This window comes from Campylobacter majalis (assembly GCF_905120465.1).
Classification (GTDB): domain Bacteria; phylum Campylobacterota; class Campylobacteria; order Campylobacterales; family Campylobacteraceae; genus Campylobacter_A; species Campylobacter_A majalis.
In genome coordinates this window covers 1-57671 of record NZ_CAJHOF010000006.1, presented here as the reverse complement: position 1 = coordinate 57671, position 57671 = coordinate 1, and the positions used below count along the sequence as shown (strand labels likewise).

General features: G+C 35.0%; 59 protein-coding genes (1 of these 59 running past the window's edge). 34 read left to right on the top strand and 25 right to left on the bottom strand.

Annotation, left to right across the window (positions count from 1 at the left end):
* A protein-coding gene (locus tag LQU93_RS04295) for a multidrug ABC transporter permease/ATP-binding protein (RefSeq protein WP_229932658.1) crosses the window boundary here: on the top strand, window positions 1-269 show its 3' portion. 1366 nt of this gene lie to the left of the window's left edge; only the last 269 of its 1635 coding nucleotides appear in the window; the start codon falls outside the window, past its left edge; its stop codon occupies window positions 267-269.
* A gap of 286 nt (window positions 270-555) precedes the next feature.
* On the opposite strand, the gene LQU93_RS04290 is transcribed toward LQU93_RS04295, so the two are convergent.
* A complete protein-coding gene (locus tag LQU93_RS04290) occupies window positions 556-2403 on the bottom strand; it encodes an aryl-sulfate sulfotransferase (protein WP_229932657.1) in 1848 nt (615 codons plus the stop codon).
* A 257-nt stretch (window positions 2404-2660) separates the two neighbouring features.
* On the opposite strand from LQU93_RS04290, the gene LQU93_RS04285 reads away from it, so the two are divergent.
* The 5 genes from LQU93_RS04285 to LQU93_RS04265 all read left to right on the top strand — a co-directional run bounded on the left by LQU93_RS04285 (window position 2661) and on the right by LQU93_RS04265 (window position 7184).
* Window positions 2661-3317, top strand: coding sequence for a thiol:disulfide interchange protein DsbA/DsbL (locus LQU93_RS04285; RefSeq protein ID WP_229932656.1), 657 nt, complete (start codon window positions 2661-2663; stop codon window positions 3315-3317).
* An 8-nt stretch (window positions 3318-3325) separates the two neighbouring features.
* The gene (gene dsbI / locus LQU93_RS04280) at window positions 3326-3952 is read left to right on the top strand and encodes a protein-disulfide oxidoreductase DsbI (protein ID WP_229932655.1); all 627 of its coding nucleotides are present in this window, start codon (window positions 3326-3328) and stop codon (window positions 3950-3952) included.
* The gene (locus tag LQU93_RS04275; protein WP_229932654.1) at window positions 3949-5598 is read left to right on the top strand and encodes a sensor histidine kinase; all 1650 of its coding nucleotides are present in this window, start codon (window positions 3949-3951) and stop codon (window positions 5596-5598) included. Before dsbI ends, LQU93_RS04275 begins: the two co-directional genes overlap by 4 nt.
* The gene (locus LQU93_RS04270) at window positions 5594-6271 is read left to right on the top strand and encodes a response regulator transcription factor (protein WP_229932711.1); all 678 of its coding nucleotides are present in this window, start codon (window positions 5594-5596) and stop codon (window positions 6269-6271) included. Before LQU93_RS04275 ends, LQU93_RS04270 begins: the two co-directional genes overlap by 5 nt.
* A 94-nt stretch (window positions 6272-6365) precedes the next feature.
* Window positions 6366-7184 carry a hypothetical protein gene (locus LQU93_RS04265; RefSeq protein ID WP_229932653.1) on the top strand — a complete coding sequence of 273 codons (819 nt, stop codon included), beginning with the start codon at window positions 6366-6368 and terminating at the stop codon, window positions 7182-7184.
* Here LQU93_RS04265 and LQU93_RS04260 read toward each other — a convergent pair.
* The 15 genes from LQU93_RS04260 to LQU93_RS04190 all read right to left on the bottom strand — a co-directional run bounded on the left by LQU93_RS04260 (window position 7181) and on the right by LQU93_RS04190 (window position 23653).
* A complete protein-coding gene (locus tag LQU93_RS04260; protein ID WP_229932652.1) occupies window positions 7181-8218 on the bottom strand; it encodes an AI-2E family transporter in 1038 nt (345 codons plus the stop codon). The genes LQU93_RS04265 and LQU93_RS04260 overlap by 4 nt on opposite strands.
* 174 nt (window positions 8219-8392) lie before the next feature.
* On the bottom strand, window positions 8393-9340 hold the full coding sequence (locus tag LQU93_RS04255; RefSeq protein WP_229932651.1) for a hypothetical protein: 948 nt from the start codon (window positions 9338-9340) through the stop codon (window positions 8393-8395).
* Between the two features lie 47 nt (window positions 9341-9387).
* A complete protein-coding gene (gene xseA, locus LQU93_RS04250) occupies window positions 9388-10563 on the bottom strand; it encodes an exodeoxyribonuclease VII large subunit (protein WP_229932650.1) in 1176 nt (391 codons plus the stop codon).
* A gap of 54 nt (window positions 10564-10617) precedes the next feature.
* Window positions 10618-11067 (bottom strand): hydrogenase maturation protease, encoded by a 450-nt coding sequence (locus LQU93_RS04245; protein ID WP_229932649.1) that lies wholly within the window; start codon window positions 11065-11067, stop codon window positions 10618-10620.
* Window positions 11064-11432 carry a formate hydrogenlyase maturation HycH family protein gene (locus tag LQU93_RS04240; protein WP_229932648.1) on the bottom strand — a complete coding sequence of 123 codons (369 nt, stop codon included), beginning with the start codon at window positions 11430-11432 and terminating at the stop codon, window positions 11064-11066. Before LQU93_RS04240 ends, LQU93_RS04245 begins: the two co-directional genes overlap by 4 nt.
* On the bottom strand, window positions 11426-12268 hold the full coding sequence (locus tag LQU93_RS04235) for an NADH-quinone oxidoreductase subunit B family protein (RefSeq protein ID WP_229932647.1): 843 nt from the start codon (window positions 12266-12268) through the stop codon (window positions 11426-11428). The genes LQU93_RS04240 and LQU93_RS04235 overlap by 7 nt, the downstream gene beginning before the upstream one ends.
* Window positions 12265-12804, bottom strand: coding sequence for a formate hydrogenlyase complex iron-sulfur subunit (locus LQU93_RS04230; RefSeq protein ID WP_229932646.1), 540 nt, complete (start codon window positions 12802-12804; stop codon window positions 12265-12267). Before LQU93_RS04230 ends, LQU93_RS04235 begins: the two co-directional genes overlap by 4 nt.
* The gene (locus tag LQU93_RS04225; protein WP_229932645.1) at window positions 12801-14549 is read right to left on the bottom strand and encodes a hydrogenase large subunit; all 1749 of its coding nucleotides are present in this window, start codon (window positions 14547-14549) and stop codon (window positions 12801-12803) included. Before LQU93_RS04225 ends, LQU93_RS04230 begins: the two co-directional genes overlap by 4 nt.
* On the bottom strand, window positions 14546-16033 hold the full coding sequence (locus LQU93_RS04220) for a proton-conducting transporter transmembrane domain-containing protein (protein WP_229932644.1): 1488 nt from the start codon (window positions 16031-16033) through the stop codon (window positions 14546-14548). The genes LQU93_RS04225 and LQU93_RS04220 overlap by 4 nt, the downstream gene beginning before the upstream one ends.
* A 1-nt stretch (window position 16034) precedes the next feature.
* On the bottom strand, window positions 16035-16679 hold the full coding sequence (hyfE, locus tag LQU93_RS04215) for a hydrogenase 4 membrane subunit (RefSeq protein WP_229932643.1): 645 nt from the start codon (window positions 16677-16679) through the stop codon (window positions 16035-16037).
* A 2-nt stretch (window positions 16680-16681) separates the two neighbouring features.
* A complete protein-coding gene (locus tag LQU93_RS04210) occupies window positions 16682-17590 on the bottom strand; it encodes a respiratory chain complex I subunit 1 family protein (RefSeq protein WP_229932642.1) in 909 nt (302 codons plus the stop codon).
* Window positions 17591-17600: 10 nt separating this feature from the next.
* Window positions 17601-19547: a proton-conducting transporter transmembrane domain-containing protein gene (locus tag LQU93_RS04205; RefSeq protein ID WP_229932641.1), complete on the bottom strand. Its 1947-nt coding sequence runs from the start codon at window positions 19545-19547 to the stop codon at window positions 17601-17603.
* Between the two features lies 1 nt (window position 19548).
* Window positions 19549-20406 (bottom strand): 4Fe-4S dicluster domain-containing protein, encoded by an 858-nt coding sequence (locus tag LQU93_RS04200; RefSeq protein ID WP_229932640.1) that lies wholly within the window; start codon window positions 20404-20406, stop codon window positions 19549-19551.
* A gap of 170 nt (window positions 20407-20576) precedes the next feature.
* On the bottom strand, window positions 20577-22946 hold the full coding sequence (locus tag LQU93_RS04195; RefSeq protein WP_229932639.1) for a tetratricopeptide repeat protein: 2370 nt from the start codon (window positions 22944-22946) through the stop codon (window positions 20577-20579).
* Entirely contained in the window at window positions 22943-23653 is a 711-nt protein-coding gene (locus tag LQU93_RS04190; protein ID WP_229932638.1) for a hypothetical protein, read from the bottom strand. The genes LQU93_RS04195 and LQU93_RS04190 overlap by 4 nt, the downstream gene beginning before the upstream one ends.
* A gap of 150 nt (window positions 23654-23803) precedes the next feature.
* Here LQU93_RS04190 and rpsT point away from each other — a divergent pair, with 150 nt between their 5' ends.
* Window positions 23804-24073, top strand: a complete 270-nt coding sequence (gene rpsT, locus LQU93_RS04185; protein ID WP_229932637.1) for a 30S ribosomal protein S20 — start codon at window positions 23804-23806, stop codon at window positions 24071-24073.
* A gap of 6 nt (window positions 24074-24079) precedes the next feature.
* Window positions 24080-25147: a peptide chain release factor 1 gene (gene prfA, locus LQU93_RS04180; RefSeq protein ID WP_229932636.1), complete on the top strand. Its 1068-nt coding sequence runs from the start codon at window positions 24080-24082 to the stop codon at window positions 25145-25147.
* A 519-nt stretch (window positions 25148-25666) separates the two neighbouring features.
* Here the strand turns inward: prfA and LQU93_RS04175 are convergent.
* Window positions 25667-25843, bottom strand: coding sequence for a hypothetical protein (locus tag LQU93_RS04175; protein WP_229932635.1), 177 nt, complete (start codon window positions 25841-25843; stop codon window positions 25667-25669).
* Window positions 25822-26040 carry a hypothetical protein gene (locus tag LQU93_RS04170; RefSeq protein WP_229932634.1) on the bottom strand — a complete coding sequence of 73 codons (219 nt, stop codon included), beginning with the start codon at window positions 26038-26040 and terminating at the stop codon, window positions 25822-25824. The genes LQU93_RS04175 and LQU93_RS04170 overlap by 22 nt, the downstream gene beginning before the upstream one ends.
* A gap of 169 nt (window positions 26041-26209) precedes the next feature.
* Here LQU93_RS04170 and LQU93_RS04165 point away from each other — a divergent pair, with 169 nt between their 5' ends.
* Window positions 26210-27355, top strand: coding sequence for an iron-containing alcohol dehydrogenase (locus LQU93_RS04165; RefSeq protein ID WP_229932633.1), 1146 nt, complete (start codon window positions 26210-26212; stop codon window positions 27353-27355).
* 52 nt (window positions 27356-27407) lie between these two features.
* On the opposite strand, the gene LQU93_RS04160 is transcribed toward LQU93_RS04165, so the two are convergent.
* Window positions 27408-28139: a DUF4197 domain-containing protein gene (locus LQU93_RS04160; RefSeq protein WP_229932632.1), complete on the bottom strand. Its 732-nt coding sequence runs from the start codon at window positions 28137-28139 to the stop codon at window positions 27408-27410.
* A 101-nt stretch (window positions 28140-28240) separates the two neighbouring features.
* Between LQU93_RS04160 and LQU93_RS04155 the strand changes: the two genes are divergently transcribed.
* The 11 genes from LQU93_RS04155 to LQU93_RS04105 all read left to right on the top strand — a co-directional run bounded on the left by LQU93_RS04155 (window position 28241) and on the right by LQU93_RS04105 (window position 40054).
* Window positions 28241-28795: a manganese efflux pump MntP gene (locus LQU93_RS04155; protein ID WP_229932631.1), complete on the top strand. Its 555-nt coding sequence runs from the start codon at window positions 28241-28243 to the stop codon at window positions 28793-28795.
* An 88-nt stretch (window positions 28796-28883) separates the two neighbouring features.
* Window positions 28884-30521 (top strand): CTP synthase, encoded by a 1638-nt coding sequence (locus LQU93_RS04150; protein ID WP_229932630.1) that lies wholly within the window; start codon window positions 28884-28886, stop codon window positions 30519-30521.
* Window positions 30505-32091 (top strand): single-stranded-DNA-specific exonuclease RecJ, encoded by a 1587-nt coding sequence (recJ, locus tag LQU93_RS04145; protein ID WP_229932629.1) that lies wholly within the window; start codon window positions 30505-30507, stop codon window positions 32089-32091. The genes LQU93_RS04150 and recJ overlap by 17 nt, the downstream gene beginning before the upstream one ends.
* Before the next feature lie 107 nt (window positions 32092-32198).
* A complete protein-coding gene (gene tig / locus LQU93_RS04140) occupies window positions 32199-33536 on the top strand; it encodes a trigger factor (protein WP_229932628.1) in 1338 nt (445 codons plus the stop codon).
* Window positions 33536-34126, top strand: a complete 591-nt coding sequence (gene clpP, locus LQU93_RS04135) for an ATP-dependent Clp endopeptidase proteolytic subunit ClpP (protein WP_229932627.1) — start codon at window positions 33536-33538, stop codon at window positions 34124-34126. Before tig ends, clpP begins: the two co-directional genes overlap by 1 nt.
* A gap of 11 nt (window positions 34127-34137) precedes the next feature.
* Window positions 34138-35142: a GGDEF domain-containing protein gene (locus LQU93_RS04130; RefSeq protein ID WP_229932626.1), complete on the top strand. Its 1005-nt coding sequence runs from the start codon at window positions 34138-34140 to the stop codon at window positions 35140-35142.
* 3 nt (window positions 35143-35145) lie between these two features.
* Entirely contained in the window at window positions 35146-35691 is a 546-nt protein-coding gene (gene def / locus LQU93_RS04125) for a peptide deformylase (RefSeq protein ID WP_229932625.1), read from the top strand.
* Window positions 35692-35693: 2 nt separating this feature from the next.
* Window positions 35694-37211: a YifB family Mg chelatase-like AAA ATPase gene (locus tag LQU93_RS04120; protein ID WP_229932624.1), complete on the top strand. Its 1518-nt coding sequence runs from the start codon at window positions 35694-35696 to the stop codon at window positions 37209-37211.
* Complete coding sequence (locus LQU93_RS04115) at window positions 37208-38596, top strand: NAD(P)H-hydrate dehydratase (RefSeq protein ID WP_229932623.1); 1389 nt, start codon at window positions 37208-37210, stop codon at window positions 38594-38596. The genes LQU93_RS04120 and LQU93_RS04115 overlap by 4 nt, the downstream gene beginning before the upstream one ends.
* Window positions 38578-39150: a phosphoribosylglycinamide formyltransferase gene (gene purN / locus LQU93_RS04110; protein WP_229932622.1), complete on the top strand. Its 573-nt coding sequence runs from the start codon at window positions 38578-38580 to the stop codon at window positions 39148-39150. Before LQU93_RS04115 ends, purN begins: the two co-directional genes overlap by 19 nt.
* 76 nt (window positions 39151-39226) lie before the next feature.
* On the top strand, window positions 39227-40054 hold the full coding sequence (locus tag LQU93_RS04105; RefSeq protein WP_229932621.1) for an ABC transporter substrate-binding protein: 828 nt from the start codon (window positions 39227-39229) through the stop codon (window positions 40052-40054).
* A gap of 900 nt (window positions 40055-40954) precedes the next feature.
* On the opposite strand, the gene LQU93_RS04100 is transcribed toward LQU93_RS04105, so the two are convergent.
* Both LQU93_RS04100 and LQU93_RS04095 read right to left on the bottom strand, forming a co-directional pair.
* A complete protein-coding gene (locus tag LQU93_RS04100; protein ID WP_229932620.1) occupies window positions 40955-42085 on the bottom strand; it encodes a glycerate kinase family protein in 1131 nt (376 codons plus the stop codon).
* The gene (locus tag LQU93_RS04095) at window positions 42082-43464 is read right to left on the bottom strand and encodes a GntP family permease (protein WP_229932619.1); all 1383 of its coding nucleotides are present in this window, start codon (window positions 43462-43464) and stop codon (window positions 42082-42084) included. The genes LQU93_RS04100 and LQU93_RS04095 overlap by 4 nt, the downstream gene beginning before the upstream one ends.
* A 206-nt stretch (window positions 43465-43670) precedes the next feature.
* Here LQU93_RS04095 and LQU93_RS04090 point away from each other — a divergent pair, with 206 nt between their 5' ends.
* The 10 genes from LQU93_RS04090 (at window position 43671) to pseG (ending at window position 50831) form a co-directional block, all read left to right on the top strand.
* A complete protein-coding gene (locus LQU93_RS04090) occupies window positions 43671-44540 on the top strand; it encodes a menaquinone biosynthesis family protein (protein ID WP_268250042.1) in 870 nt (289 codons plus the stop codon).
* Window positions 44540-44806: a flagellar biosynthesis protein FliQ gene (gene fliQ, locus LQU93_RS04085; RefSeq protein WP_229932618.1), complete on the top strand. Its 267-nt coding sequence runs from the start codon at window positions 44540-44542 to the stop codon at window positions 44804-44806. Before LQU93_RS04090 ends, fliQ begins: the two co-directional genes overlap by 1 nt.
* Entirely contained in the window at window positions 44803-45576 is a 774-nt protein-coding gene (locus tag LQU93_RS04080; RefSeq protein ID WP_229932617.1) for a UDP-N-acetylmuramate dehydrogenase, read from the top strand. The genes fliQ and LQU93_RS04080 overlap by 4 nt, the downstream gene beginning before the upstream one ends.
* A gap of 114 nt (window positions 45577-45690) precedes the next feature.
* A complete protein-coding gene (gene dcd / locus LQU93_RS04075; protein ID WP_229932616.1) occupies window positions 45691-46251 on the top strand; it encodes a dCTP deaminase in 561 nt (186 codons plus the stop codon).
* A 1-nt stretch (window position 46252) separates the two neighbouring features.
* A complete protein-coding gene (locus LQU93_RS04070; protein WP_229932615.1) occupies window positions 46253-46834 on the top strand; it encodes a formyltransferase family protein in 582 nt (193 codons plus the stop codon).
* Between the two features lie 114 nt (window positions 46835-46948).
* Window positions 46949-47938: a UDP-N-acetylglucosamine 4,6-dehydratase (inverting) gene (gene pseB, locus LQU93_RS04065; RefSeq protein ID WP_229932614.1), complete on the top strand. Its 990-nt coding sequence runs from the start codon at window positions 46949-46951 to the stop codon at window positions 47936-47938.
* A gap of 9 nt (window positions 47939-47947) precedes the next feature.
* On the top strand, window positions 47948-49069 hold the full coding sequence (pseC, locus tag LQU93_RS04060) for a UDP-4-amino-4,6-dideoxy-N-acetyl-beta-L-altrosamine transaminase (RefSeq protein WP_418884061.1): 1122 nt from the start codon (window positions 47948-47950) through the stop codon (window positions 49067-49069).
* 10 nt (window positions 49070-49079) lie between these two features.
* The gene (gene pseF, locus LQU93_RS04055; protein WP_229932613.1) at window positions 49080-49766 is read left to right on the top strand and encodes a pseudaminic acid cytidylyltransferase; all 687 of its coding nucleotides are present in this window, start codon (window positions 49080-49082) and stop codon (window positions 49764-49766) included.
* Window positions 49754-49963 (top strand): hypothetical protein, encoded by a 210-nt coding sequence (locus LQU93_RS04050; protein WP_229932612.1) that lies wholly within the window; start codon window positions 49754-49756, stop codon window positions 49961-49963. Before pseF ends, LQU93_RS04050 begins: the two co-directional genes overlap by 13 nt.
* Window positions 49953-50831 carry a UDP-2,4-diacetamido-2,4,6-trideoxy-beta-L-altropyranose hydrolase gene (pseG, locus tag LQU93_RS04045; RefSeq protein WP_229932611.1) on the top strand — a complete coding sequence of 293 codons (879 nt, stop codon included), beginning with the start codon at window positions 49953-49955 and terminating at the stop codon, window positions 50829-50831. Before LQU93_RS04050 ends, pseG begins: the two co-directional genes overlap by 11 nt.
* Here the strand turns inward: pseG and LQU93_RS04040 are convergent.
* Entirely contained in the window at window positions 50828-51199 is a 372-nt protein-coding gene (locus LQU93_RS04040; protein WP_229932610.1) for a hypothetical protein, read from the bottom strand. The genes pseG and LQU93_RS04040 overlap by 4 nt on opposite strands.
* Before the next feature lie 110 nt (window positions 51200-51309).
* Window positions 51310-51486 (bottom strand): hypothetical protein, encoded by a 177-nt coding sequence (locus LQU93_RS04035; RefSeq protein ID WP_229932609.1) that lies wholly within the window; start codon window positions 51484-51486, stop codon window positions 51310-51312.
* A 168-nt stretch (window positions 51487-51654) separates the two neighbouring features.
* Between LQU93_RS04035 and pseH the strand changes: the two genes are divergently transcribed.
* The gene (gene pseH, locus LQU93_RS04030; RefSeq protein ID WP_229932608.1) at window positions 51655-52116 is read left to right on the top strand and encodes a UDP-4-amino-4,6-dideoxy-N-acetyl-beta-L-altrosamine N-acetyltransferase; all 462 of its coding nucleotides are present in this window, start codon (window positions 51655-51657) and stop codon (window positions 52114-52116) included.
* A 294-nt stretch (window positions 52117-52410) separates the two neighbouring features.
* Here pseH and LQU93_RS04025 read toward each other — a convergent pair whose 3' ends face one another.
* A complete protein-coding gene (locus tag LQU93_RS04025) occupies window positions 52411-53094 on the bottom strand; it encodes a PIG-L deacetylase family protein (RefSeq protein ID WP_229932607.1) in 684 nt (227 codons plus the stop codon).
* On the bottom strand, window positions 53084-53770 hold the full coding sequence (locus LQU93_RS04020) for a formyl transferase (RefSeq protein WP_229932606.1): 687 nt from the start codon (window positions 53768-53770) through the stop codon (window positions 53084-53086). The genes LQU93_RS04025 and LQU93_RS04020 overlap by 11 nt, the downstream gene beginning before the upstream one ends.
* 144 nt (window positions 53771-53914) lie before the next feature.
* Between LQU93_RS04020 and LQU93_RS04015 the strand changes: the two genes are divergently transcribed.
* The 3 genes from LQU93_RS04015 to LQU93_RS04005 all read left to right on the top strand — a co-directional run bounded on the left by LQU93_RS04015 (window position 53915) and on the right by LQU93_RS04005 (window position 57307).
* Complete coding sequence (locus LQU93_RS04015; protein ID WP_229932605.1) at window positions 53915-54130, top strand: hypothetical protein; 216 nt, start codon at window positions 53915-53917, stop codon at window positions 54128-54130.
* A 165-nt stretch (window positions 54131-54295) separates the two neighbouring features.
* Entirely contained in the window at window positions 54296-55330 is a 1035-nt protein-coding gene (pseI, locus tag LQU93_RS04010) for a pseudaminic acid synthase (RefSeq protein ID WP_229932604.1), read from the top strand.
* A 3-nt stretch (window positions 55331-55333) separates the two neighbouring features.
* A complete protein-coding gene (locus LQU93_RS04005; RefSeq protein WP_229932603.1) occupies window positions 55334-57307 on the top strand; it encodes a motility associated factor glycosyltransferase family protein in 1974 nt (657 codons plus the stop codon).
* Window positions 57308-57671 lie beyond the last annotated feature (364 nt).

The window sequence follows — 57671 nt, the reverse complement described above, 5'->3', positions numbered from 1 at the left end:
GTTTATTTTTAGCACTATGCGAAAGGCGAAGTTTGCTTGTGCTAGATGAGTGGGCGGCGGATCAAGATCCGGTGTTTAAGCGTGTATTTTATAGGGAAATTTTACCGCTTTTAAAATCACGTGGCATAACTATACTAGCTATCTCACATGATGATAATTATTTCGATGTGGCAGAGCGTATCATACTAGCAAAAGATGGATATATACGTGAGTTAAAAGGCGATGAGCGAGAGATAGCAAGTCGTGACGCTGTCGAGAAAATAAGCTAAATTTTATAACAATTAAATACAAAATATTGCTTATTTTAGCAATTTGTATCGTTTGTAAATATGTCAAACTTTATGTAATAGCCAAATATTACAATAACTAAAAAGGCAACAACAAATAAAGCAAAAATTTATTTTGCGGATTTGATTTTTTTTGGACATATAAAAAATCATGCAATTTTTTATAATGATTTAAAATAAAATTTATTAATAAAATAGATTAATTAAAGCTTAATATTAAAATTTGAAGATATTAAGTAGTCGGTGCCAGATTTGACACCGAAATATATTACTTAGAAAACGCTTTTTCTACACTAAATGGAAACGCCTGATATCCCATCGCATTTGTCATTTTGATCTCAACCGATGGCTCTTTTGCACCCCATTCAAACTCATTGATATGTGGGCTTGGAAGACCTACTGGGCGACCAGTTGCGATATCAAACTGCATACCAGCAACCGCTGAGTAAGCAAAGATTGAGTTTAAATCATCTTGATACTGAGTTAAAGATGTAACAGAGCTATACCATTCTGCACCACGCTCTTTGCCGTATTCCCAGACTTGCTCGACTGTTTTTGCCTTCTCATCTACTTTAAAGACTACTGCACGGCTGTATTTCATGCCTGCAATAGCTGGTTGCTCAAATCCCCTACTATCGCCGTTATCAAAGACGGTTAGATATACAACGCCTGGTTTTGACTTGCTATCGATTCTAAATGCTGTGTGCTGAGTGTATTGCCAGTCAAAGCCACCTTTTTCACTTTCATATCCAGGGCATTTTGTGTATTCGTCTTCGCAAACGATCTTGTTGCCTTTGCTATCAACTGGCTGAAGAAGCTTATCTTTAAACTGATCTTTCCAGCCTTTGTGCCCGCCAATGATCCATTTTACTTTTTTATCGCGTCCGATTTTGATGACTGCGTTTTGGTGGCGGCTTGAGATGATGATGCTATCGTCTGTTGGGTCGTGATCGACGCTATTTACATGAGCCCAGTTTCTACCAGGTCCAACGCCTACGATATCGCCCCATTTTTCCTCTTTATCCATCATCGCTAACTCATCAGCACTTGCTGTATGACCTGCTTTGCTAGCATCGATATTTAGGCACACCGCACCTTGATCAAGAACTTTAATAACTGTATCTCTGTACGGATCTAAAATCTCATAAAGTCTCCAATCATCAACAACATTGCCATCACGATCCACTTCTACGATGACATCGCGAACTGTGCGGACATTGCGACCATCGGCGCGTTTTAGGTTAGCGTTTGCCACGCGAAGCAAGTAGTGTCCGTTATCCATCACATCCATAGAGTGCGAGAAGTCATTATACTGAGCTGGTAGTTCGCGGTTAAAAATTTCTCTACCCATGATGTCGTATTTTACATAGTGCTGTCCATAACCCCAAGTCATAGCACCATCTGGATTTTGCTTAAAGCCCATCATAACGCCAGCATTCATCGGAGTTTTTAAGTTATAAATTTTGCTTGGCTCAAGATACCATCTAACCTCGCCTTTTGTGTCAAGAACGAAGTTGTTTGGAGTGTAGTTCCACTCTATCGCGCCACCAGCTGGGTTGTTCCATACGACTTTTGTGCCTTTGCCGGTTTTATTTACGAAGTTATTTACATAGTATAATCTGTTTGCAAATTTACCACTTGCGGCTTTTACGACTTCGATCTTATCAAAAAGTGGTCCTTTTTGATTAGGCATGCCTGTGCTTTCTAGATAGATAGCTGGGGCGTAAATTTTATATGTTTCTTTTATCTTTTCTTCTTGACCTTTGTAAATTTTAGTGTATTCAATCTCTATCGTGTTTTGATAGTCTGGATACATACCAAAAACAGGGATACCGCCGTGAGTTCTGATATGCTTATCTGCGACTGCATAGCTAATAGTCTGTCCATCTTTTTTAGGAACGATAGTAACCTTAACATCTTTTATCGTATATCCGCCACTTTTAATAACTGCCGTAAGTGGAGCGATATCATAAGGATTTACGACTACTTCGCCAAGTTTGCCAGGGATCGCGTAGTCAATATGCGAACCGCTCGGACCGCCGATAGCAAGTGCATTTGTAGTAAAGCCACCAACTAAAATAGCAGCTAACGCAACTGAAGAAAGTGTTTTTTTCATAAATTTCTCCTTTATAAAATGTTTATATTTAATCAAATGACATTATAAACTCAAAAAATCATTTAAAAGTCTCATAAATATTAAATATTACTTAAATTTTATAATTTATTTTAAAATTTATATTTTACCTTTTCATTATTATATAATTTTTAATTTTATATAATTTGATTAAAATTTATTTTAAATTTATTTTGGTGTGATTTTTGCGATGAATTTATAATATAAAATAGCATTAAAATTATCGCAAGGAGTTGAATATGAAAACATTCATTAAACCAGCAAAGTTTTTAGCTGTAGTTGCGCTTTTTGGTGCTGTAAGTCTAAGTGCATTTAGTGAAGGCGTAGATTATATCAAGTTAGAAAAGCCACTATCAGTTGATAATCAAACGCTAACAAAAGTATTTAGTTATGCTTGTCCATTTTGTTATAAGTATGACAAATCAGTAACGCCAAAAGTCGTTAGTAAGGTGAGCGGATTAAAATTTGTGCCGTATCATTTAAAAACCAAAGGTGAATATGGTGAAGCAGCTAGTAAAATTTTAGCCGTTTTAGCGACAATGGATGAAGCAAAAGGCATTGATTTACTTAGTGACGATTCACTATTTAAAAAAGCAAAAATGGCGTATTATAAGGCTTATCATGACAAAAAAGAGCGTTGGAATGATGGGGCAAATGAAGAAGCTTTTTTAAAGACTGGACTTGAAGCGGCTGGCGTTAGTCAGGCTGATTATGAAGCAGCTTTGGGTAGCCAGAAGGTTAAAAGCTTATTAACAAAATGGGATGAGAGCTACGACGTAGCTAAGATTCAAGGCGTTCCAGCATTTGTAGTAAATGGCAAATATCTAATTATGACAGCCAAAATCACATCAATTGATCAAATGGCAAATTTAATTGAAGAATTGCTTAAAAAATAAGGCTTAAAATGAGTTTGATATCAAAAATAGCATCTTGGCAAAGCTCACGCTTTGTGTGGCTTTTAATGACATTTTTAAGCATAGGGCTAGTTATACTGGCTCACTCACTTTTTCAAAAATACCTTTATATGCCACCTTGTGAGCAGTGTGTGTATATTCGCTTTGCATTTTTATGCATGGCACTTGGCGGCATTATAGCAGCCATCAATCCTAAAAATTTGGCATTTTTGATTTTTGGATATTTGTTTGCGTTTTGGGGTGCAGTGCAAGGCATAATGTATAGTCTAAAACTAGCAAAAATTCACCACGCCGTTCATGGTGATGATCCATTTGGTGTGCAAGGTTGCTCCACTGAGCCAAGCTATCCATTTGGCTTACCACTTCATGAATTAGCACCCAATTGGTTCTTGCCAACAGGAGATTGTGGATATGATAATCCTATTGTGCCAGATAATGTCGTGCTTAGCGATATGCAAAGATCGTTAATTGAGTTGTATGCTGATGGCTGGTATCTTGTGCCATCACAAAAATTTCTAAGCATGGCTGATTGCACACTGTTTGGATTTAGTGTGTGCTTTGTTGTTTTGTTTGCTATGACGGGGTGCAAAATACTAACACTAGGCAAAAGCGATTGATAAAAGCAAACTTTAAATTTTACGCCATCATACTGCTTTGCACTATCTTTGTGGTGTTGCTTGGCATAAATATCTTTGATAGCTCTAAAAAACAGATCATAGAGCTATCAAATAAAAACAAAATTGTTACAAGTCAAAATATAGTTACAGTTTTTAACTCATGGCTTGATGAACGCATCAACTCGCTTGAGAGAATTTCAAAATTTATGCAAAACTCAGATATATTAGAAAACGAGGATAAAATCAATAAATTTATTAAAGAATTTTATACTAATCAAAAAGATTTTGATCTAGTTCAGCTTTTGAAAAATGATGGTAGAATATTTGTCAATGGCACAGAGCTTACAGCACAAGATCATGGATTAAGCAAGGAGCAAATTTTAGAATTAATTTGGTTTGAAGAGACAAAAACAAACAACGCACCAAGCATAAATTTTATAAATTATCACAATGTTTTGCAAAAACCAACTATAAATTTATGCGTCCCAAACCATAAAGATGGAAAATTTATCGCTGCTTTTTGCGGAGTGGTCTCGCTTGATGGAATATTTGATAACATAGCCAATCTCAAACTGCCACCAAACTCATATACTTTTATTATGGCACACAATGGTGAGATTTTGACAAAAATGAGTGACAAAGAGTTAAAAAATAAAATACAAACAACATTTAAAGAGCTTTTTTTAAAATCAGATGATATTGAAAGTATTAATCTTAATTCGCACTTTATATCTATTGCTCCGATTGCACTTCTTGACTGGTTTATCGGCGCAGGAACTGATAACCAAAAAGAGATAAATGAGCTATTGCAGGCTACTTTAAAGAATTCTCTCATACTGCTTTTTGCATTTTTTACACTAGCTTTTATAGCAAATTTCTTACACAATTTTATGTATAAAAAGATAAAAAACAAACAAGACGAATACGAAATAATCCTAGCTCACAAAACAAAAATGAGCGAAGCTGGTGAATTAATAAGCGGGATAAATCATCAATTTATCCAGCCTGTAAATTCCATAAAACTCATGATAACAACGCTTCAAATGTTACAAAATGAAAAAAACTTAACCGAAAAAACACTAAATCAAATGCTACAAAACGGACATAAATCAGTAACTTTACTAAGTGATACAATTGAGATTTTTAGAAATTTTTACAAAGCTAGTGAAAACATACAAATATTTAGCGTAAAAAAATCTATTCAAAATTTACTCTCTCTTATGCATGCAGAGCTTACTAAAGCAAATATTAAGGTGATATTGCAAGAATTTGATGATGTTATCATATCTCAGAAACAAAACATCATACAGCAAATTTTGCTTATTTTAATCCATAATGCAAAAGATGCGCTCATTGATAAATTTGATGATATGTCAAAAAGGCAAATTATTATAAAAACTAGCTTTGATGAACAAAAATGCTATATTAAAATAATCGAAAATGGAAGTGGTGTCGATATAGCAATGAAAGATAAGATTTTTAGTGAGCCAAAGACGACTAAGAGTTATGGTAATGGATTTGGCTTGTATTTTGGCAAAAAATTGGCAAATGAAAAGATAAATGGCAATCTTGCTTTAAAAAATATGGCAAATCCAACAATTTTTGAGCTAAGCTTTGATATAAATTTAAAGGAAGTGAATGATTAGCAAATCACTTGACATGCTAAAACAAATAAGCGTTTTAATAGCGGAAGATGACGAAATGGCAAGGAGTGTTTTGGTGGGTGGGCTAAAGCCTTATTGCGGTAGGGTGTATGGAGCTAGTGACGCAATTGAAGGACTTGATATCTTTAAAAGCAACAAAATAGATATAATTATAACAGATATTCATATGCCAAATTTAAATGGATTTGAGATGATGAAAGAGATATTGTCCTTAAAGCCGACGCAAAAATTTATAGTATTTACATCATATGATACTGATATAAATTTGGTAAAAAGCATTGAAGCAGGTGCGACACTATTTTTAAAAAAGCCAATTGACATACAAGAGTTAAGATCCATGCTTATCTCATTGACCTTTGAAAAAAATGAAAAAATCATACAAATAAACAAAAGTATAAGTATAAATTTAAATAAAGAAAAAATTTTTAAAGATGGTAAAGAGATATATTTGACCTTTTTGCAGAATAAATTTTTCTGGCTTTTTGCATATAATTTAAACAAATTAGTAACCTATGATATGATAGAAAATTTTGTCTATGATGCAAAAGGTCCAAGCAAAGGGGCAATACAAAATGTAATCTTGCGTCTTAAAAAGGAGCTTGGGGTTAAGTTTAAAAATATCAGCGAAAGTGGATATATACTCGTGAGTGAGTAGATAAAATATTTTAAAGGAGCATAAATGGCATATCAGGAACAAAGGTGGCAAAATTTTTACGAAAGTGCTTGGGCGTATAGGGCTAAGTTTATGGATGAGTGCCTACGGGGGGGGGTATAACGGCTATCAAGCAATAAAACAGCTTGAGAAAAAAGAGCGAAAATATAGACTAAGTGTCGATATAAAAACTGGCGAGGCTGAGTGGGAGAAATTGCAAATAGAAGATGAAAACTTTATATTTGATACTGCAACGCCTATATTTAGAGTAACATCTAGTATGGGCAAAATGATGATCGCACCATACCATAGCAGATTTGAGTTTGAGAAGTATTTAATTGATGTGATGGATGAAACTGGACCATATGATTGCGTCGTGGAGCTTGGGTGTGGGTATGGTAGAAATTTAATAAATATGTTTTATAACGGTGGTGATACAAATTTAAAATATTATGGTGGAGAATTTACACAAAGTGGCGTTGATATCGCTACAAAATTAGCCGCCGCAACGCCAAATATGAAGGCTGAGTTTTTTCATTTTAATCATCTAAGTCCAAATTTAGACATCGTTAAAAATAAGAACTATGAGTGTGTGTTTGTTTTTACTTCGCACTCTATAGAGCAAGTAAATCAGATCCATGATAATTGGTTTAAAGTGGTGGCAAGTATCGCACCGCATGTAAGATGTGTGCATTTAGAACCGTTTGGATTTCAGAGTAAAATTTTAGGCGAAGTTAGCGAAAAACACAAGGCTTTTATACAACAAAACAAATGGAATGAAAATTTTACTCAAGTGCTACAAAATGCAGTAAATAATGGCGATATTGTGGTTGATGGCACGATGCTTGAAATTGGTTTTAGCGACGATGTATTTAATCCTGGCTCACTTTGCATTTGGCACTCAAACGGTGCTTAGATACGATCTTTTAAGAGATTGTATAGCTTAATTGTAGATATAAAAAATGTCACAATTGCTGGGCCTAGTATAAGCCCCCAAAAGCCAAAAGTCCCCATTCCGGCTATCATTGCAAAAAATATGAGTAGTTCGTTGATGTTTGTAGGGATTTTAACTAGTTTGGAGTTTATAAATTTTATAACCAAAGGCTTTAAAAATGTATCAGCTATAACTGATATGACAATTATGCTAAAAAGTGCCAAAATAACGGCATTTGTGATTGAACCGTTGGCGATTTCATAAAGGCTAAGTGGCAGCCACATTAAAATTCCGCCAACAACTGGTATGAGTGAGCTAAATCCATAAAGTATGCCTGTTAAAAACGCATCATATCCTAGTATGCCTGTGATTGTAGCAAATAAAAATCCTTGAATTATTGTGTTGATTATGATAGAGTAAAACACGACGCTCATTACGTTTGCAACTTCGCTTAGCACAAATTCGCTATCGTTTTTTTCCATTGGCAAGGCGTTTTTTAGGTATGCAATTAGCTCAGTGCCGTAGAGATTGGCAAAAAAGAAAAATACCAGTATAAAAATCATATCAAGCAAGAACGAAGCACTTAGTTTGCCGATGTTTGCTACGTATGAGATGATGCTATTTAGCATGGCTTTGACATCGATATCGTTTAGACTTTCTTTTAAATTTGGTTCTAAAAACGATAGTGCATCGGGCAGGGTAAAATCGTAGTTTTTGATATACTCTATCGTTTGCATCGCTGTATTTACATCAAATGCGACGGCGTATTTTGCTATGCTAATGACCGCGTATAAAAACGGCACGAAAAATAACAAACAAAGCGTGATGGTAGTCATGGCAGCTGAGATGGTGCGGTTGTGATTTGTTAGATGTAGGAATTTTATGTTGATGTTTGAAGTTGCAACGGCTAAGAGTGCTGCTATGAATATGTTTAGTAAAAATGGTTTAAATAGATATAGCAACAACGCTAGTGAAAAACATACAAAAAGCCCCATAAAAATCTTTGAATTTCTCAACTCATCTCCTTAAAATTTAGTGATTATAACGTAAAATTTTGATTTTTATCTGATTTTATTAAATTTGCGTTTTAAAGGTATTGGGTTAAAAATGGTTTTTAAAACGTTATTTTTGTATAACTTTTGCGATATTTTGATTATTAAATAGGCAAAAGGCTAAACTTTAGTGAGCTTTTATGCTCTTTTATCTAGCATTTTTTCACCCTTTTCTTCAAGCTTTTGCATAAGTCTAAGCACATCTATGCCTTTTTCTTGCTCTAGCTTTAAAAGCCGTTGCAAGTAGGTAAATTTTTCATCTTTGTTAATGTCATAAGTTTTGGAGTTTTTACTTTTGCCAGTTATGGCTGTAAAAGTGCTATTTTCATCAAGCTTTTGAGTATCGGTTGTATTATATAGTGAGATGACCTTTTTAACTACATCTTGAAACTCAGCCCCGTTTTTCATCCCGGCTTTAATAAGCCCCATAAATTTTGCTCTACTCTCAGCATCTTCGTAATTTATTCCACCAAGCGTCTTAAACTCCACAGGTGGTTTGTTTTTGTTTGCAAGTATTGCTATGTTGTCTTTGCCGATAGTTATGCTCTCTACACCCTCTCGTTCGCCAAGATATTTTCTAATAGAGTAATCAAGCCAAGCATCTTTAAACTCATCGATACTTTGAGCCTTATCAAGTATGCCAAATCCCTCTTCATTGCTATTAAAGCCAAGTCCTAGATTTGATGATGCGTATTTTTTAGCAAACGCATCTACATCAGTTGGCTGCTTACCTAAGATCTCATCATAAAGCCTACCAAACCCAAGTGCCTTTGTTTGATTGACAAAGCTTTTTAGCTCATTTATCTCTTTTTTGCTCATTGAGTTATCGCTACCCATAAGCTTACCCCAAGTGCTAATCTCGCCTTTAAGCGTTTGACCGCTAAGCGAAAAAACTCCGCCAAATTTTATAGGCTCATCGTCTTTTAGCTCTTTTATAGTAGATGAAATATGGTTATCATTTTGTGCTGCTTGATTGTTAGAAATTTCTTTTAGACTGTTGGTGTTTATTGCTGAATTATTTTCGTGCTTATTGGTTTGCAAACTTTGGGCTAGATTTGTATTAAACCCACTTATGCCATTTATCATTTAAATTCCTTTTTAAATGTAACACATCGGCAGATTAGAAAAATTATTTATATTTTTTCACTGATAATTCTTGCGTATTTTGTGCTATCTTGCGAGATTAGCTCAATTTCATCATTGATTTTAAGTTTATTTAAGCTTATGAGTTTTTCATTTTGGCGGATTTGGATTAAATTTTTTGTATTTTTATGAAAATTTTCGTGTGAGTTTAGTGCGATTTTAAGCTCATTTATTTTTGTTTGAAATTTCATGATTTTAGTCTCAAATGCCCTATTTAGTTCATTTTTTAAAATTTTAGCACTTGATATTTTTGCTTCAAGTCGTAGTTTTATTACGTTTGGATTTAGTTTTGATTTTAGCAAATCAAGCCTTGTTTGGTTGTTGTAAATTTTATTTTTCATGCTTTTTATTAGCTCATTTTGCTGATTTACTAGATATTCAAATATATCATTTGTATCTGGTAGTAGTGTTGTGATTGCTGCACTAGGCGTTGGTGCCCTATAATCAGCTACAAAATCTGATATCACATAGTCTATCTCGTGTCCTACTGCCGATATTATCGGTGTTTTGGCGTCATAAATAGCTCTAGCTAAGGCTTCATCGTTAAAGCACCACAAATCCTCCTTGCTTCCGCCACCGCGTCCCATTACTATAACGTCCATGTCGTGTGCATCGGCACGTTTTAGAGCGTTTATTAGCGAGTTGGGTGCATTTTCGCCTTGAGTTAATGCATCATATACGTAAATTTGTGGCAATTTAAATCTTTCATTTATAAGTCTTAGCATGTCGGCTAAGGCTGCTGAGGTAGCTGATGTGATTAGTGCGATTTTGCGTGGTAAATTTGGCAATTGTTTTTTGTGATTTGTATCAAATAACCCCTGTGCTTCTAGCTTTTTTCGTAGCTCATTAAATGCTAGTTCTAGCTCACCTATGCCATCTGGCCGCATGTTATTAACGATTAGCTGATAGCTTCCATTTGGGCTATAAATAGAGACTTTACCAGATACAACTACTTTTGTGCCATCACTAATGTTAAATTTAACTTTGGCGTTATTCATGCGATACATTACCGCTGATATCGTGCCTTTGTCATCTTTTAGGGTAAAATACCAATGTCCTGAGTTATGTTTGGTTAGCCTTGAAATTTCTCCTACAACTTCGATATTTTCAAAATGTGTTTCTAGTAAAAATTTCGCCTGTTCGTTTAGTTCAGATACGCTTAGCATTTTTAGCCCTTAATTGATTTAAAGCCGTAATTATCGCATAATAAGCTTAAAATTTTAATCTTTGGTGTTTAAGATTGAGTTTAGTTGTTTAAATTTTTCAAATCCAGCTTTTAGGATTTTTTCTCCATGGTTACTAAGTCCTTGTCTTATGCCTGCAAAATTTTCAGGTTTTATAAATAGAGCTAAAAATAAAACCTTTGGGCAAAACTCACCAATAAAACGTGCAAGAATATGAATGGGTAAAGTGTGTGTGTTAAATGCGATACCAGCTTCGTTTTGCATAAACTCAGCCTCTAGGCTATCATCGTCGCCGACCGCAGCATCTATTATCAGCACCAAATCAGGCTCGTAAGTCTTGATGGCATAGACTTCATCTTCTGGTGTGTCATAGCCGTAAAATACTTTATAATCACTATATTCACGCTCAATTAATTTGCCCAACTCTATGCCAATAGCATCATCGCCTCTTAATTCGTTGCCGACGCACAAAATCGCCTTTTTCATACGCCTACAAAATCCTTGCGAAGGACTAAAAACCCACCTTGAAGCTCTTTTAAAATCTCTTTTAATTTGCAATCGCTCATATCTTTTAAAAGCTCTTGTGCGTGTTCTGGAAAAATTTCAACTTCAAAATATTTGCTTAAATTGCCAATTTTAAATTTTGTATATTCACCAGAATTTTGTAGCATATCTTCATACTCTTCATCGCTCATTTGTGCAATTTTTTCACTAAAATCTATCGTGCCAATCCCATGACCGACAAATGTCGAAAACATCTTTACTTGAGCAAGTTGAGGGCTAAATTTCTCTAGCTCCTCTTCATTTTTGGCATCAATATGACGTTTTGTAAGCTTGTAAATTTCTACCATCTAAGCTTCCAAACTAGCTCTTTTGCATTTGGGCTTACTACATCGATTAAGTCATCTTTTGTTGTATTTACATACTTTGGATAGACGTCATTATGTAGTAGTGCTAGACACTCAGCAAATCTTGGATCTTTTTGTCTTGCTATCGCGTCTTGAAGGGATTTTTTAACCTTTTGTGGATTTTTGGCATCGCCACTATCATTGACTGCGGTTAGGTATTTGCTACATAGCTCTCTGCCAAATATATAGCTCATTAACCATTTTGCTTTAGCAAGTGCGTCGCGTTCAAATAGTATATTGCCTACAAGTGACTCTTTTACTTCAAAAATTTCACCACTATCATCTTTAAAGTCTATCTTTTGTAGTTTTTGCTCTAGTATGCCAAGTCCCATTGCCAAGCCATATATGATACTAGCTGGGTGCGGCGGACATCCTGGGATATAAACATCTACTGGTATTACTTTATCAGCGCCACCATGAACAGCATAGCTATCGTGAAATATCCCACCACTTGACCCACATGCACCAAAAGCAACTACAATTTTTGGATCTGGTGCTGCTTCATAAGCACGAAGTAGTGGATAATACATCTGACGTGTGATAGGACCTGAAACGATGATAATATCAGCGTGGCGAGGACTAGCTACTAATTTAAAGCCAAATCTTTCAGGATCCCACATCGGAGTAATTGCAGCAAAAATTTCAATCTCACAGCCGTTACAACTACCACAATCAACTCTATAAACACTAAAGCTTCTTTTTATGCGTCCTAGATGAGCTAGTTTTGCTTCTAGGTCGTTTGCTTTTGCGATATCTTCAGGAACTATATAAGTGCTCATTTTATCTCCATTTCTTGACCTTGTGTTATGTTGCTTACGGCATTATGCTGCTTACATTCAGGGCAGATGTTTATATATTTTTTTGCACTCTGTAATCTCTCATCGCTCACGTTTGTTTTGCTTAAACGATCTAGCGTATGTTTAACTAGGCGTTTTGTGCTGTATGCTTTGCCACATTGTTCGCACACAGCTGGTTCTAACTCGCCACGCTGAATAAGTGCATCTTTATCAAATTTAACCGCTAGTTCAAATTCTTGACTTAGATTAATCGCACCTGTTGGACACACTTCATCACAACGACCGCAAAATATACAACGACCAGCGTTAAATTCCCAAACAAGCTTACTTTTATCCTCTTTTAGTGCGACTGTTATGGCATTTGGCGGACATGCTATACCGCAAGCCGCACAACCTATACATAGATCGAATTTATACTTTGGGCGACCACGAAAATTTTCAGTGACTGGATATGGTTCAAAAGGATATGCATGTGTAGCAACGCCATATTTTTTGTTGATATCAAAAATTTTCATCATCTTATATCCTTTGTGATGTCTTCTTTAGGATTTATACATAGTGCTTTTAGCTCTTTTTCGCCTACCACTTTGCTTTTGCCACTTCTTATATCAGTTAGCGTTACGCGCTCTGTGCATGAGTAGCATGGATCAAGCGAACAAACGATAAGTGCCGCATCTGCTATGGTGTTGCCTCTAAATTGATAGCGAAGGCTAGGCCAGTTGGCGTATGTAGAGGCTCTAACTCTCCATCTATATACTTTTTGTGTGCTGCCTTGCATGATCCAATGGTAGTTATCACCACGCGGTGCTTCATCATAACCAAAAGCATAACTTTCAGCACGAACAGGCGTGTGATATAGATTTTCGCCTAAATTTATAGGAGTGTTAGGCATTAGTTCTAAGCACTGTCTTATAGTGTATAGCGCTGATTTTAATTCGTGATATCTAACTGTTTCACGAGATAAAACGTCTCCGCCATGCTCAACGCTTATCTTAAACTCAATGTGTTTGAAAAAGCCGTAAGTGTGATCATATCTAGCATCGCGGTTAAATCCAGAGCCGCGTAGGTTTGGACCAACTGGGCTAAAGTCACGTGCGACTTGACGATCAAGCACACCAACGCCCTCCCATCTACCAACTTGACGCTTGTCAGACATAGTTGCTTCCCAAAATTCTGTAAGTTGAGTGTCTATTTTATTAACAAGTGCAATTGCCTTTTTAATCTCTTCACTTGTTATGTCGCGTCTTAGACCGCCGATTATGATATTGCCATATGTTTTACGTCCGCCTGTTATGATTTGAGCTAAGTCCATAGAGTATTCGCGTATCTTAAACATATGCATAAAGCCAGTCATGTTGCCAGTAACTTCACAGGCCAGACCAATGTTTAGCATACTTGAGTGAAGTCTTTCTGTTTCAGAGCATATAATACGTAAAGCCTGAGCTCTTAGAGGTACCTCTACACCCATTGCATTTTCAGCTGCTTCAATACAAGCGATTGAGTGTGCGTAACCACAAATACCACACACACGCTCAGCCAAGTATCCCATTTGATCATAATTCATGCGATTTTCAGCTAGTTTCTCCATACCACGATGTTGATAAAATAGACGATAATCGGCATCTACTATCGTATCGCCATCGCAAAACAATCTAAAATGTCCAGCCTCGTCACTTGTGATATGAAGCGGTCCAAGCGGAACATCAATAACATTTTCGCCCTCTGGACGTAAAAAAGGATAGCTAGGTTCATCTTTGTGATCATATACATCAGGTCTGTGAGTGTATTCCATAGCGTCTTTTCTAAGTGGGTGTAAATTTTCTGGCCAATCATCGCTTAATACTAAACGACGTTTATCTGGTAATCCCTCAGCCACCAAGCCAAACATATCATAAGCTTCTCTTTCATACCATACACACGCTGGAACGTATGGAGTTACTGATGGGAAAGTTGTCTCATTTTGTGGGATTAGAGTGCGAACTGTGATAAAGCACTTATCTTCTTGTGCTAACTCATCTCCCTCAAACATCTTGCCACCTTCCATAGATAGCACATAATAAAGGGCAAAATTTTTATTTATGCTTCTTTCGTCATTTGCTATCATTGTGGCTAACCAACCACCCATATCATAATATAGTGTTTTAACGGCTAGTGGCAAGTCATTTCTATCAACTAAAACCGTTACTTGGTTAAAAGTTTGTCTAGTGACTTCTAAAATATTTACTTTTTCTTGTAGTTTTGCTACTAAATTATCGCCTCTCATAAAATACCTTTCTGTGCGCCTGTTACTATCATAGCGGCGTTATCAACTAACGTCATAAACCAATCAAAATGATACACACCAAACGCAACTATAAGTGTAGCAAGTGCGATAAGTGGTAAATTTTCGCTTAGCTTCATCTCTTTATTGTAATGAACTTTGCCTACAACTGGACCAAAGCTTGACATAAAAAAGTGTGAAAAGTCAGCTATGAAAATGATAGTAAGCGTGATGAAAAATACAGCTATTGCTAGGTATTGTCCTGTTGCTGCGGCTGCTTTAAATGTCCAAAATTCACTAACAAATATAGCAAAGCCTGGCACACCAACAAGTGAGCATATTGAAATTCCAAACAATACAGTTGTTAGCGGAGCTATATACATCATGCCACCCATTTTATGCATGTCTTTTGTGCCGTAAATTCTAGCGATGTTGCCAGTAGAGCAAAATGCTAAGGCTTTTGTAAAGCTGTGAGCCATGCAGTGGAAAATCGCAGCAAACACGCCTAAAATACTTCCAACGCCAAGTGCAAAAGCTATAACACCCATGTGAGCTATAGAGTGGTATGCAAACATACGCTTAACGTCGTGTTGTCTAATAAGGAAAAATGCCGAAACAAATAGTGTAAGTCCACCACTCACAATCATTGCATTTTCAACAAAATCAAAGCCTATTGCTTGACCAGCTATTGCGTAAAAACGAATTAATGCAAGCATTGCACATTTTAACAAAATTCCAGATAGCATAGCAGATGTTGGTGCTGGACCTTGTGCGTGTGCATCTGGTAGCCATGTGTGAGTAGGCACTAAACCAGCCTTTGTGCCGTAACCAATAAGTGCAAATATAAATACGAGTTTTAGCACATCTGGATTTAAGTTTGCAGCATTTGCTATAAGTGTGTCAAAATACATAGCATCAGAACTAACACTCATAACTGAGTAGCTAGATGAGTATAAAAGCACAGTTGCATATAGTGCAAATGCTAAACCGATAGAGCAAAGAACGATGTATTTATAGCCACTCTCTGTTGATTTTCTATCGCTAGAAACAGCAACTAAAAACGCTGAAGCTAGTGTTGTAGCCTCTACCGCTGCCCATAAAACAGCCATGTTATTACATACGCAGCTAAGGCTCATTGTAAATATAAATACGTAACTTAATGCGTAGTAGTTTTTAATTTTACCAATGTTTATATGGCCAGCTTCATACTCCCATTTTAGATAAGTTGTAGCATATGTGTTAGCCAAAAAGCCAGTTATACCAACTAGCGTTAAAAACACAGCACCAAGTGCGTCTAAAACTAAAATATTTTCAAATGCACTAAATTTCATGCCACCTGCTGTTTGTAAAACCAAGCACATGATAAATACTAAATTTATAGTATTAAAAGCTATGTGAAGTGGGCTAAGAAATTTTAAATTCTTTGGCATAAAAAACATAATTACAGCAAATATAAGCTGCATTGCTAAAAGTTCATAAAGTCCCATCTTATCCCCTTAAATCCGTAGCTTTTGTGGTATCTAGTGTGTTAAATACCCTGTTAAATCTAAACGCTAGTGCAACCATTATAATAACTGCAAAGATCGCATCCGTCATAATGCCAAGCTCAACTAATTCATGTGCGTCGTAAGCTGTAAGTGCAAGTGTTAGATGTATGCCGTTTTCAAATGTGCAATAAGCAAGAATTTGCTTTACAAATGATTTTCTAAATATAAAGCCAAAAATTCCCACCATAAATACAAAGCCACCACCAATAAGTGCTATTTGATCTTTTATTAATGCGAAATTTGCAAATACATTGGCAAGTGCAACAGCAAATGCCAAGCTAAGCACAAGTGTGATAAATGGCGAAACAAAAAATCCACCTATTGGCTCGTCTTCGTTTTCAAAACCAGCATAACTAATCAAAAAGTATATAATCGCTGGGATTAGTAAAAATTTTGATAAAAATGCAAACTTAGCCCATGAATAAAGCTCACTCGCTTCATATGTAGAAGCAAGAGTATAAAATATGGCTATTAAAATTCCTGTTTGAGCCCAAAATGCTAAAAGGCTTTTTTTATAGCTTCTAAGTCCAAAAGCACATAAGGCACAAATCATCATAAGAATAACTAAAATAGATAATCCGCTCATAATTAAACTCCAAGTATGTATAAAACAGCGCCAAGAGCCGCTATAAGTGTTGGCGTAAGCACGTTTGTTTTAAGGCTTGAGATCATTTTATATCTTGGAGAGAAGTTATCTATAAATATAGCCAAAATATACAAAGCCCCAGCTAGTGCGATAAATAACACTAAATCAAACACTGCATTGCCACAGCTAGGAATAAATAAAAGCAAGAAAAATCCTAGCATACTAAATTGCTTTAGCAAAAGAGAAGTTTGAATAAGTGCTAAATCACGTCCGCTATACTCGCTTAATAGACCCTCTTGAAGCTCTTGCTCTGCTTCAGCTAAATCGTAAGGTTTTCTACCAGTCTCAACATACATAGCCCATAAAAACGCTATACCAGCAACCACAATGCTTGGCTTTACATAGCCACCTTCATTTATGAAATTTTTAATTTCAGGCATTGAGCTAGTGCCAAATGAAAATACAACAACACAAAGACTAAGCATGATGATAGGCTCAACATAAACGCCAAGCATGGTTTCACGACTAGCACTTACACCTGCAAATGGGTTTGCACTATCAACTGCTGCTGCTGAATAGACAAATTTAAAAAACGCACCAAGATAAAGCAATACAAACACATCGCTATAGCCTATGCTTTCAGTCCCCGCGTACATTATAGGCAACGCACAAAACATAGCAGCCGATGTAGCCACTAAAATAAAAGGCACATATTTATATAACGGATTGGCATGAGTTGGCATAACTCTACCACGTGATATTAGCTTATACATATCATAGTATGTCTGCATGATCGGCACACCATGACGTGCTTGATACTTTGCTCTTAGTTTTCTAGCAATTCCATCAAACAAAGGAGCGATAGCAAGAAGTGCTAAAAGCTGTAAAACCATCAAAGTAAAACTCATCATCTTTTGCTCCTTAGTATATATAGTATGCAGCTGCAAAGCATACAAATAGATAGATTAAGATATAAAGTGCATAGATGTTTGATTTACCATTTTGCACTATGCCTATTTTATCGGCAAATTTTACACACCAATTTACAACTGGTTCATATAGCCATATCCACCATATCTCTTTTGGTTTGTTTGAATACTCAACCTTATCAAAGTAGTTTTTAGCTACTACGGTTGGCTTATTGCGGTAGAAAAATTTAAGCACTTTTCTTAAATCTCCTGCAAATGACTGAGAAGCTATTTGCATATTTGCATCCCATTTAAAACCACTAGCCCATGGCTCAGTAAGACGAACTTTTGAGTTGTTTGCTTTAAAAATTTTAAGTATTATAAATGCAATAACTGCCAAAGCAACAAGCACAAATAAAACTGATGGGGTTTTTACTATGTTTAGATTTGAAATTTCTAGATTTAGACCAAAAATTGTCGAAGTAACTTTGGCTAAATTTGCGATCACAGTTGCACTAAATAGACCTAAAATCACACAAAAAACAGCTAGAGTTGATGTAGTAAATAGCATCGGCAAGCTTCCTTCTTTTGCGTGTTCGTATATCTTAGTGTCGCGTGGTTTACCTAAGAATATAGCTGAATAAACTTTAACAAATGTCATGATGGCCAATGCACCAGCTAAACCTATACAAAGCATAGCAATTACTAGCATGAGCTTAGCCATTGCACCAGCTTCGCCAGCTGTTGCTATAAAGCTTTGATAAAGCACCCACTCACTCATAAAGCCATTTAGAGGTGGGATAGCACAAATAGCAATTGAGCCTATCATAAATGCATATGAAGTATAAGGCATTTTTTGATGTAAGCCACCTAAAATATTTAGTTCTCTTGTGTGAGTTGCATTTGTAACGGCACCTGAGGCAAAAAACAGCATCGATTTAAATGTAGCGTGATTTATGATATGGAAAAATGCCGCTATAAAGCCGATGATTGCTATAAAGTTACTTTCTGTTGCTAGGCCATAATATCCAACGCCAAGTGCTGTTGTAATGATGCCGATATTTTCTACCGAACTATATGCGATTGTTCGTTTATAGTCATTATCTACCGCCGCATACAATATACCAAATAAAGCACTTGCTGCACCGCAAAACATAACTATATAAGCAAACGTTGTTGTAATGTCTAGCAATAGGCTGAATTTTATAAGTCCAAATAGTGCAACTTTTGTCATAATACCACTCATCATGGCTGAAGCATTTGAAGGGGCACAAGGGTGAGCCACTGCTAACCATACGTGCAAAGGCCATACACCAGCTTTGTTTCCAAAACCAATAAATAATAGCACAAGTAGCGTTAAGTTCATAGCAGGTGAAAACTCAAGACCTTTAAAGTCCAAAAATTCATAACTACCACCACTAGCCGCACTCATAATCACAAATGCTACAACTATACAAAATGCACCAATTTGTGAAAATCCTAGATATATCATAGTAGCTGATAGTGCGTTTTTATCTTCGTGATCATTCATATAGATAAATAGTCCTGATACAAGTGTCATAATCTCCCATAAAAGGATAAATGCAAACATATCAGTGGCTGTCATCACCATAAGCATCGATAGTATGAATGAGTTATAAATAGCAGCAAATGCTCCTAAGTTTAATTTAGAGTCTTTAACATATCCGATAGAGTAAATACCAGCAAAAAATCCGATAGTTGATATGATAAAGCAGAAGAAATTTTCTAAAGTTGAAGCTGTAAAATACGGATCTTGTAAGAAATTTCCAAATAGCTCAAATGTGTTTGTGTTGTACATATTTGATAAAAAATACCAAGCAGAAATCAAACAAGTAGCAGCACCGCCACCAAATCCAATACTTAAAGCGAGTTTTTTGTTTCTATATATAAATAAACTAGCTATGCTTAAAACGAAAAATAGCGTAAATATAATCGCCATCTTATGCCTCCTTGCCTGTATTTTGTGAAGCCTTGCCCTTTTTAGCGTCTTTTGCTTTTACTTCAGGTTCTGGCTTTGCCGTTTGGGCTTGTGTTTTTACAGGTGTTTCTTCTGACTGTGTAGCTTGTGTTGTTTTTGGCTCAGATGTTGGAGCATCTGTTTGAGTTTTAGACTGAGCATCTGGTGTTTGCTCTTTTGTTTCTGTTTTTGCTTGAGTTTTAGCTTCGCTTGTTGGAGCTTGTTCGCTTACTTGCTCTTTAGGCTCAGTCTTTGTTGTTTCTGGTTCTTTTGTGGGCTCTACATATTCGCGACCTAGCACATTGGCTATAAATCTACTTTGATCACCCTTTAATTTTTTGCCATAAACATGATTTTCATTTATAGGATCAATTAATAGCAATGCACCCTTAGGACATGAGTCGATACAGGCTTGCACACCTTCTCGTCCAGCACATAAATCACATTTCATGGCTACTGATTTGCGTCCCTTGGCACAGCCAACTTTATAGTCATCTTCATCGACTTTTATAGAAGGTATGCTTTCAGCATTCATATGTATAGCACCATACGGACAGGCAATAGAGCAGAGCTTACAGCCTATACAGATGCTTTCTCTAAACTCGATATAAGAGTCTTTTGAAAATATCAATGCAGATGTAGGACAGACGTTGGCACAGGGTGAATCATCACACTGGCGACATTGATTTGGCATTTTGCCAGTCTCGAGAGCTAAGACATTTAGACGAGTTTTATTTAATCGTCCTCTTGCATAAGCACTCTTTACACAAGCCTTTTCACAGGCTTTACAACCGATACAAAGTTCTGGGTTGCAGATAACAAACCTATGTTTTTTTGCCATTTGTGGCCTTTCTTAAAAATTGAGTTGCTAGATTTTAACAAAAGAATTCTGAAATTAAATTAAGTGTAAATAAAAAAACTAAATTTTATAAATTTTATTCGTTTTAGTTTTGTAATTTTATAAATGTGTAATGTAAAAATTACATTTTTAACACGAAATTATAATTTGTATTACTGAATTAACCAAAGCTGTGCTTCGCAAAGTGAAGTGTAGGAATTTTTAATGTTTGAACTTACACACTCGTCTAAATGTAGCCTTGCTAAATCATTGCGTTTTAGCTGTATATAAATGTCGCTTATTAAGCTTAAGGCACGGCTTCGCTCTTCTGGTTTTAATTTTAATGTTAGGATGTATTTTGCTTCATCTAAGGCTTGTGCTACGTTGTCAAGTTTGAGTGAAGAAGCGGCATATATGAAATTTAGACTAGGAGTAAATGTGTTAATTCTAACGCCATTTTGCAAATCAAGTGCCTTTTTGGCATAAATTGAAGCATTTGCAAAATCATTCTTGCCAAAAGAGTATCTTGCTAACTCATCATAAGCTTCAATAAGCTTAAAATCATAGCCTCTTAAATCCTTTGTGGCGTTTAGTGTAGCCATGGCTTCACTAAATCTATCTAACTTTAAAAGTGAATAAAACCTGTAAAATAACGCTGGAGTTGGATCGGCATGCTCTGTAGTGGAACCGACTGCAAGGGCATCATTTGACGCTTTTATGCTGCTTTCGTAATCTTGATTTAAATATGCCGCATGAGCTAAATTTACCAACCATTCAGTTTTATCTAGCATATCATTTGTGTATATGTGGCTACTTGCTAAATTTAGACCATCTTTGTATCTGGCTGTTCTTATATAGCAATCAAATAGTTTAAATTGTGCTAATTCTAGGCGATTAAAATCATAGTGTTCTATTAAATTTATTACGCTTTGACAGTCATTTTTTCTAATTGCCTCTTTAGATAGTTCAAGTGCTGCTTGTCCAAGAAGTGCTAGACCTTTGGTTTGATTTAGATCTTTTATTATATCTGTGTAGCTTAGTGTTTCTTGAAATTTTCTTTCACTATTGTTTAGTTCAAGTTCAGATATGAGTGCTTTTACGCCGATATCGCCACGCTCATAGCGACTCATTAAAGCCTGATAGTGTTCGTGTAATTTTGTTGAATTATTCTCATTAAGCTCAAAAAATAACGCATCTTTTGCACTCTCTACCTCGCTAGTATATTCTCCGTATTTATATTCATCTTGATAGCGTGTGAGTGCTTCGTATGCACTTTGCACTTGATTTGCTTTAGCCAAGGATATGCCTAAATTTTTAAGTGCTGCTTCGTAATGCTCATCTCTTTTGCTGCTATTATCTGTTAATATTTGGTATATTTTAGCGGCTACATCTGGCATATTTTGAGATAAAAATTGACTTGCTAAATCCATAGCTTTTAGCCTATCGTTTAAAAAATAGTTGGCATTTGCATCTAAAATTTTATTTACGTATTTTTTAGCCTCTTGCATACTATCTTTTTCTATGTTTGAATTAGCCAACGAGAGTGCTGCACGACTGGCAACATCTAAGTCATCAGTAAAATATAAAATATCTTCATACAGTTTAACTGCCTCTTTGCTTCGTCCATTTTTATATAATTGATCAGCATATTCTAGTGTGGCAAGTGATGTAAATTTTGAGCTTTTATGTTCGCTCATGAGTATATCAATCATGTATTTTGCATCACTTAAAACAGCTTCTTTTATATAAGCTCTAGCTAGCATATATAGCACTTCTGGATAATTTTCATCAGATGTAAAGCGTCTCATCCACGCCTTGCCTTCATCAATTATGTTTGATGGTTGCAACCCTTCATATTCGTTTTGTGTATCAAAAATTTTATCCATTGCACGAAGTCTATATAGTAAAAAATCGCCTAAAAATATACTATTTTGATGGCGTTGTATGGCTGTTTGAGTATCGCTTATAACTTTATTATACATATGAGCATCGTATGACTTTTTAATGCCTATATATATGTCTATGTCATTGCTATCCATGCCTTCAAGTGGGGTTTTGCTAAAATCTAATGCTCCAATATTAGGCAACAGCATATCAGGAAAAGATGGAGAAAAATTTATACCATTTGGAGTTTTTGGATCAAATTCGCTTAAATTGGGATCGATTAATATGCTAAATTTTGTTGATTTTTGGTTTTTGTTTAGCGATACTGCTTCGTTTTCATGAAGTTTAGCACTTGTGTTAAAAAGTCTTGAGTTTGTTTTAGGAAGCACTACGATAAATAGTTTATCGCCTTCTTTTTTGTATCTTATATCCATTAGTGCTAAATCGACATCTTGAATATCTACAATACCATCATCGTCTAGCATGCAAGCATATCTTTTTGTATTGTATGCTAAAATTTGTTCTATACATTCAAATTCTCTTTCATCGGATAGCTCTATAACACTATATGGTTTTTGATTTTCTATGCCGCTATTAATACTGAGACTAAAGCCAAACAAAAAAATCGGAAATACTGCTAAATATTTAAAGAATTTCAAGCCTTGCTAACCTTTACTAATTTAAAATCATAGCCACTTTTTTTGCCAACGCCAACAAATGCTATTGTTGAATGAGTATTAACATCTAATTTAAATATGCCTAAATAAGAAAAGCCATCGCCTTCAAGCACGATTTTGTCGCCATCTTTTACTTTGGCAACAGTTGCAAAACTGACTCCACCTTTTATATATCTTTTATCGCTTTTTACTTGATAAATTACAGCTCCATCATATACATCAAGCTCGTCAAGTTCGCTAAGCTCGTAATCTGTTTGTATTTGTTGGATATTCTCATCAGCCACAACAATATTCATATTTAAAATTTCAAGAAATTTCATTATGTTTTTGCTATCTTTATGGGTAAAAAATGAGCTGTCTATAATGATTTGTTTTGCGTCACTTAGCCATTCATTTAGTTCTTCAAATTCCTCCTCGCCAACGCTGCACTCTCCGCTTAAATAGCCCTCATCAAGGTCGTTAAAATACTCATTTTTTACACCTTTGTATTTGCAAATAAGTGCCAAAACATAACTAATACTACCTATTTCACATTTTATAAAATTCTCATTATCTAAAAAACTATCATTTATGCACGATATATAGCGGTATTCACATTCGCTTAGTTTCTTGGCTAACTCTTTGTTGCTAAGTGAGAGATAATTTGCTATGCTTAATGTTTTTGTTTTTTGAAAACTATGAAATTTCATACATCTATCCTTTTGGCATATTTTACCAAATTTATATTGAAATTTTACTCAACTTGAAGTGTGTGCTTTAAATTTTGCTTATATTAAGTATCGTTTAAATATATTTTTAGTAAAATCGGCAATTTAAATTCACATTAACAAGGGCAAATTATGGCAAATCACAAATCTGCTGAAAAAAGAGCAAGGCAAACTATTAAAAGAACGGAAAGAAATAGATTTTATCGTACTAGACTTAAAAATATCACAAAAGGTGTTTTAGTTGCGGTAGAGGCTAAAGACTTAGACAAAGCAACAGAAGCACTAAAACTAGCCAATAAGAGCTTTCATAGCTTCGTAAATAAAGGCTTTTTAAAGAAACAAACAGCTTCACGTCGTGTAAGCCGCCTAGCAAAATTAGTAAATACTCTAAAATCTGCATAATTATAAATGCTTCGTGATAAACTTCGCCCATTTTTGGATCGCTATAACGAGATAACTGCATTACTTAGCGATCCAGATATCATAAATGACATTGATAGAATGACTAAACTCTCAAAAGAGCAGTCGTCCATACAAGATATAAAAAATGCGGCAAGTGAATATCTAAAAACTTTAGATGACATCGAAGAAAACAAGCTTCTCTTAGATGATGCTGAACTTGGCGAATTAGCTAAAGATGAGCTAAAAAACGCTCAAAATAGGATAGTTGAGCTTGAAAATGAGATCAAAATTTTACTATTGCCAAAAGATCCAAACGACGATAAAAACATATTTTTAGAGATACGTGCAGGCACCGGTGGTGACGAGGCTGCACTTTTTGTTGGGGATTTGTTTAATGCATATATTAGATATGCAGAGGCTAGAGGGTATAAATTTGAGATAGTAAGTCAAAGCGAAGGAAGTGTTGGTGGTTTTAAAGAGGTTATTTTGCTTATTAAGGGGCAGGGTGCATACTCACGATTAAAATTTGAAGGTGGCACTCATAGAGTTCAGCGCGTACCTGAAACTGAAAGTCAAGGCAGAGTTCATACTTCTGCAGTAACCGTGGCCATCATGCCAGAGGTGCAAGATAGCGAGATACAGATTAATCCAAATGATTTACGAATAGATGTTATGCGTAGCTCAGGGCATGGCGGACAGAGTGTAAATACAACCGATAGTGCCGTACGTATTACTCATATACCAACGGGTTTAGTTGTCACCAATCAAGATGGTAAGTCTCAACACAAAAATAAAGAAGCCGCAATGAAGGTGTTAAAAGCAAGACTTTATGAGATGCAAGAGGCTGAGAGATTAGAAAAAGAGATGAGTGAGAGAAAACAACAAGTAGGGACTGGCGATAGAAGTGGTCGCATAAGAACGTATAATTTCCCACAAAATCGCATAAGTGATCACCGCATAAATCTTACACTTTATAGGCTTGAAGCCATAATGGCTGCTGGATTATTTGATGAGATTATAGATCCGCTTATAGCAAATGCACAAGCTCAAGCCCTAAGTGCGGCAGGATTATAAAATTCAAGCATTAAACTTATTGTGATAGGCTAAACAATATCAATTTAGGGCATTAAATTTTGCTTTTTTGTCTTTGAATGCAGTATTATCAGTGAAATTTGATAGAGATTTTTGCAAGTTTTAAATCTAAACTCACACTATTTTAAGTGCGACAAAAGTTATCTTTTTTATGCCTTTAAATTTGTTTAATCTATACTTTGCAAAAACACAAAAACTCTCAATTTCATTGATATATTTTCTGCCGTTTCACAGAAACATTTTTTGCTTTGCGAAAATGTTTCTTGAAATAAAGTTTTAAAATTCTTTAAATTTGTTTTGGGAATTCTTAAATGATGGGTGTGTTTTTGATGGTTTGGTTTTTAACTTCGCTTCGCTCGTTACAAGATGATAGCTTAAGTCGCTATCCCTATGAAGAACTTCGCTTTGTTTGTTGCTGAAAATAGCATCAATAAAATCGCTTTAGCACTCTTTAAGAAAGCCTATTTTGTTTGATTTGGGTTAAAATTACGCCAAATAATTTTATTTTAAAAAATCTCTAAATACATCGTAAAACAAATCATCAATACGATCTTGATTCTTTTGGCTTCTTGTGCGAGTATCATGCGTGTATTCTTCACACTCAAGAGATTGGCTTTGCAACATTTTGTTGTAGTCATAGGTTGATTGATACTCATCTAAATTTCGTGGATCAAACATATGTTGTTTTTTATTTGTTTTTTGAGTGCTTTTTTGCATGGTGCTTTTTGTGTTTGGTTTTGTATGATTACTGTGATATTTTGGTTGTTTATGATATCAGCATTTTGCATTGTTGTTTGAGTTTGTTTGGTATTAAAAGCAAAAATTTGTGTTAAAAATGCACTAAAAAATAGTATTGATATTGTAAAATTTTTCATATTTGTCCTTTATTTTGAAATCGCTATAGTATAATATTTTGCTTAATCAATACTTAACTTGATTTAATTTATGGCGATTGCTTGTGTTTTAAATATTTTTTGTTTTAAAATTATAAAATTTAAGTTAAAATTTTAACTGTATAATTACAACTTTATTTAAGGAGAAAAGATGAGAAATTTTAGTTTTGTAAATCCGGTTAGGATTGAGTTTGGCAGAGGTAAAGAAAAAGAAATAGGCAAATATATGAGCGAGTTTGAAGCCAAAAAAGCAGTTGTTTTATATGGCTCAGAGCGTGTTAGACACAGTGGTTTGCTGGGTGTAGCTACTGATGATTTAAAGGCACATGGTATTGAGTTTGTAGAGGTTGGCGGAGTAAAGTCAAATCCTGTTTTAAGCAAAGTAAATGAGGTTATAAAAATTGCAAAAGATTTTGGTGCGGATAGCATTTTGGCTGTTGGCGGTGGCTCTGTGTTAGATAGTGCCAAAGCCATAGCGGCTGGTGCATGTTATGACGGCGATGTTTGGGACTTTTTTACAGGTAAAGAGCCTAATAAAGCACTTAAAATTTTTGACATTATAACACTTGCGGCAACTGGTTCTGAGATGAATACTGGCGGAGTTGTGACAAATGAGCAAACCAAGCAAAAATATGCCATTCAAGCACAGTGCTTGTTTCCAAAAGTATCTGTGATAAATCCGGAGCTTCAAGCTACAGTAACGCCTGAATATCTAGTTTATAGTGCGAGTGATATTATAGCTCACTCGATTGAGGGTTATTTTACGGCGAGTTATCATCCAGAGTTAATTAGAATGCAGATTGAAGCTAATATAAAAATGGTTATAAAAACGACAGAAATTTTACTAGCAAATCCTGATGACTATGACGCAAGAGCTGAGTTTGCATGGGCTGCAACTATGGCACTTAATGGCTTTACGTATCTTGGCGTAGAAGGATACTCGTATCCAAATCATATGATAGAGCATGCTATGTCTGCCGTGACTGATTGCCCTCATGGTGCTGGACTTAGTGTGGTTATTCCAGCATGGATGAAGTGGTATAAAGATAAAAATAAGACTGCGTTTGAGAGATTTGCACGTGAAATTTTTGGATTAAAAACCGCGGATGAGGGTATAGAGGCATTAAAAGCATGGTTTGATAAGGTAAATACCCCTACTACTTTAAAGCAATTAAACATAGATGATAAAATTTTAACTGAAATAATTGAAGTTGCAAATCACCACTCAAAAGATTGGGGCATGAGCGACATATATACAAATGACGCAATAGCTGAAATTTTCTCTTACGCTAGATAGATTTAAAGTGCTTGGCTTTATTTTTGATAAAGCCAAGTTTAATTTTGTTTAATTATTTAAATTTATTAATTATACTTTTTACTGAAGTATTTCTTAAGTTACTCTCTTTTTCGCTCATTAGATTAAACAGCCCATCTAAACTTTTTCTAGTTATATAATCGTTTAAATCACCATCATTTGCTCCATCAGATAGTCCTAAATTTGAAGCTATGTCTTTTAAATTTGTAGCTACTTGGCTTTTTGTTAAGGCATTGTCTTTAACATATGAGTTTAGAGTGTTGTATGCTGTTGCAAAGCTATTTTTGCTCATCATCTCTTCAATGATTGGCTTAAAAACGGCAGATAATTCATCATTTGCATGGGTTTGTAGGTAGTTTGTTAGGGCATTATCAGAGCTTGAAAATAGGCTTTTTATATCATCTTCGCTCATGTTTGATATGGTTTGTGCAAATACCTTACTTGCTCCGCCAACAGCTTTTGTAGCGGCTTCATTTATTGATTTAGTTAGCTCGGTTGCGTATTTTTCACCACCCACTTTACTTGCTAAATTTGCTGCTGTTTTTAGTGTGGCTGGTAGTTCGATTTCGGCAACAGCGTTGTTTAAATAGCCATTTTTGCTTAAATCATCAACCGCACTTTGTAATGCTTTGTTTAACAGGCTTTTATAATCTCCTGAGTTTGAGCTTGAACTTATCTCTTGTGCTTTGTTTATGACCTTGTTTAAGTCAAAAGCGTGTAAATTTAGTGCTACGATAACACTTAAAAATAGTAGTAATTTTTTCATATTTTGTCCTTTGTTTTGAGTTTTCAAATTTATCTAAAATTTGCAAATGTCTAATTAATATTTAAAATTTTGATACAATTTCGATTTTAAAGGAGCTTGTTTTGGATATATATTTTTTAGCATTTGCTTTGGCTATGGATAGCGTGGCATTAAGTCTTGCAAATGGGGCAAATTGTAAGGATTTAAAAACATTTGAAGTCATGAAAATGGCATTTATGTTTAGTTTTTTTCAGGCAATTATGCCATTTTTAGGCTATATTTTGGGGATTAGTTTTGTTGATTTTATCAGTGATATAGATCATTTTATAGCCTTTGTAATACTCGTATTTTTAGGCATAAAAATGATAAGACAAAGTGATGAGATAAAAGATGATGAGTGCTTAGTAAGACTTGATAATAAAACTCTAATAATAGGTGCATTTGCTACCAGTATAGACGCACTTGCCGTTGGTGTAACGTTTAGCTTTGCTGAAATTTCTATATTAAACGCTTGTGTGATTATAGGTGTAGTTTGTTTTATTCTTTGTGTTTTAGGGTGTTATATCGGCAAATATGCTGGTGAAATTTTAGAGAAAAAAGCTATGATTTTAGGCGGTATAATACTTATGATTATAGGTGTTAAAATTTTAATAACCCACCTTTTTGATGTAGCCTAAATCAAATATAAACAGATACATAACATAGAAAATTTTAATCATAAAAAAGATATAATCAGCCCATCTAAAAATAAAAATAAGGAAAAAGATGTCAAAACAGACTAAATACATTTTTGTTACAGGTGGAGTTTTAAGCTCACTTGGCAAGGGTATAGCGGCGGCGAGTATAGGCACACTTTTAAAAAGTTCAGGTTTAAAAATCAGCATTTTAAAAGCTGATCCATACATAAACGTAGATCCAGGGACTATGAGTCCGCTAGAGCATGGAGAGGTGTTTGTTACTGATGATGGTGCGGAAACGGATCTTGATTTAGGGCATTATGAGAGATTTTTAGACGAGAGTTTATCTCAAGATAATAACTTCACAACAGGGCGAGTTTATAGCTCGGTAATTGAAAAAGAGCGTAGAGGGGATTATCTTGGTAAGACTATTCAGGTCATACCGCATATTGTTGGAGAGATAGTTGAGCGTATAAAACGTGCTGGAGAGGGCAAAGATATACTTATAGTCGAGATTGGTGGCACCGTTGGCGATATAGAGGGATTGCCATTTTTAGAAGCCATTAGAGCGTTGCGAACAGAAGTCGGACGCAAAAATGCCATGACTATTCATCTAACGCTTGTGCCATATATCAAAGTGGCTGGTGAGTTAAAAACTAAGCCAACGCAGCATAGCGTGGGCGAACTTCGTCGTATAGGCATAAGCCCAGATATGATAATATGTCGTAGCGAAATGGCACTAAATCGTGAGTTAAAAGATAAAATTGCATTAAGTTGCGGTGTCGAGAAAAATTGTGTTATAGAAAGTGCCGATAGTCAAAGCATATATCAAATACCACTTTCATTCTTAAAACAAGACATTCTAACACCAATAGCTGAAATTTTAGCCCTTAATGAGCTAAAGCCAGACATGGCGACATGGGATAGCCTAGTAAAACGCATCATTGCTCCAACTGGCGAGACTACAATAGCCTTTGTTGGAAAATATATAGATTTAAAAGAGAGCTATAAAAGCTTGACTGAGAGTATTATTCATGCTGGTGCAAATTTAGACACTAGGGTAAATTTAAAATGGGTCGATAGTGAAAAAGTTGATAGCGAAAATGTTGATGAAATTTTAAAAGATGTTGATGGTGTGCTTGTGGCTGGTGGATTTGGCGAAAGAGGGATAGAGGGCAAAATAATGGCGATAAAATACGCTAGAGAAAATAATGTGCCTTATCTTGGCATATGCCTTGGTATGCAACTTGCATTAATTGAGTTTGCTAGAAATGTGTTAAAGCTACCAAATGCCAACTCAGTAGAATTTGAGCCAAACTGTGAAAACCCTATAATCTATCTAATAGACAGCTTCATAGATGCTCATGGAGAAAAGCAAATCCGCACTCATAAAAGCCCACTTGGTGGGACTATGAGACTTGGTGCGTATGAGTGTGAGCTAAAACCAAAATCTTTACTGGCTGGTGTTTATGGTGGTGCTAAAACGGCAACTGAAAGACACAGACATAGATTTGAAGCAAATCCAAAATATAAAAGTGATTATGAAAAATCTGGACTTGTTATAAGCGGAACAAGCAGTAATTTAATAGAGGCTATCGAACTAAAAGAGCATAAATTTTTCCTTGGAGTTCAGTTTCATCCAGAATTTACTAGCCGTCTAACTAAGCCTAATCCGACAATTCTTGGCTTTATAGACGCAAGTATTAAAAATGCCAAATCTAAGTAAGCTAGGCAAAGATGAGATCAGGAATTTACTTCAAGATAGATTTAGCAAGGATTTGCATAAAAAACTATCTGAAATTCCTAAGCCTTGTGCCTTAAAAGATATATACAAAGGTGCAAATCGTATAAAAGATGCGATTAATCGCAATGAAAAAATAGTTATTGTCGGAGACTATGATGTTGATGGCGTGATCTCATGTGTAATACTTGCGGAATTTTTTGATTTTTTAGGCGTTAGAAACTACCGTGTTCGCATACCAAATCGCTTTAAAGATGGATATGGATTAAATCCAGAGATAATAGATGAGCTAGGCGACGTTTCACTTATCATTACAGTAGATAATGGCATAAGTGCAAACGAAGCTGCCGATGAGTGTATAAAAAAGGGTATTGATTTAATTATAACCGATCATCATATGCCGCCACCCATTCTTCCAAATGCCTACGCAATCATTAATCCAAAGCAAGATGCGTGTTGTTTTCCAAATATCGAAATATGCGGTGCTCAGGTGGCTTGGTATTTGGTTGGTGCGATAAAAGAGGTTTGTGAGATAGAGTATGATATGTCAAAATTTCTAGATCTATTGTCAATTGCGATAATTGCTGACATGATGGAGCTACGAGATATGAACCGCATACTAGTTAGACTTGGAATTTCAAAGTTAAACTCAACAGATAGAAAAGCATTTATGGCAATTAGGGACTTTTATGGCAAAGAGCGTTTTGAGTGCGATGATATAAGCTTTTTAATCGCTCCACTTATAAACTCAGCTGGACGGATGAACGATGCTATAAACTCATATAATTTTTTACGTTCAAAAGATATAAACGAGGCATTTGATTATCTTGATATGATAGTTGAGTTTAATAACGATAGAAAAGAAGAAGAGCGTCATCTTTTTGAAAGCTCATTAAAAGATGTAAGTGAAGATGATCACATAATAGTAAAATGGGGTGAAGAGTGGCATGAGGGGGTTATTGGTATAGTCGCATCACGTCTAGCTAAGCACTTTAAAAAACCAGCTATAGTTTTTAGCGTGGATAAGGACAGAGCCAAAGGCAGTGCTAGAAGCGTAGGCAAGATAGATATACTCTCTTTAATTGCAAAGCAAGAGCATTTATTGTCTAGCTATGGCGGACATAAGGGGGCGGCTGGGCTAGTGTGTGAGCCTTGCAATTTAGAGGAATTTAAGTTAGAAATAAACAAGAGTTGTTTTTTGATGGATTTGCATACGCATAGCATATCAGATGAGCTTTTGGGCGAAATAAAAGCCAATGAGATAGATTATGATCTGCTTGAAATTTTAGAATTTTATGAGCCATATGGGCAAAAAAATCCAAGACCAATTTTTTGCTTAAAGAATGTTTTTGTAAAAAATGAAAAACTAATCGGCAAAGATCAAAATCACTTAAAATTGATATTGCAAAAAGATGATAAAATACTAGAAGCTCTATTTTTTAACCATACTAGACATGTAAAAATAGGCGAGAGTATAGATATAGTTTTTTCGATATCCAAAAACTCATTTAGAGGGCTTGTGACACCGCAGCTTATGATAAAAGAGATCCTATAAATCAAGGAGAAATTCTCTCCTTGAATGCAAAATTTATTAATTTATACATTTAATAAGGAAAATTTTGCTATATTAAGCACCAAATTTTTGTTTAAAAAAGGAAAGAAATGGCAATCACTACAAATGCTATCGATAGCGTAAATATTGAAGTAATCGCAAAGATAGATAATCAACAAATTAAAGCTAGTTTGGACAAGCTAGCAAAAAAAGCAGCAAAAACTATGAAAGTAGATGGCTTTCGTCAAGGTCATGTGCCAGTTGCAGTTGTTTTAAAAAGATATGAAAAAGAGCTAACAGCAGATGCCGAACAAGAGGCATTAAGAAATAGCGTAGAGGAAGCATTAAAGTCATCAAACAAAGAGCAAAAGGATTTAATAGGCGAACCGTTTTTTGATAAATTTGATAGAAATGATGATGGCATAGATGCTGTATTTACACTGTCATTTAAACCAAAAGTTGATATAAGTGGATATGAAAGTATAATCCCTGAGTATTCAACTCCAAGAGTTATGAAAAAAGATATTGATGAGAAAAAACAAGAAATTTTAAAAATGGTAGCCCCACTTGAAAAGATAGAGCAAAACAGAGCATTGGCAAGTGGTGATTTTGCAAAATTTGATTTTGAAGGCTTTGTAGATGGCGTAGCATTTGATGGTGGCAAGGCTGAAAACTACCTATTAGAAATTGGCTCAGGTCAGTTTATACCAGGTTTTGAAGATGGTATGATAGGGTTAAATATTGGCGAAGAAAAAGATATAAATGTAACTTTTCCGCAAAATTACGGAGCTGAAAATTTAGCAGGAAAACCGGCTGTGTTTAAAGTAAAACTACATGAAATTCAAGCAAGAAAAATTCCAGAAAAACTAGACGCTGATATGTTAAAATCAATCATACCAAATGAAGAAAATCCAACCGAAGAGCTACTAGAAGAGCGTATAAAAGAGCAGCTTAAAAACGAAAAACTATTTAAACTAATTGCTGAAGAGCTAAAGCCAAAATTTGCTGAAGCTGCGGTTGAGAAATTTGGCTTTGATGTTCCAAAAAACATAGTAGAGCAAGAGATGGATATGCAGTTTCAAGGTGCATGGAATACATTTAGCGAAGATGAAATTAAAAAATTACGCGAAGATCAAGATGCTGTAAGAGCCAAGCGTGAAGAGTATAGAAAAGATGCAACAAATAGTGTTAGACTTACATTTATCATCGATGAGTTAGCACGTGTAAGAGGCGTTAGCGTGGCAGATCAAGAAGTAGTTCAGGCTGTATATTTTGAAGCTTATAGAATGGGACAAGATCCAAAAGCACACTTAGAGCTTTACCAAAGACAAGGAATGCTGCCTGCTATAAAAATGTCGATGATAGAAGAAAAACTGTTTAACGAAATGTTTGCAAGTGACAATAAAAAAACAAAAAAAGATAAAGCAGAAAGCGATAAGGCAGAATAATGAGCTATTACGTACCAGTTGTAGTAGAGCGTACAAGCAAAGGCGAGAGAAGCTATGATATCTACTCTCGTTTATTAAAAGATAGAATTATAATGCTAAGTGGTGGCATAGAAGACGCCATGGCATCTTCTATCGTTGCTCAGCTTTTATTTTTAGAAGCAGAAGATCCAGAAAAGGATATATATCTATACATAAATAGTCCGGGCGGAGTGGTTACATCTGGATTTAGCATATATGATACAATGAATTATATAAAGCCGGATGTTTGCACTATATGCATAGGTCAAGCAGCATCAATGGGGGCATTTTTGCTTAGTTCTGGAGCAAAGGGTAAGCGATATGCTTTGACAAATTCGCGCATTATGATACATCAACCGCTCGGTGGAGCTAGGGGACAAGCGACCGACATAGAGATACAAGCTAAGGAAATTTTACGCTTAAAAGATATTTTAAATCAGACTTTAGCCAAAAACACAGGACAAAAACTATCAAAAATAGTTCGTGACACAGAGCGTGATTATTTCATGAGCTCTGTTGAAGCAAAAGATTATGGATTGATAGACAACGTTTTAGAAAAAAGCTTTAAATAAGAGGCAAAAACGTGCTAAAAATAGACAACGCACCAAAATATCAGCAAAGTAAAAAAATAAAAGAAGAAGCTGATATATATCAATTTTCAGAGAGTGTTTTAAAAGAGCTTACTCAAGATAATATCCCATCAATTCCTAGCAATTACTCCATATATTTTGAGAAGCTTTTAGGTGAGCGAACGGATGAATTTAAAGAAAAGCTCGGAGGTGCGTTGTCGTTTTACGAAAAATCTAGTCCAAAGATGTCAGAAAGCTCAATTTTTATCGAAAAAGAGATAAAACAAGGGTTTATGCAGATTAAAAGTATGTTGCAAGCCGTCGCTTTGATATATAAAAATTTAGGACTTATGAAAGGTGTTACCAAAAAACACATAAATACGCTTAGCTCAAATAGTGATTTGTTGGCGGTGCAAAATGTTCTAGCGTCGTTTAATACTGACTTGGTTAAATTAGTTGGCTTGATGGACAAGCATGTTGAAGTTATACGCACTAACTACGAAGAGATAGGCAAGATGTTTAAAAGCATTGAAGAGCTAACTGTATATGATGCTACATATGAAGTGTATAATAAGAAATTTTTAATTAATACCATGAATTCAGAACTAGAAACAGCCAAGCGTTACGGATATAGTTCATCTTTTTTGATTACGAAAGTTAGTGAAAAAGTTCTTTTTGGTATAGAAAATTTAAAGGAAAGAACAGAGTTATTTAAAGCCATAGCACAGTTTTTATTAAAAATTTCAAGACGAAGTGATGTTGTGGCACATTATGGCGATGGGCATTTTGTTGTTGTGATGAAACATACAGATATGGACGGTGCAAAACAGGCTTGTAATAGGATGTTAAAATTGTTTGAAGCCACAACACATCAGATAAATGGAAGACAAACTAGCGTTAAATTATGTATGGTTGTTGCACAGTTAAATAAAAATGCAATAAGCATGGAGGAAGTTTTAGCTGGTGCTTTGGATGCACTAGGTAGTGGGGATTTTGACGAACCTATATTTTTGGAGTGATATTTGATACTTGATATTTTAACTTACCCTAATAAAAAACTATACGAAATTTCAACTGAAGTAACTGAATTTGATGACAAACTGCATAAATTATTAGATGATATGTATGATACCATGATAGCAAAAAATGGCATCGGACTTGCCGCTATTCAAGTAGGGATAGCAAAGAGAATTTTGATAATTAATTTATTTAATGAAGAAAAACAATTACAAGATAAAGATGAACTAATTGAGATTATAAATCCAAAATTTTTAGAGTTAAACGGCGAGTGCGTGTATCAAGAGGGCTGTTTGTCTGTGCCTGATTTTTACGAAGATGTAAAACGTGCAAAAGATGTGAAAATAAGCTATCAAGACAGATACGGCAATGTATGCCAAATGCAAGCCAATGGGCTTTTGGCTATAGCTTTACAGCATGAAAATGACCATTTAAACGGTAAGCTTTTTATAGAGAAAATTGGTTTTAATCAAAAAAAGAGATTTCAAAAAGAGTTTAAGCAAGGCAAAAAGCAATCAAAACCACATAATCGCAAAAATAGTAAAACGTAAGAATGAAAACTTTAAGTTGTGCTACGTATCATGACGGACTTAATATCGTTGAAGTGGAGTCGGTTTTCTCGCGTGGGCTTCCTGGATTTAATATAGTTGGTTTAGCAGGAACAAGTATAAAAGAGAGCACAGAGAGAGTTAAGGCGGCTTTAAATTTTTTAAATTTTACATTTCCTGCTCAAAAAATTACTATTAATTTAAGTCCATCAGATCTACCAAAAAACGGCTCACATTTTGATTTAAGCATAGCACTTTTAATCGCTTTACAAAAATCACGCAAACTAGATAAAATTTTTGTTTTTGGCGAACTAGGGCTTGATGGAAGTGTTAAAAATACGGCAAGTTTATTTTCATTATTATTATTTTTAAGTATACAAGCACCAAATTCAAAAGTGTTAGTCCCAAGCGAAATAGCACAAAAAGCAAGTGAAATACAAAATCTTGAAATTTATGCTGTTTCTACGCTTAATGAAGCTATCAGATTTTTTGAAGATGATGATTTTAGACATAATTGTATGCTTAAAAATGCTCATCCTATTTTAAAAAATGTAATTGAAATTTACGGACAAAAGTATCTGCCAAATTCTGATTTTAAGCTTGATTTTAAAGATGTAATTGGACAAACCAGAGCCAAGCGTGCGTGTCTAATCGCCGCTGTTGGAATGCATAATATAATATTTGAAGGAAGCCCTGGATGTGGCAAAAGCATGTGTGCTAAGCGTTTAGTATATATCTTGCCACCACAAAGTTTAGATGAGGTTTTGAGTGCAGCAGCATATCGCTCACTAAATATGCAAGAAAGCGATTTTAGTAGTATTAGGGCTTTTAGAAGTCCGCATCATACATCTACTCGCTCAGCACTTTTTGGTGGAGGAACTAGCGGAGCAAAGATTGGCGAGATAGCCCTGGCAAATAGTGGAGTGCTATTTTTTGATGAGTTTGTGCATTTTTCTAAACCCATTATTCAAAGTCTTCGTGAGCCACTAGAAGATCACTGCATTCATATATCTAGAGTAAATTCAAAAATAACTTACGAGACAAAATTTTGTTTTATTGCTGCACTTAATCCTTGTCCTTGTGGAAATTTGTTAAGCACGAGTTTAAATTGCAGATGTAGTGATAATGAGATAAAAAATTACAAATCACGACTATCTGAGCCAATTTTGGATAGAATTGATTTATATGTGCAAATGTCTGAAATAAGCCCAGACGACAAGGCTGATATGAGTTCAACACAGATGAGTCAGATGGTATTAAAGGCATTTAAGTATCAAAAGGCAAGAGGACAAAAAGAGCTAAACGGCAAACTTAACGATGATGATGTGAGTAAGTATTGTGTGTTGCAAGATGAAGCAAATCAGACGCTAAATAGTGCAATATCACGCTATAATCTATCGCAACGTGGTATAAAAAAAGTGCTAAAAGTAGCAAGAAGCATAGCTGATTTGGACGAGTGTGAGTTAATTAGCAAGGCTCATTTAATGGAAGCTTTAAGCTACAGAACAAGAGGGGCGGAATGAAAAATTTATATATAAATAATGCCAAGCTTGATAAACGTGCTATAAAAAAATACAATTTAAATGATGAAATTTTAATGCAAAATGCTGCTATTAAAATGGCAAATCATATAAATAAGCGTTTTAAAAAAGCGAAAATTTTATGTGTTTGTGGTGGTGGCAATAATGCCGCTGACGTCTATGCGATGGCTAGAATTTTGCAAAACAAACATCAAATAATGATTTATCAAACGACAAAACAATTAAAGCCATTGGCAAAAATAGAGTGTGATAGGGCAATAAAATCTGGCGTTAAATTTATAACCAAACTTAAAAAAGCTGATATTGTAGTTGATGGGATTTTTGGCATTGGGCTAAATCGAAAACTAAGTGACGATACTATAAAGTTGATTAAAAAACTAAATTCCATAAAGGCTTATAAAATTGCTTGTGATGTGCCAAGTGGGCTTAGTGCTAGCGCAGAGATTTTAGGTGAGTGCTTTAAGGCTGATGTTACCATCACAATGGGTGCTTTAAAAACATGCCTATATACAGATTTTGCAAAGGATTATGTTGGCAAGATAAAGGTTGCAAATTTAGGCATAAGTAGGCAAAATTATGAAATTAAAACAAAACTTAAACTTCTTCAACGCAAGGATTTAAAGCTACCTTATAGAGACAAAAAATGTGTCAATAAGGGTGATTTTGGTCATGCAGCCATAATTTGTGGCAAACACCAAGGGGCGGCTAAAATCGCAGCCAAAGCAGCATTTAGCATAGGTGCTGGATTAGTTAGTGTAGTGGGGCGATGCGATACGTTAAATAGCTATTTAATGAGTGCTAAAAATATAAGCGATAAAATGAATGCTGTAGCTGTTGGCATGGGCTTGAGCGACGATGATATTGCTGGGTTAAATATGCAAAATTTAAGCACCAAGTCGCTTGTGCTAGATGCTGGTATGTGCGATTGCGAAAATACACTTAAGCTTTTAAGTATAAATAAAAAAATTGTTTTAACGCCGCATCCAAAAGAGTTTGTTAGACTGTTAAAATTAGCAAATTTAGCTGATATAGTTGTGTCAGAACTTCAAAACAATAGGCTTTATTATGCCTTGAAATTTACTCGTAAGTTTAAGTGCGTTTTAGTGCTAAAGGGAGCAAATACTATCATTGCGTCTAATAAAAAAGCGTATTTTATGCCATATGGGACGCCAACTTTGGCCAAAGGTGGCAGTGGGGATTGTCTGTCTGGATTAATAGCTGGATTAATGGCTCAAGGCTACAGCCCTAAAAAAGCAGCTATAAGTGGCGTTTTGGCACATGCTTTATCAATACAAAAATTCAGTAAAAACTTTAGCTTAAACGCAAACGATATAATAAAAGGGATAAGATGCCTAGCAAAAAAATAGCAGTATTATTTAGTGGAAGCGGAAGTAATTTAGAAGCAATTTTAAGCAAAATTCATAAAAAAGTTTTTAATGGTATAAAAATCGAAGTGGTGCTTTGCATATGCAATAAACCAGATGCTTTTGGCATACAAAGAGCTGAAAAATATGGTCTTAAAACCACAATAATACAAAACAAAAATTTTTCCACTAGAGAAGAATTCGATAATGAATTAGTAAAAGAGATATCTAAATACGATATTGATTTGGTTGTATTGGCTGGATTTATGCGTATATTAACTCCAGTTTTTACCGATCATATACGTGCAATTAACCTACATCCATCGCTCCTGCCACTGTTTAAAGGTTCTGATGCTATTAAGCAAAGCTATGAGAGTGATATGAAAGTAGGTGGCGTGAGTGTGCATTGGGTGAGTGATGAGCTTGATGGTGGCAAATTGATTATGCAACGTGCTTTTGAGCGAGAGGATGATATGAGTTTTGAGAAATGGGAAAGAAAAATCCACGAAATAGAGCATGAAATTTTGCCTTTAAGCATAGTTAAAATTTTGTCTTAATGGGGCTTGTTGGTTTTAAAATATCTTAAAAACATGTAGTTTTTGTTGTATTAAAATTATAAAATTAGGAGAAGCTATGAAAAAATCACTACTTTTAAGTTGTTTATTGTTTGCAAATTTATATGCTGTTGAATGCACTGATATTTATGGATATGGAGACGATGAGATTAAGGTTGCCACTGGTAGTCCTGGCGAACTTGGTCTTTTAAAGGTGATTTCTGAAAAATTTAGCGAGATATTTGGTGTTAAAATTTGCTGGATTAAGGCTGGTAGCGGAGAGGGATTAAATATGTTAAAAGATGGCTTAGTTGATGTTACGATGAGCCACTCGCCAAAATTAGAAAAAGAGCTTATTGCAAGTGGTGTTGCTAAAAACCGCACATTAATTGGCTCAAATGAGTTTTATATAATCGGTCCAAAAGATGATCCAGCAAAGGTAAAAAGAGCCAGGAGTGCGGCTGAGGCGTATCATCGCATAGCAACTAGCAAGTCGTTGTTTTACACACGCGATGACAAGAGTGGCACACACGTAAAGGAGCTAAAAATATGGGAGTTAGCGGGTATTGTGCCAAGCGGTGAGTGGTATAAGTCAAATCGTGATTTCATGACAGCCACTCTTAAAAAAGCAGACGAAACAAGTGGCTATTTTATGAGCGATTCAAGCACTTATATAAGTGTAAAAAATGAGCTTTTAAATATTGAAAAGTTATATTCTGGAGATAAAGTGCTTGTAAATGTCTATGCTGCTATGAGTGGGATAAACGCAGACACAAAGGCTGATTTGTTTGTTGATTTTTTAAAAAGTGACGAGGCACAAGAGATGTTTAGAAACTATGGCGTGAGTGAATACGGCGAAGCAATGTATAATGATGCTAAGTACTCATTGCAGTTTTTTGAGCCATAATTTTAGCCAGATGTTATATTTGCTAGGTTGCGATAAAGTCAGATTGTAATTTTACTCTTAACACTTTAGAAAAATTGTATTGTTTTGTTTTGGTGTTAAAAAATTTTAAAAGCAAAATTTAGATAAACTCTAGCTATTTTTTGCAAAGATTTATGGATAAAATCTTTTTTATATGTTTTAAATTTAGACATTTATCTTAAGTTGATTTTTGTTTGCAAACTATCTTTTTGTGGCAATAAACTTTATAGTATTATATTGGCAAATGTTTATGCAGTAAAACATTTTTAAAAATCATTAAAATACTACACAATTAAACTTTGTAAAATTTAGTCAAAACAACAAAATGAAATAATTTAACTCAAACAAAGCAGGGTTAAAATTGAGTAAATTTAACAGCAAAATCCAAATAAATGAGAGTTGTTTTAATACAAAAGATTGTATGGCAAAAAGAAACACAACGCAAGTTGGAAAATACCTATATTTTTGCTTTACAATTATAAAGCGAAATGAAAAAGCTTTATGCTTAGACAGTTGTAAGTGGGCTTTTATCGACACTTAAATCCCATAAGTATAAAGTCCAAGCATTGCAATTTTATACTTTGCTTGCTGCTTTACAAGAAGCAAACGGCATAAATCTACCCTTAAGATTAAAAATTTTAAGGGTATCAAAAAAGTTTCTTCTATATTTGTTTAAAAGAAAGTGGTTTTTGTATAAAATACAAAAACCTGTGAGAAAATTAATAGTGAGTTTTTGTAAATCAACAAGATAAATCGTAATTAAAATCAAATTTGATTTGTTTGAGTTTAAAATTAAATAAAAGCATGTCTAAATTTATCAAAGCGTATTTGATAAATTTAGTTACAAACATAAGCAAAAATATCTCAAATTTAAGGGCTGTTTTAGCCCTTATGATTTATTAAAAATAGCCTTAAAACCTGTTCAGCAACACGTTTTAAATTCTCTTTTGATACCTCTTTTTTCATTGATTCGTCTAGACTAGTTGGCTCGTTTTGTATGCTAAAAAACGCATCTATTCCATTTTCGTTGCATTTACTTGCCTCTTTTGTCACGCCACCAGCGAGCGCAACAACAGGCTTATTGTGTTTTTTGGCTAGTTTTGCTACGCCTGTTGGAGTTTTGCCCATGGAGCTTTGAAAATCAAGTCTTCCTTCGCCGGTTATGATAAGATCTGCGTTTTTGATCTCGTCTTCAAGCCCTATCTCTTCGCTTACAATTTTCACGCCAGGTTTTAATCTAGCATTTAAAAAGCTTACTAACCCATATCCTAGTCCGCCAGCTGCACCAGCTCCGCATAGCTTCCAATGCTCAGTATCAAAGTGCTTTGTAACGACATCTGCAAAGCTTGTAAGACCAGCGTCTAGCTCACGCACCATTTCAGGTGTGGCACCTTTTTGCGGAGCATAAATATAAGCGGCACCATTTTTGCCAAATAGTGGATTATCAACATCACAAGCTATTAAAAACTCACTATCTTTTAGCTCAGGCATTGCATTTTTACTTGAAATTTTAGCTATTTTAATAAGCCCTGAACCATTTGGTTCAACCAAATCGCCACTATCATCATAAAATTCAAAACCTAAAGCCGATAGCATACCGATACCGGCGTCGTTTGTCGCACTTCCACCAATGCCAATTATAAATTTTCTAGCACCTCTTTCAATGGCGTCTTTTATCATCAAGCCAAAGCCATAAGTGCTGGTTTTTAGTGGATTTCTTTCATCTTTTGTTAGCAGAGTTAGACCAGATGAACTTGCCATTTCCATAATGGCTGTTTCGCCAACTAATGCATATTTGGCTAGAATTTTAACGCCAATTGGATTTTGTGTGATTATTTCTATATATTTTCCATCTAAAGCATCATTTAGTGCTTCAACCGTCCCTTCGCCTCCATCAGCTACAGGCTTTACACTTACATCGCAAAGATGCTTAATTCCACTTGCTATTGCCTTACCGGCTTCAAGTGAGCTTAGTGAGCCTTTAAATGAATCAATTGCAACTAAAACTTTCATAATAGCACCACCGCACAAGCATAAACGCTTAAAATCCCTACAATTCCCATGATAAATGTAAGCATGGATTGTGTTTTATAGCCTTGCTGAGGTGTCATTTTGCTGAAATTTGTTACAACCCAGAAATAGCTATCGTTTGCATGAGAGACGGTCATCGCACCAGCACCGATTGCCATGACAGCTAAAACCGCACCCATTTGGCTATCAAGCCCAAGCGTGTGCATGAGTGAGCCATCTCCTGCTGTATATGCACCCATTATTGAGGCGGTAGTGATAATTGCTACAGTTGAGCTTCCTTGTGCCGTTTTTAGTACGGCTGCAATTATAAATGGGAAAAATATCCCTGCCGTTTTAATCACTTCGGCATTTTCTTTAATAAATCCTACAAAACCAGCCTCTGTGATAACCTTGCCAAGCACACCACCAGCTGCGGTGATAAATAGTATCGGACCAACTACTTTTAAAGTCTCCTCCGTGATTGAGCTAAAAATTTTAATCTTGCCAGTTTCAACAAGTAAAATAATTGCAAATATCACGCCAACTGCTAGTGCAATGATAGGGTTACCTAAAAATACCAAAATGCTACCATAGGATGAGTCTTGAAGGTTTGCCATATTTATAACAGACGCAAGTCCCATTAAAAATATCGGCACAAATATAGGTGCCAGACTTAAAAAGCCACTTGGTAACACACCGTATTCTTTTATGAGATCGTTGTATGATTTTTGTATTATGATATTGTCCGCTGTAGTATCTATATCGACTTTTGGACCAATATATTTAGCAAAAAAATACACCGCTATAAGAACAGGCACAGATACGATTGCGCCCATAACTATAACTAAAAATAAATTTGACGCTACACCTAGATGTCCGGCTGCTGCGATAGGACCTGGTGTTGGCGGTATAAACACATGTGCAGCATACAATCCGCCACTAAGTGCTACGCTCATACCAACTGGATTTGCTGCTATTTTGTTTTTAAGAGCATTTCTTATTGGATTTAAAACAACAAAGCCACTATCGCAAAATACCGGTATTCCTACAATCCAGCCCATAATCAGCATGGCAAGTTCTGGAAATTTCTTGCCAACTAGCCCCACAACTATATCGGCTAATTTGAGTGCAGCACCTGTCTTTTCCAGAATTGAACCAATTAATGCACCAAATATAATAACTATACCAATACTTTTAAATATGGCACTAAATCCATCGCCTGTCATGCTTGGAATTTTGCTAACTGGAATACCAGAAACTAAAGCCAAAAGCAGTGATATGCTCATCAAGGCTAAAAATGGATGAACTTTTAGTTTTGATATCATAAAAATCATGGCAATAATCGCCAAGATAAAACAGATGATAAGCAGAGTAGGACTCATGGTGTCTCCTTAATGTTGCAATTTCTCATCAAGAGTACTTTTTGTGAGTTTGGGTTGCCCTTGATAAATTTTGCATTTAAATCTGAGTTATCCTATCAAAATAAACTTTGAAAATTTATAAAATATTTATAAAATTTTGTGATTGATTAAATAGTGTGTGAAATTTAAACGAAATTTAGCTAAAATCACTAAAAAAGGATAAAATTTTGAAGCACTTTAAGCAAATTGATGTGGCACATTCGCCTGATGCTGATGATATTTTTATGTATATGGCTATAAAATTTGGTTGGGTTGATAGTCAAACTCTTAGATTTACAAACACCGCTTTGGATATACAAACGCTAAACGAAGAGGCCTTAAAGGGCACTTTTAGTGCTACAGCTATTAGTTTTGCTTTGTATCCGTTTATACGCGATGAGTATGCACTTTTAAGGACGGCGGTTAGTTTTGGTAACGGATATGGACCAAAACTTGTAAAGAAAAAAGGTGCAATCTTAAAACGAAATTTTAAAGTTGCACTTAGTGGAGCTCACACGACAAATGCGATGCTATTTAAGATAGCATATCCAAATGCAAAGATAGTGTATAAAAATTTTCTAGATATAGAAAGTGCCGTTATTGGTGGGGAGGTTGATGCTGGAGTTTTGATACATGAAAGCATATTAGAATTTAGCGATGAGTTATGTGTGGAGCGTGAGTTATGGGATATATGGTGCGAATTGGCTGGTGAGATGCCGTTGCCACTTGGCGGTATGGCTCTTCGTAGATCGCTACCATTAACAGATGCGATAGAAACAGAGCGTGTTCTAACCGAAGCTGTGCGTGTAGCAACATCGCATAAGCCGTTTTTGTCGCATATGTTAATGGAAAGAAATATGATACGTGTCGATAAACACAAGCTAAAAACATATTTAAATATGTATGCAAATGAAAACTCAATATCAATGGATAAAATAGCCATCAGCTCACTCAATAAGCTTTATGAGATAGGCTACAAACATGGGTTTTATGATGCATTAATAGACGCAAATGACTATTTTATACCAACTGAGTATAATCAAACAAGGTTTAGTTAATGCAAAGCACACTTGTTGCACTTGGGATAGAGACGTTTAAAATCGCACTTTATTTAAGTCTTCCAATGCTTTTAAGTGGGCTTGTGGCAGGTTTGCTAATCTCGATATTTCAGGCAACAACACAGATAAATGAAACAACACTAAGCTTTGTACCAAAGATAATTTTAGTAGTTGTTGTAATTATATTTTTAATGCCGTGGATGGTTACGATGATGAGTGAATTTACTACACGAGTGATAGAAATGATACCGGAGTTTATTAGGTGAAGCGAGAGATTGATTTTGCTAAATTTAGCTCTGTAAAAATTGGCTGTGTGTGTGAAGTAAGCGTGATAAACTCAGTAGATGATGACGCTGTTGGCTTTTTGATGATCGGTGCTGGTAATAATATCTTAGTTTCAAATAATCCGCCAAAAATCGCAATGCTTGGCGATAGTTTTGATTATATTAAAATTGATGGCGATATTTTAGAGATTGGTGGAGCTTGTAAGTCTGGTAAAATTTATAATTTTGCCAAAAAAAATGATTTAGCAAATTTTGAGTTTTTAAAATCAATCCCTGGCACACTTGGCGGACTTGTTAAGATGAATGCGGGACTTGGAGGCGTTAGTGTAAGCGATTATTTAACTCACGTTAGGCTTAAAAGTGGCTGGATAGAGCGAGAAAATTTTAATTTTTCGTATCGATACAGTGGCATAAATGAGTGTATTTATGGGGCAAAATTTAAAATAAAACGCGGTTTTAGTCAAGATAAGGCAAAGTTTTTTGAGGAAAAAAGAGCAAACCAACCAAGGGGGGCAAGTTTTGGCTCAGTGTTTGTAAATCCGCATGGCGATTATGCTGGTAGGCTTTTAGAAGCGGTTGGGCTAAAGGGTTATGTCAAAGGTGGAGCGATGTTTAGCGATGTTCATGCAAATTTTATGATAAATTTTAATAATGCAAGTTTTGACGATGCGATGTGGCTTATAAACGAAGCAAAACGCAGGGTAAAAGATAGCTTTCATATAGAGCTAAAGTGCGAGGTTGTTGTGCTATGAATGATTTGATAAACGAAGCCTTGGCACTTTTGTTAATAGCGATTTTTGTTTTTGGCGTAGCATGGTTTAAACAGAAAAAATATGATAAATTAGACGAAATTTCAAAGGATTAAAATGGGATTAAAAAGCGACAAGTGGATAAGAAAAATGAGCAAAGAGTGCGATATGATCGTGCCTTTTTGCGAGGATCAAGTCGGTAGTGGCGTGGTAAGCTACGGCGTTAGCAGTTACGGCTATGACATACGCGTGGCTGATGAGTTTAAAATTTTTACAAATATTGGTGGCACAGTTGTAGATCCTAAGAATTTTGATGAGAAAAATGTAGTTGATTTTAAGGGTGATGTTTGTATAGTGCCGCCAAATTCGTTTGCGCTTGCTAGAACGGTTGAATATTTTAATATGCCAGATGATGTCCTAGCAATTTGCCTTGGTAAAAGCACATACGCAAGATGCGGCATAATCGTAAATGTCACGCCGTTTGAGCCGGGGTTTAAGGGGCATATTACGATTGAGATTTCAAACACAACTCCACTTCCAGCTAAAATTTACGCAAATGAGGGCATCGCACAAGTGCTATTTTTGCAAGGTGATGAGCCGTGCGAGGTAACATATGCTGATAAAAAGGGTAAATATCAATCACAAGAGGGCATAACTTTGCCTAGGATTTTAAAATAAAATGGCAAAAATTTTATATTTGAGCAACGATGAAGAGCTTTTTGAATTTTTAAAAAGTGATAACAATGAACTAGTCCAAACCATGGATGATATTAGTGAAAATTTTGTTAAAAATGAAAAATTTGATTTTATTATAAGCTATAGGTATCTTAGAATTTTAAAAGAGGATGTTTTAAGACACTTCAATCAATCTGCTATAAATTTACACATATCATTTTTGCCTTATAATAGAGGCGTTTATCCAAATTTATGGTCTTTTGTTGAAAATACTCCAAATGGAGTAAGTATTCATTATATGAGTGCTGGACTTGATAAAGGTGACATAATAGCCCAAAAACAAATAGTATTTAATCCAGAAAATGAAACTTTTTTAAGTAGCTACAACACTTTACAAAGTGAGATTAAAGGGTTGTTTAAGAAAAATTGGTTAAAAATAAAAAACAAAACTATTAAACCCAAAGCACAAATTGGCATAGGTAGCTATCACAGATATAGCGACGCTGATTATTTGCTTAGTCTAATGCCAAATGGGTGGGATACAAATGTAGCTGAGTTTTTAGAAATTTTAAACAAAAACAGATAAGATGTGTTAAAAATTTACTTTTTCAGTAATAGAATTTGGCACTATTGCTATATGGTGGTATAAAATTTGCTTACACTTTTTTATAGTTAAATGTGTCTTGCAAGGAGCTGGTTAATGTTTAATAACAAAAGTATTTTAATCACGGGTGGAACTGGTAGTTTTGGTAAGAAATACACAGAAATTTTGCTAAAAAATTATAAACCAAAGCGTCTAGTTATATACTCTCGTGATGAGCTAAAACAATATGAAATGTCACAGGTGTTTAATGATAAAGTTATGCGTTATTTTATAGGCGATGTAAGAGACGCAAATCGTCTAAAAACCGCAATGAATGGTATTGATTTTGTCATTCATGCAGCCGCTCTTAAACATGTGCCAATAGCCGAATACAATCCAATGGAATGCATTAAAACAAATATAAATGGTGCCCAAAATGTCATAGATGCAGCCATTGCAAATAACGTTAGCAAGGTGATTGCACTCTCAACTGACAAGGCTTGTAATCCAGTAAATTTATATGGTGCTACAAAACTTGCTAGTGATAAATTATTTGTCGCAGCAAATAACATAACGGGTACAAAGCAGACGCGTTTTTCAGTCGTAAGATACGGCAATGTTGTCGGTTCGCGTGGGTCGGTTGTGCCATTTTTTAAACAGTTAATATCACAAGGTGCAAAAGAGCTTCCAATAACTCATCCTGATATGACACGTTTTTGGATTACGCTTAGACAAGGCGTAAATTTTGTGCTTAAAAATTTTGAACGTATGAAGGGTGGAGAGATTTTCATACCTAAGATCCCATCGATGACAATTCCAGATCTTGCTCGTGCTTTAGCACCAGAACTTGGCATAAAAGTCATTGGCATTCGTCCAGGTGAAAAGATGCATGAAGCCATGATAGGCAAGGACGATGCTCATTTGACACTTGAGTTTGACGATCACTATGTCATAACGCCATCTATTCAATTTACATTACAACAAGATTTTAGTGTAAATATGCTATCAGAAAAGGGCGTTAGGGTCGCTGATGATTTTGAGTATAGTTCTGATAAAAACAAAATTTGGCTTGATAAAGATGGCTTATTAAAAATGATAAATGAGTAAGGAAAAACAGTGAGATCTTTTATCCCTTACAGCAAACAACAAATTACAGATGACGATATAGCTGTTGTTTGTGCTGCAATGAAAGGTGAATACTTAACTGGCGGGACTGCGGTTAGTGAGTTTGAAAAGGCACTTTGCAAATATATAGGCGTAAAGCATGTGGTTGTCATGAACTCGGCTACTTCGGCTTTACATGTGGCTTATTTGGCACTAGGTGTTGGGGTTGGCGATGAGGTAATAACTACACCAATAACTTTTGCAGCTACTGCAAATGCGGCGTTGATGTGTGGTGCTGATGTAAAATTTTGTGATGTTAAAGATGATGGCAACATCGATGAAAATCTCATACAAAAACTAATCACTTCAAAAACAAAGGTCATAACCGCTGTCGATTTTGGCGGAAATGCTGTAGCAATTGATGAAATTTTAAAAATAGCTAGACAAAATGGATTAAAATTAATAGACGACGCCTCTCATGCACTTGGAAGCGAGATAGATGGAGTTAAGGTAGGAAATCATGCTGATATTAGCATTTTTAGCTTTCATGCTATTAAGCCAATTACAACTTTTGAAGGTGGTGCGATTGCAACAAATAGCGATGAATATGCTAATTTAGCTCGTCTTTATCGCTCACACGGCATAGTAAAAACTGAGCTTTGGGATAGCGATATGAGTGAGCTAGGATATAATTATCGTCTTAGCGATGTCGCTTGTGTTTTAGGACAAAATCAACTAAAAAGGCTTGATGATATGATTGCTGTGCGTGAGAAAATCGCACGTTATTATGATGAAAGGTTTAAAAGCCAGACTAAATTTAGTATTGTAAAAATTGAGCCAAATAAACGATCTGCTAGACATCTTTACGTTGTTCTTTTAAGCGAAAAATTAGCTCAAAAAAAGGCTGAAATTTTTAAAAAACTGCATGAGATGGGCGTTGGAGTGCAGGTGCATTATAAGCCAACGTATAAATTTAGCTATTATAAACAAAAATATGGCGAAATTTATTTAAAAAATGCTGAGAATTTTTACTTGCGAGAGCTTAGTTTGCCGTGCCATCAAAGCATGAGTGACGATGATGCAAAGTATGTGGCAGATACGTTTTTAAGCGTATTGGATGAGTTTGGCAATTAAAGGATAAATCATGCTTTGTATCATCCCAGCTCGTGGCGGAAGCAAGCGAATACCTAAGAAAAATATCAAAGATTTTTGTGGGCTTCCACTCATTGCTTATAGTATCCAAACAGCGATAAAATCAGGAATTTTTGATAAAGTTATCGTCTCAACTGATGATGAAAAAATTGCCGAAGTTGCACAAAAATTTGGTGCAATTGTGCCTTTTGTGCGTGAAGCGACTTTGAGCGATGATTACGCTACAAGCAGTGATGTCGTGCGTGATGCAATTTTAAAATGTGGCAATAATTTTAGTCAAATTTGCTGTCTTTATGCGACTGCACCGCTTTTGACAAGTGATATTTTGCGTGAAGCAGCACTGAAATTTCAGAGTGAAAAATGTGAGTTTTTATTTTCGGCTACTGAGTTTGGCTTTCCTATTCAAAGGGCAATAAAGCTAGATATTAACGGCTCCGTGAGTATGTTTTATCCTGAGTTTGAGCTAACTCGTTCGCAAGATTTAGAAAAATCTTATCACGATGCAGGGCAGTTTTATTTTGGTACAAAATCTGCTTGGCTAAGCAAAAAGCCAATTTTTGCACCGCACTCTAGGGCGTTTATTTTGCCTAGAAATTTAGTTTGCGATATCGATACGATTGAGGATTTTGAATTTGCAAAAAAGCTTTATCAAATCGAGCATAAACAATGCCAAAGCTAGACACTATCGGTATAAAAACCAACTTTTTAAAAACCGCAATGTGGGGTTTTATCTGCAATAGTTTTACAATCCTTTCGCAGCTGCTTTGTCTTAAAAAATTTATAAACTGCTATTTTAGTATTTTGGGCTGCGTGGTTTGCGACAGTAGTGCTTTAAATGCTCAAAATTTCATGCCAAGGCGATTTAGTGAGTTATAGTAAAATTTCAGATCTAAAAACTCTTATTAGAGCTGATAGTAGCGACAAAATCGGACATGGACATGTAAGGCGTGATTTGGTTTTAGCAACAAAAATTAAAAATGTGAGTTTTGCAAGTGTGCGAATGCAAGGCGATATTTTTAGCGAGATAAATTATCCAAAAACTGAGTTAAAAACGCTTGAAATCTCAGAGCTTATAAGGCTTATAAATGATGAAAATTTTGAACTTGTAGTGCTTGATCACTATGGTATAGATTATGATGCACAAAAGGCAATATCAGAGCAAACAAGGGCTAAAATTTTAAGCTTTGATGATGATTATAGACGGCATTATTGCGACATTTTGTTAAATGTAAATCTATTTGCAAAGCCAAAAATGTATGAAAATTTAATCCCAAAAACGGCTGAGGTTTGGTGTGGGCAAAATTTCTTGCTTGTTAGAGATGAGTTTTACGCTGAAAAAAAGATAAAACGTGCAAAAATTTATGATTTTTTTATTGGTTTTGGTGGAACGGATATCTTAAATATAAGTGGCAAAATCGCTGAAATTTTACTAGCAAAATCCGCCAAAATCGCTCTAATCACAACGAGTGCAAACGCAAATTTAGCCAAGCTTAAAATATTGGCGGATAAAAACGAAAATCTAAGCCTTTTTATAAACTCAAACCAAATTGCAAAATTGATGAATGAAAGCAAAAGCCTAATAATCCAATCAAGCAGTTTTGTCAATGAAGCCATGGTTTTAGGGGCAAATTTCACAGCTGTAAAAACAGCCAACAATCAAAATGAGCTTTACAAATGGCTTAAATCAAACGGCTTTAAGACCTATAAAAGCGATGAAATTTTACAAGTCTTAAAATATTTTTAGCAAAATTCTATCTTAAAATTCTCGCTCGTTTTGGCGATTTTTTGCATTAGTGCAGTTTGTTTGTGCTTGTTAAACTCAGCTTTTGTTTGCACTAAAGTATGAAATTTAGCATCGATTTTAAGGACACTAAAGCCAAACAAAAGATCAAATTTTAAAGCATTTTGGTTTTTGTTTTGCACCATTGCATAAAGCGTATCGGTGAGCGAAAAACAAAAATCTAAAAAGTAAAATGCCACCGCCGATATGCCAAATGGGCTAAATTTAGGTTTAAAAAACAATCCCCATTTTGGCTCATGATCATTGATAAAATGCACTCCGCCGACAATTTTACCATCTGCGATGACTGCAAAGTAGTATTTTGTAAGCATACTTTGGTTTGCAAAAGTAGTGATTTGCGTGGTGTGATTTGCAGTGTAGGTATGAAAAATACTCTGTGTTAGAGTTTTTTGGTTATTATTTGTGTCATTTAGTGCTAAATTTACTTGAACCCCCCCCCATTTTGCGATAGCGTTTTAAGCCAAGTTTTGTGTGTTTGCATAGTTATTTCATCGGTGTTTGCACTCAATGCTTTAATGTGTGGCAAGTTGCGAATTGCAAGTAAATCGGCGTGTTGGGTATCATTTAAATTTAGATAGTTTAAAAGATAAATTTTCATTTTTGAACTCCTTTGGATATTAAATTTAATTTTTGTTTAACAACAAAGATGCTAGGTCAAGCTTTTATGTAAAATAAGCATTTTTACATCGCTTTTAATTAAATGCTTATTTTTGAAATTGTTTATAATATTAGCAAAATCGTGCTAAAATAAAACAAAAAGGGTGTTATGAGACTGATAAATTTTACAGAGCTTTCACACAGTCAAAAGATGATGATTTTAAAGTGGCGAAACGATGAACAAGTGGCAAAATTTATGCTAAATAAAAACATAAGCGAGATGGATCATTTAAATTTTATTCAAAGCTTAAAAACATGCACGCATAAGCTTTATTTTTTAGTAAAAAATGATGATGTTTTTGAAAAATGTGATATTGGCGTCATTTACTTTACTGATATTTGCAAGGAAAGTTGCGAGTTTGGATTGTATGCAAATCCAAGCCTAAAAGGTGTCGGCAAAGTATTGATAAAAGGCGTTATCGACTATGCATTTTGTGTGTTAAAAGTCAAAATTTTAAGTGCCAAAGCGTATAAATCAAACGAAAAAGCCTTAGCACTTTATGATAAATTTGGCTTTGAAATTTGCAGCGAAGATGATGAGTTTTTTCATCTGAGACTTGTAAATTCGTAAGTATAAAATGCTAAAATCAAACCATAATCTAGCCTAGAGTTGCAAAGATCTGCTGCAAATTTACGCAAGTGAAAACTTCCAAGATTTGCAGATTTGAAAGGATAAATCAGTAAAATTGTATGGGTAAAATGGCTTAAATTTATTTTAAAATTTACAAATTCGCACCCAAATTAGCCAAAAAGCAGATACTGCAAGGTAGACAGTAATTCTAGCAAAAACTAAGGTAAATTTATGCTTGATTTAGCACAAAACAAATTTGCAAATTTTATGAAATTATCGTAATCCCACGCCAAACTAGCGTAAAATACGCACTGTTTTAAACGCTTCGGCGTATTTTAGTCCAACTCTCATGCCGTGATATTTTGCTGTTAGTTCTATACCGTCAATACTTCGTGGGTGTGGGTATTTGCGTAGCTCAGATGCATAAATGCTCATGGCTTTTTGTTTTAGACTTAAAGTCTGAGTGATATCGTAAAACACATCAGGAGCGAAGCTTTGCGGATAGTTCCATTCAGTCGATGATAGTGCTTCAAAGCTATAAATCTCACGCACACACTCATCTATCATTGGTCTAGTTGAGGTAAGCACGGCGTTGTAGGTGATACGGTGATCGATGTTTAAATCATTTGCAAAATGCGTAAAAATGATGTCTGGTTTGATTAAATTTTTTACTTTATCAACGGCTTTTACGATATCTAATAAATCAATGCTATCAAAGCGATTGTCGGCAAAATTTTCAGTAAAAACCTCTTTTATGCCAATGACTTCATTTGCTTTTAAAATTTCGTTATTTAGCATTTTTAACTCGTCTGCTTTGTTGCTTACGTCACGAGTTTTATCACGGCTTGTCTTGCCCTCGCCAAGTATCAGCGTGTAGGCTTCATAACCAAGTAAGATAAGCCGTGCCACCGTGCCAAAACACCCTAACACCTCATCGTCTGGATGTGCTGCAACGATTAAAATTTTCTTATTTTTCATTTATTTCAAACCTTCCTGTTATTTTTCCATCTTGAAATTTTGCCTTACTTAGTTCGATTTTATAGCCATCAATTTGCAAAAATGCCCTTGGATAACCCTCACCATCAAGCATACGGACAAAATCGTAAATTTGACGTAGATTTGGTTTGTTTAGCGTGGCTAAATCGCTTTGTGCTGGTGTGCGACGTTTAAAACTAACAGCTTCGCCAATTTGTGGCGTTGCGACGATGTTTTCGGCTATGATTTGTGGTATCATTTTGGTAAAAATCACATCCGAAATTCTAGTCAAAATCTCGTCCATATTGCCATCACTTAAATCAACGTCACATTTTAGATACACATCACCAGCGTCTAGTTCTTGCACGGCCTTTAGGGCGGTGATTTTTGTTTTGTAAATGCCACGAGTGATTAAATTTTGTATCGGAGAGCCACCCCTGCCAAATGGCAAATCTGATGTGTGAAATATTACGCAATTAAAATTTTCGTAAATCTCAGGTGGGATAATCCACGACCAGTGTGGGAAAAAGATAAACTCTGGCTTTAAGTGGTTTAAATTTTGCGCATTTAGCTCATCTTTTTGCGTGATTAGTATGAAGTTGTATCGCTCATCGCAAAGTTGGCGGAAATTTTGGATATTGACACTTTTGATTGTGGCTATGACGATATTTTGCTTCATTTTTTTGCCTTGAAATTTTTATAGATTTATACCATAATTTTGCTATAATTTACAAAATATGAAATCCAAAGTGGCTAGGATACAGACTTTAGCGTTTAGTGCAAGTGAGATTTCATAGATAAACTCAAGTTATTTATTGCTAAAATGCTGATAGTTATAGTTGGCTATAGTGCAAGAAACGAACGAGATAAGTTCGCAAGTGCAAATTGGTATGTGCCGTATTGGCAAGAGCGACTTGAAACTTATAGCTTTGGTAAAAAATGCCTAAAAATAGTAAATTTAGTAGGCATTTTGACGGCAATTTTAGGGAGATTTTTGACTTTATTGCTGCTGATGACAGGGTGTGGGTTGAAAATTTAGAGATAATATTTTGATTTACTCGCTTTGTGATTTTTATTGCAGATACTGCAAATTAGTGAAATTTCAAAGCGAAAATATTGAGAATTTGGTTTTAAAGGCTATGTTGCACCATATTTGATATGGCAAGACGATTTTTGGAGTTTATAAAAATATTTGGGATAAAAAATGAAAATAGGCAACTTTGACACAGACAAAAAGGTCTTTATTATAGCTGAGCTTTCAGCAAATCACAGTGGGAGTTTGCAAACTGCAATAGAGACGATAAAGGCAGCAAAAAGGGCTGGTGCAGATGCGATAAAATTGCAAACTTATACGCCAGATAGCATAACTATTGATTGTGATAAAGATGATTTTTTAATCAATGGCACATTGTGGCATGGTAGGCGTTTGTATGAGCTTTACGCTGAAGCTATGACGCCAAAACAGTGGCATAAAGAGCTTTTTGATGTAGCAAAAAGCGAAGGGCTTATTTGTTTTTCTACACCATTTTGCAAAGACGATGTGGATTTTTTGGAGCAGTTTAATCCCCCAGCGTATAAGATTGCTAGTTTTGAGGCAAATGACTATGATTTTATAAGATATGTCGCTAGTAAAAATCGCCCAATCATCATCTCAACAGGCATAGTAACAAAGCAGGAAATTTTAGATATTGTTGGTGTTTGCAAAGATGTTGGCAACGATGAAATCATGCTTTTAAAATGCACTTCAAGCTATCCAGCTAAACTGTCTGATATGAACTTGGCTACCATTGCTGATATGAGGGGACAATTTGGTGCCGAGATTGGCTTTTCAGATCATACTCTTGGTATCGTAGCTCCTGTTGTTGCTGTTAGTTTAGGGGCTAGAGTGATTGAGAAGCACTTTATTCTTGATAAGAGTGTTAAAAGTCCAGATGATGCGTTTAGCTTAGATGAACGTGAATTTAGCGAGATGGTAAAAGCTGTTCGCGACACAGAAGCACTGCTTGGCAAGGTAAGCTATGAGTTAGACGAGAAAAGCATACAAAATATGAGATTTGCAAGATCGCTATATGCCGTTAGTGATATTAAAAAAGGCGATAAATTTAGTGATGAAAATGTAAAAAGCATACGTCCAGGGTATGGTTTGGCACCAAAGTACAAGCAAGAGCTATTTAAAAATATATCAAAGCGTGATATTGGGCGTGGAGAAAGAATAATAATGAGTGATTTAAAGGAGTAAGTAATGCAAGGTAATGACTTATTTAAACGAAATTTACAAGCACTTTTTCAGCAAGATGAAATTTTAGCCGCTAGACTTTTTAATATCAATGAAAACAGTAAATATGATGTTTTTGTAAATCAAAATGATCCTATTGACATAAACATAATCAATAAAGAGACTTTACAATACATGTATGAAAATCCAGCAAAAGATATACAAAATATGCTAGAAAATACTGAGCGAGAATATAAACGCTATCCTATTATGTATTTTTATGGGTTGGGGAATGGGGTGTTTTATAAGGCACTTTTGGCTAATAAAACGCATCAAAGAATTGTTGTAATAGAACCCGATCTTGAGATTATTTATATAGCTTTAAACATGATTGATCTAACGCAAGAGTTGGCTAGTGAGAGACTTACGCTGTTTTATTCTGATTTTGCAAAATATGCACATTTTGTAATGCTTGTCACCAAAAAAGAGATAAAGTCTTATTCAAAACTTTATGAACTTCATATTCATACGCCGTTTTACGAAGAAAATTTTGCCGATGACATAATCGAGGTAAATCAAAATATCGCAAGAGCTATTGCCCACATGTTTGCATCTCATGGCAATAGCATAGATGATAATTTACAAGGCGTTGATCAGCATTTTCGAAATTTAACCAAAATGATAAAGGGTTATGCCTATAAAGATCTAATTAGGGCAAGGCATAAGAAAGTAAAAACAGCAGTTATCGTAGCCACTGGACCATCGCTAACTAAACAACTTCCACTATTAAAAAAGATAGCACCTTATGTAAGTGTAATAAGCGTGGATGCGTCATATCCGATACTTTTAAAGCATGGTATAAAGCCTGATTATGTTACATCTATAGAGAGAGTTGAACTAACTTCGACATTTTTTGATCACAAAGATGAAAAATTTGACAAAGATATATATTTTATCGTTGCTTCACTTACTCATCCTAAAACTGTTGAGAAAATTTTACCACGAAGACTTGTTTTAACAATGAGACCATCTCAAGAAGAGCTAAGAATGAAGATTGATAAGTATGGGTTTTTGGGTATTGGTCATAGTACGGCAAATCAAGCATATCAATTAGCCTATGTTTTAGAACATGAAAATATAGTTTTAATAGGGCAAGATTTGGCATTTGGCAAGGATGGTGCTAGTCATGCCGAAGGTCATGCATTTATTCAACAAGATGAATTTTTGTATGTTACGGCATATGGTGGCGAGGGTGAAGTAAGGACTACATACGCATGGAAACTATTTAAAAATCAGTATGAAAAAGATGTAGAAGAAGCAAATACAAATGATGTTAAAACCTATAATTGTACTGAAGGTGGAGCAAGAATAAATGGTTGTATAGAAAAGCCGTTTAATGAAATCGTTGATGAAATTTTAAGTAGCAAAAAACCAAAAAAACTAAAGCACATCAAAAAGGCAAATCAAAAAGAAATAGATAAAAATTTACTAACGTCTTATAAATACATAAAGACAAAATTATCTGTACAAAATAAGTGCAAGGCAAAATGCGAAAAGGTATTTTTAAAGCTAACGCCAAAAATCGATAGACTTTTGGAGCTAAAAAAAGAGTCCAAAATTAACGAAACGCATTTTGATGAGTTGGTGAGTATAAGTGAAGAAATAGATCGGTTAAAAGATTTCTTCTCTACTAAAAAAAATATGAGATATGCAGAAAATATCCTTTCAATTTCAGTATTCTTTCAAGAGCTAGAACTAGCTAAGATTGCCGTTGCACCTAGCGAAACAGTAGAGCAAAAAATAAATAAGCTACTAGAGTGGGTTGAGATACATAAATATTGGATTTTTTCTGTGGCTGGTGGATTAAATGCTGACATACAAACTACAATAAATGCATCACAAGACTTATTGGCAGAGCTAAAAAAACGAAATTTAATAAAACAAGACGATAGCTTTGGTGATATAAATGAGACTTTTGTGTTTAGAAGAGGGGCTATTTAAAATTGGTGTGTATTCCCTAATGCAAGAAGCAATGCTAAGAATTTAGTAATATTAGGACAAAATTTAGATTAACCTAGCTTAAATTTTAGTAAAATAAAGCACTAGAAGTTAGATTATAGTTGTGTTTTTATAAAGCAATGAGTGTAGCGAATGTAAATTTGTTTTTATGATTTTTGAAAAATGGTTAAATTTTGGAGCTGTTTTCTACTTCGCTTCGCTCGTAGCTTTCCAAATCAAAACAAAAAACAAAGGATCAATTTAACTTAAAGCTCATTTTATTTGCTTTAAGTTATGATTTTACTGATGAAAAACAAGTATATTTATCGTTATTAATTTAAGAAGCCAAATTTAAAGAATTTTGAAA

What these genes read in the sequence shown, in the direction of transcription:
- LQU93_RS04290 (WP_229932657.1), bottom strand. Translation starts at nt 2,403, where the DNA reads ATGAAAAAAACACTTTCTTCAGTTGCGTTAGCTGCTATTTTAGTTGGT.
- LQU93_RS04285 (WP_229932656.1), top strand. Translation starts at nt 2,661, where the DNA reads ATGAAAACATTCATTAAACCAGCAAAGTTTTTAGCTGTAGTTGCGCTT.
- dsbI (WP_229932655.1), top strand. Translation starts at nt 3,326, where the DNA reads ATGAGTTTGATATCAAAAATAGCATCTTGGCAAAGCTCACGCTTTGTG.
- LQU93_RS04265 (WP_229932653.1), top strand. Translation starts at nt 6,366, where the DNA reads ATGAGTGCCTACGGGGGGGGGTATAACGGCTATCAAGCAATAAAACAG.
- LQU93_RS04255 (WP_229932651.1), bottom strand. Translation starts at nt 9,340, where the DNA reads ATGATAAATGGCATAAGTGGGTTTAATACAAATCTAGCCCAAAGTTTG.
- xseA (WP_229932650.1), bottom strand. Translation starts at nt 10,563, where the DNA reads ATGCTAAGCGTATCTGAACTAAACGAACAGGCGAAATTTTTACTAGAA.
- LQU93_RS04245 (WP_229932649.1), bottom strand. Translation starts at nt 11,067, where the DNA reads ATGAAAAAGGCGATTTTGTGCGTCGGCAACGAATTAAGAGGCGATGAT.
- LQU93_RS04240 (WP_229932648.1), bottom strand. Translation starts at nt 11,432, where the DNA reads ATGGTAGAAATTTACAAGCTTACAAAACGTCATATTGATGCCAAAAAT.
- LQU93_RS04235 (WP_229932647.1), bottom strand. Translation starts at nt 12,268, where the DNA reads ATGAGCACTTATATAGTTCCTGAAGATATCGCAAAAGCAAACGACCTA.
- LQU93_RS04230 (WP_229932646.1), bottom strand. Translation starts at nt 12,804, where the DNA reads ATGATGAAAATTTTTGATATCAACAAAAAATATGGCGTTGCTACACAT.
- LQU93_RS04225 (WP_229932645.1), bottom strand. Translation starts at nt 14,549, where the DNA reads ATGAGAGGCGATAATTTAGTAGCAAAACTACAAGAAAAAGTAAATATT.
- LQU93_RS04220 (WP_229932644.1), bottom strand. Translation starts at nt 16,033, where the DNA reads ATGGGACTTTATGAACTTTTAGCAATGCAGCTTATATTTGCTGTAATT.
- hyfE (WP_229932643.1), bottom strand. Translation starts at nt 16,679, where the DNA reads ATGAGCGGATTATCTATTTTAGTTATTCTTATGATGATTTGTGCCTTA.
- LQU93_RS04210 (WP_229932642.1), bottom strand. Translation starts at nt 17,590, where the DNA reads ATGATGAGTTTTACTTTGATGGTTTTACAGCTTTTAGCACTTCTTGCT.
- LQU93_RS04205 (WP_229932641.1), bottom strand. Translation starts at nt 19,547, where the DNA reads ATGGCGATTATATTTACGCTATTTTTCGTTTTAAGCATAGCTAGTTTA.
- LQU93_RS04200 (WP_229932640.1), bottom strand. Translation starts at nt 20,406, where the DNA reads ATGGCAAAAAAACATAGGTTTGTTATCTGCAACCCAGAACTTTGTATC.
- LQU93_RS04190 (WP_229932638.1), bottom strand. Translation starts at nt 23,653, where the DNA reads ATGAAATTTCATAGTTTTCAAAAAACAAAAACATTAAGCATAGCAAAT.
- rpsT (WP_229932637.1), top strand. Translation starts at nt 23,804, where the DNA reads ATGGCAAATCACAAATCTGCTGAAAAAAGAGCAAGGCAAACTATTAAA.
- prfA (WP_229932636.1), top strand. Translation starts at nt 24,080, where the DNA reads ATGCTTCGTGATAAACTTCGCCCATTTTTGGATCGCTATAACGAGATA.
- LQU93_RS04175 (WP_229932635.1), bottom strand. Translation starts at nt 25,843, where the DNA reads ATGTTTGATCCACGAAATTTAGATGAGTATCAATCAACCTATGACTAC.
- LQU93_RS04170 (WP_229932634.1), bottom strand. Translation starts at nt 26,040, where the DNA reads ATGAAAAATTTTACAATATCAATACTATTTTTTAGTGCATTTTTAACA.
- LQU93_RS04165 (WP_229932633.1), top strand. Translation starts at nt 26,210, where the DNA reads ATGAGAAATTTTAGTTTTGTAAATCCGGTTAGGATTGAGTTTGGCAGA.
- LQU93_RS04160 (WP_229932632.1), bottom strand. Translation starts at nt 28,139, where the DNA reads ATGAAAAAATTACTACTATTTTTAAGTGTTATCGTAGCACTAAATTTA.
- LQU93_RS04150 (WP_229932630.1), top strand. Translation starts at nt 28,884, where the DNA reads ATGTCAAAACAGACTAAATACATTTTTGTTACAGGTGGAGTTTTAAGC.
- recJ (WP_229932629.1), top strand. Translation starts at nt 30,505, where the DNA reads ATGCCAAATCTAAGTAAGCTAGGCAAAGATGAGATCAGGAATTTACTT.
- tig (WP_229932628.1), top strand. Translation starts at nt 32,199, where the DNA reads ATGGCAATCACTACAAATGCTATCGATAGCGTAAATATTGAAGTAATC.
- clpP (WP_229932627.1), top strand. Translation starts at nt 33,536, where the DNA reads ATGAGCTATTACGTACCAGTTGTAGTAGAGCGTACAAGCAAAGGCGAG.
- LQU93_RS04120 (WP_229932624.1), top strand. Translation starts at nt 35,694, where the DNA reads ATGAAAACTTTAAGTTGTGCTACGTATCATGACGGACTTAATATCGTT.
- LQU93_RS04115 (WP_229932623.1), top strand. Translation starts at nt 37,208, where the DNA reads ATGAAAAATTTATATATAAATAATGCCAAGCTTGATAAACGTGCTATA.
- purN (WP_229932622.1), top strand. Translation starts at nt 38,578, where the DNA reads ATGCCTAGCAAAAAAATAGCAGTATTATTTAGTGGAAGCGGAAGTAAT.
- LQU93_RS04105 (WP_229932621.1), top strand. Translation starts at nt 39,227, where the DNA reads ATGAAAAAATCACTACTTTTAAGTTGTTTATTGTTTGCAAATTTATAT.
- LQU93_RS04100 (WP_229932620.1), bottom strand. Translation starts at nt 42,085, where the DNA reads ATGAAAGTTTTAGTTGCAATTGATTCATTTAAAGGCTCACTAAGCTCA.
- LQU93_RS04095 (WP_229932619.1), bottom strand. Translation starts at nt 43,464, where the DNA reads ATGAGTCCTACTCTGCTTATCATCTGTTTTATCTTGGCGATTATTGCC.
- fliQ (WP_229932618.1), top strand. Translation starts at nt 44,540, where the DNA reads ATGCAAAGCACACTTGTTGCACTTGGGATAGAGACGTTTAAAATCGCA.
- dcd (WP_229932616.1), top strand. Translation starts at nt 45,691, where the DNA reads ATGGGATTAAAAAGCGACAAGTGGATAAGAAAAATGAGCAAAGAGTGC.
- LQU93_RS04070 (WP_229932615.1), top strand. Translation starts at nt 46,253, where the DNA reads ATGGCAAAAATTTTATATTTGAGCAACGATGAAGAGCTTTTTGAATTT.
- pseB (WP_229932614.1), top strand. Translation starts at nt 46,949, where the DNA reads ATGTTTAATAACAAAAGTATTTTAATCACGGGTGGAACTGGTAGTTTT.
- pseF (WP_229932613.1), top strand. Translation starts at nt 49,080, where the DNA reads ATGCTTTGTATCATCCCAGCTCGTGGCGGAAGCAAGCGAATACCTAAG.
- LQU93_RS04050 (WP_229932612.1), top strand. Translation starts at nt 49,754, where the DNA reads ATGCCAAAGCTAGACACTATCGGTATAAAAACCAACTTTTTAAAAACC.
- LQU93_RS04040 (WP_229932610.1), bottom strand. Translation starts at nt 51,199, where the DNA reads ATGCTTACAAAATACTACTTTGCAGTCATCGCAGATGGTAAAATTGTC.
- LQU93_RS04035 (WP_229932609.1), bottom strand. Translation starts at nt 51,486, where the DNA reads ATGAAAATTTATCTTTTAAACTATCTAAATTTAAATGATACCCAACAC.
- pseH (WP_229932608.1), top strand. Translation starts at nt 51,655, where the DNA reads ATGAGACTGATAAATTTTACAGAGCTTTCACACAGTCAAAAGATGATG.
- LQU93_RS04025 (WP_229932607.1), bottom strand. Translation starts at nt 53,094, where the DNA reads ATGAAAAATAAGAAAATTTTAATCGTTGCAGCACATCCAGACGATGAG.
- LQU93_RS04020 (WP_229932606.1), bottom strand. Translation starts at nt 53,770, where the DNA reads ATGAAGCAAAATATCGTCATAGCCACAATCAAAAGTGTCAATATCCAA.
- LQU93_RS04015 (WP_229932605.1), top strand. Translation starts at nt 53,915, where the DNA reads ATGCTGATAGTTATAGTTGGCTATAGTGCAAGAAACGAACGAGATAAG.
- pseI (WP_229932604.1), top strand. Translation starts at nt 54,296, where the DNA reads ATGAAAATAGGCAACTTTGACACAGACAAAAAGGTCTTTATTATAGCT.
- LQU93_RS04005 (WP_229932603.1), top strand. Translation starts at nt 55,334, where the DNA reads ATGCAAGGTAATGACTTATTTAAACGAAATTTACAAGCACTTTTTCAG.